Source organism: Nocardia sp. NPDC023852 (assembly GCF_040639505.1).
Classification (GTDB): Bacteria; Actinomycetota; Actinomycetes; order Mycobacteriales; family Mycobacteriaceae; genus Nocardia.
Map to the genome: position 1 here is coordinate 1 of NZ_JBFAAB010000036.1, position 44,043 is coordinate 44,043.

Genomic DNA, 44,043 nt, shown 5'->3' on the forward strand with positions numbered 1-44,043 from the left:
GAAATCCGCCGTCTTCTGGCACACGTGATCACACACTCACCCGACCGCGCAGCGATCTGGCGATGGTCAACCTGGCGCCGACGCCACCAATACAGAGCCAAGAAGGCCCACTACCAGCGCCGACACCGATTACATCACGAAGTGCAGCTGGAGTACTAAGCACAAAGCCCGTCCGAAAGTGTGTCCCCGCAGACCTTTCCGGCCTCGGAGACACCCATTACCCTCATACTTCGTGGCAAGTCGAAGATGGTCGAGGTCACGGCTGCGGCCATTGAACATTTCATATGGCGGCGCGCCTCCGAATCGGGTTATCCGTATATTCCAGGACCAGGATGTCTGAGAGTTCACCGAGCGTTTCGGGGCCCTCCGCGGCTCCACTCGAGGTAGCCGTTTCGGCGGCGCGGACGCCATCCGGGTTTATTTTCCCCGAATTGCTTTCGCGCTCGTGGTCTCCTGAGGAGGAAATATGGGGTTGACCACGGGGGATCTTCCGCCGGTCGACCCGCCGACATTCCAGCAACGGCCTCTTCCGAACCGGATACGTGTGCTGTCGAAACTATCCCGACGATCTGCGTCGCTCCGCGGCGGCTGGCGGGGTGCCATATGTACTCGGAACGTTCGTGGAGATCAGCGTCCCGCTGCTGTTGTTGTGCGCGACGCATCCGGTAATCATCCTGCTCGGTGTGGCGGTCGCGTTCCACTTCTTCATCGTGTCGACGTTCCCGCTCGCGGTGCCGACGGAGTGGCACATTCTGTTCGCACCGACCGGGTCGCCGACGCGGTCGCCGAACGGCCCTGGTCGCCCAACAACCCGATCCCATTCGACATGGAGTGGGTGTTGGACTCGCATACCAACCCGGTCTTCCAGACCGATCTGCAGGAGTCTCTATGCACAACCCCGCATCCTCGACCGGCGACGTTCGGCGGACGTGACCACGGCCGTCGTCGTCGGCGGACCCGATGGCTCGCCGCAGCCGTCCGCATATCCCGGTACGGTGTCGAAGGTCAACTGGCGAAGGGAGTCGACTGTCATCCACCGCAGTCGGCGAAGTTCGGCACTGCGGTATCCGCGGACACCTCCTCGTTCGCCAGTCACGAAGGAGGCGCACCTATGACCGCCTTTCCCGGCTCGCCTCATCAGCGCCAGTTGTCCCAGGTCCCGGTGGATGATGCCGTCGCGGTCATAGCGGACATCGCACGCACGCTGAAATCGCGCGAACGCGAGATCTCCCAGGCGATGAGCGCCATGATTGCGCGAGAAGTCGACCACCTCGACAACGACCCACAATTGATGGAAATGTTCGAGGCCAGTGTGCACGGCAACCTCGCCACCCTCCTCCATGTCTTGGCCAACGATATTCCCGTCGACCATTTGCAACCCACCACCGCGGCCGTCGAAAACGCATTACGACTCGCCCAGCGGGAAGTTCCCTCCCATTCCCTGGTACGTGCGTACCACATGGGCCAGAACTACATGCTGCGGATTTGCCACGACGAGATCGATCGCCGCCGCCTGCCCGCGCCGCTCGCGCTCGCCGTCGTCAAGAGGCTCACCGAGATCATCTACACCTACGTCGAATGGATCACCCTCTACGTCCTAGCTGCCTACGAGGCTGAGCGCAGCCGGTGGGTGAATGCCCGCGGCAGCGTGCACTCCTCCACCGTCCACGCCGTGCTGTCCGAGGACACTGCCGATACAACTGCCTTCGAGACCGAAACCGGCTACCCGCTCGACCAAACCCACCTGGCTCTTATCCTGTGGCGCCCCGGCCATGAGAAACCGAGCACCTGGAAACTCCTGGATACCCAAGCGCGGACGCTCGCCCGTGGCCTGCGCGCCGAGGGCCCGGCACTGGTCACGGCCATCGACCGCCACACAGCATGGGCGTGGCTGCCGTTCGGCCACCGCCACCCGGTGATCGACACCACCGAACTGCACGCCATGGTGGATCCCGCCGACGGGGTGCGACTGACGGTCGGACTGCCCGGACACGCACTCGGCGGATTTCGCCGCTCGCATCGACAGGCCATCGCCGCATACTTCGTCGCCAGCGTTCCCGGGATTTCGTCCTCGCATATGATCGTCGGCTTCGGCGATCCCGGTGTGGCCGTCATCTCCTTGCTGGCCAAGGACCTGGACTCCACCCGCGCGTGGGTCCGTGAAGTCCTGGGCGAACTGGCGTTCGACACCGACCAGGCAGCCACTCTGCGCCGCACCCTCAGCACCTACTACACGACCAGCGAAAGCCATGTGCGTACTGCCCAAATCCTCACTCTGCACCGCAATACGGTCAAATACCGCGTCATCAAGGCGATCGAGGCCACCCGCGTCGGCACCGCCCCACACGACAAACTCGATATCGCGCTGGCTTTGCAGGTCTGCCGCTTCCTCGGTGCCACCGTCCTGCGCCGACCCTCCTGATTATCCGATAATTCTGCAGGCACGGCACGCGGTGCTACACCACCGGCAGAAAAGGGTTACGAATACACCGAAATCAAGGACGTCGGAATAATGATTTTCCGGTGTGGGTGACTGCGGTAGGTTGCAGTGAGTATTTCGGCTCTAGTGGCCCACAATAGAACGACCGTGGTGGGCGATCTCCTTCAATCGAGCTCCGTGGCCCGGCGAGGTCATTCGCCGGGTCGATCGGCATGACTGCCTGCGTTGCGAAATTCTTTTGTGCTCCGAACTGATTCGATTTCGAAAAGGATAGTCTGTTGATTGAGGAACGGGTGACGGTTCGCATTCTGGCCGGTGTAGCCGGGCTCAGCCTCGCTCTTATGGCAGGGATGGTCAATGGCGCCGTGGATAGTTTGAATTCCAGGAGGGCGAAAATTCTGGCTGATCATGGTGTCACACGGCCGACACCTATTCAGCCAGTCGTACTAGGTGTCAGCGGAGGGGCTATCGGGGCTGCCGCCGCAGCATTGGGAATGACTCGCGCGCAGCTACGTCAGATCGCCGCCGATCATCCGGCAAACGAAGTAGTCGGCAACCGAAGCCTTCGCGCGATGTTGACCAAACGCACCCTCTACCCCGATGCTCGGCTACGCGAACTCGCACACGCGGTGGTCGGCGATCGGACATTCGCTGATTTCGCGCTGGAACCGAACCTGGCTCGGCGGCAGCCGTCGGGGATCGTTTCCTCCTTGATCATTTCGGTCTACTCGGGCGAGCACGGCACGTTATTCCTTCCACAGGATTTGCCGAAGCTGGGTTTGACCGATATGCCCGTAGCCGATGCACTGGTCGCGGCGACACGGATACCGGGAGCCTTTCCCGCGGCCACCGCGCTCGATCACATCTTCGACGGCGGAACGCACCATCGTGTCCCGTATGAGGTATTCGGGTCTCATCCCGCGCTGATTCTCGACCTCTACGGCCCGGAGCCGCACTACAGCCGCGGCGGTCTACTCCTCCCGGTGGTCCACTCGTCACTGCCGATGATTCCCCGTCGTCCACGACCTTTCCGTGACGAAAAGGTATGCGCGCGAACCGTTTTCGCCGAGATGCCATATGGGTCGGCGTTGCAATCCCCGACGCGTTCGCCCGAGGAGCTCTTCGACTACGGCTACGACATCGCGGCAACGTGGGTCGACACCCGCACCGCCGACCAACTCTTCGCCGTCGTCGATCCAGATGTACTCGGTGAGCTGATGCCGGTGTCACCGGCCGAAGATTTCGCGGCGCTCGGCCCTCGGCGATAACGGTAGACCGGAACTCGAGGTGCGGATGCTTGTCGCTTCGCGAGGCACGATGGCGTCAGCAGCGCCGGTGAGGCCCCGAGTCCGCGGCGGATTTGCTGTCGAACTCGCCTGCCGGCCCTACGGCACTCGACGGCAACGAGTGAACGCTCCAAGCAGTAGAAAGGACTCCCGTGGCGATCACGGACATAAAGACGTTTTCCCATATGAACCAAGCAGATATCGATGCCCTGTGCAAGAAACTGGACGCGATTCGTCGAGACATCGAATTGTCGCGAGGTGAACGCGATGCCAATTATATTCTGCGTGTGATCAGAGCGCAGCGGATGCTGGAGTTGGGCGGACGATTGACATTGTTCGCGAGTCGACGGCGACCGGCGTGGCTGGTCGGCACAGCGATGTTGGCTCTAGCGAAGATCATCGAAATGATGGAGCTCGGACACAACATCAGCCACGGTCAGTGGGATTGGATGAACGATCCGGAGATTCATTCTACGTCGTGGGAGTGGGATTTCGTCGGTTCGTCGGCGCATTGGAAGCGGTCGCACAACCACTTCCACCACACATACACCAATGTCTTCGGCATGGACGAGGACCTGAGCTTCGTCGTCATGCGAATGACTCGGGACGAACCGTGGCGTCCGGTTCACCTGTTCCAACCGGTGTCGAGCCTTGTGGTCGCGGCGTTTTTCGAGTGGGCGATCTCGGTGCACGACTGGGCGCTGGAACGCCGGTTCACGCACACATCGCGCCAGCGGTTGTTATCGAAGCCGAACAGGGAGTTCGCGCGAAAGATCGCCCGCCAACTAGGCAAAGATTTCGTCTTCTATCCGGCGCTGACAGGTCCAGCGTTCAAACGAACGCTCGGCGCCAATGCCGCCGCGCTGCTGCTGCGGAACCTGTGGTCGTTCATCGTCATCATGTGCGGGCATTTCCCCGACGGTGCAGAGAAGTTCACTATCGAGGAGTTCGACAACGAAACCCGTGGTGAGTGGTATCTCCGGCAACTGCTTGGCACCGCCGACTTCGAGGCGGGGCCGGTGTTGGCGTTCATGTCAGGAAATCTCAGCTATCAGATCGAGCATCATCTGTTTCCCGACCTGCCGAGTAACCGCTATGCCGAGATTGCGGTGCGGGTACGTGCGCTGTGTGACGAATACGACTTGCCCTACACTAGTGGCTCGCTGACCAAGCAATTTTTGCAGGCATTGCGGACGATCCATAAACTTGCGCTGCCCGACGGGTTGTTGCGTCGCACCGTTGACGACGCGCCTGAGACCAGCTCCGAACTCAAATTCATCGGTGTATCGAGCCAGCATGCGACATCAGATCGGCTTCCGGCTGACCCCGTCACCGGCAAGCGCCGTGGCCTCCGTACGGCACTCGTCAAGGCCAAATCAAACCTGAACCCATTGTGAGCGCCCGTTCAGCCGCCGTTGAGTGCTTCGCCCAGGGCGGTGGTCTGGGCCTTGACGAAGGCCCGGGAGATGGCGGCCTTCGCTTCGATGGAGTCGAAGTTGTGGTAGGCGCCGGGCACTACGTGAAGGGTGCAGTCGACGCCGGCCTGCTGCAGTCGCCGGGCGTAGGTGACGTCCTCGTCGTGGAACAGGTCGTTCGTGCCGACGCCGATCCAGGCGGGCGGAAGGTCGGAGAGGTCGCCGTAGCGGGCCGGCGCGGCCAGCGGGGGCACGTTGCCGCCCGCGGTGGCGGGGCCGAGGTAGGCGCCCCAGCCGAACCGGTTGCTAGCCGGGCTCCAGATGCGGAGTCGCCGCGGGTCGATGTCGGTGCGGGTGGTGGTCCGGTCGTCCAGCATCGGGTAGGACAGCAGCTGCAGGACGGGACGGATCTCGCCGCGTTCCTTCGCCAGTAGCGTCAGCGCGGCGGCCAGACCGCCGCCGGCGCTGGCGCCGCCGACGGCGAGGCGTGCGGGATCGATGTCGGGCTGGCGGGCGAGCCATTGCAGCGCGGTGTAGCAGTCCTCCAGCGGCGTCGGGAACGGGTGTTCGGGTGCGAGCCGGTACTCCACCGAGACGACGACGATGTTGAGCTGATCGGCGATCCGGCGGCAGAAGGCGCTGTCCTGCGCCGCGTCGCCGAGCACCATCCCGCCGCCGTGGATCCACAGCAGCGCCGGAGTCCGAGGCCGGGCCGAAGCCGGCCGGAAGACGTGTACTGACACGTCGGTGTCGACGGAGACGACCTGCGCGTCCGGCCGCCGAGTGCTCCCGATGAGCTTGGTGAGGATACGGAGCGTGGGAAGCGTTCGGGCGTTGATGATGGTGCGGGGAAGGAACCGCGCGGCTCGCAGCTGCGGGTTGAAGGTGTGCTCGGTCATCGTTTTTCCTGACAGGAGGGCGACGTCGCCGGGTGTGCCGGCTTGTCAGCGGAAGTGTCGGTCATGGTCGGAGCTCGGCGTCCACCAGGGCCAATGCGTTGCGGAGGCCCTGCTCGAGGAGGTCGTCGGAGAGCTGGCGGTCCGTCAGGGCGCGGGCGAGCTGCAGCGTCCCGGCCATCAGGCTGAGGAGGCTGAGCGCCTTCACGCGGGACGCGAGCGGATCCTCGGGCGTCATGCGGGCGGCGAGGCCGTCGATGACGACCAGCACGCCGTCGGTGTACACCTGCCTGGTCGTGTCGCCGCTGCGCGCGATCTCATCGAGCAGGGCGGCGTGGGGGCAGCCGTCATCGAGGTCGTCCCGGTGGTCGGGCGACAGATACCAGCGCACGATCTGTTCGAGGCCGGCCGGGCCGGGCTCAACCTGCTCGACGATGTTCACGTGCAGTGTGTGCAGCTGGTGGGCGATCGCGGTGTCGACGAGGTTGTCCTTGGATGCGAAGTGGGCGTAGAAGGCGCCGTTGGTCAGGCCCGCGTCCTTCATGAGCGTCGCGACTCCGGAGCCGTCGATGCCATCTCGCTTGAGGCGTCGACCGGCCGTCGCGATGATCCGCTGCCGTGTTTCCTGCTTGTGTTCTTTCGTGTACCGCACCATGCGTTCCTCCATCTCAGCCCGGGCTTACGCTCCGGATACCGCCCTGGCCAGGGCTTTGCTGCTGCATGACTCTCCTCGGTAGATCTGCGAATGACTGGTTGGTGGATCTCGGCAGCGATCAGCTCGGCATCCGGTTGAATCTGCGGATGACGCGGTCGAAGATCCGGGCCGGGGCGACGCGGTACACCGCGTTGATGGTCCGGGCGGCCGTACCGGCGGTGCGCCGTAGTTTCGGGTTCCGGTCGGTTGCCGCCGCGACGATCACCTTGGCGACGACGGCGGGGTCGTCGCCGCTGCTGAGGTTCTTCTCCAGCAGCTCGTCGTAGTTGCGCCGTCCCGCCGCGTAGAGCGGCATGGGGGTGTCGGCCTCCACGCTGTGGCCTGCGAACGGAGTGTTGATCGGGCCGGGCTCGACGAGCAGGACCCGGACGCCGTACTCGCGAACTTCGTGGTCCAGCGACTGGGAGTAGCCCTCGACCGCGTGCTTGGTCGAGACGTAGACGGTCATGAACGGGCTGGGGACGAACCCGCTGAGGGAGGAGACGTTGATGATGCGTCCGCGGCCTTGGGCGCGCATGTGCGGCAGGACCGCCTTGGTCGTCCGCATGACGCCGTAGACGTTGATGTCGAAGATGTCCTGCGTCTGGGTGATCGAGAACTCTTCGGCGGCGCCGGTTGAGCCGACGCCGGCGTTGTTGACCAGGACGTCGATGCGCCCGCACCGGTCGATCACCTGCTTGACCGCCGAGGCGACCGATTCGTCGCTGGTCACGTCCAGGTCGAGGTAGGTCACCCCGGTAGGCGCAGTGAGGCGCGCGGTGTTGCGGCCGGTTCCGATCACCTCGAAGCCCGCGGCGGCCAGCGCGATCGCTGCCGCCTTGCCGATGCCTGAAGTGGCGCCTGTTACGAGCGCGACCTGCTGAATTGTTGTCAGCACTGGCTCCCTACGGTTTAAATTACGTTCATACGACCATAGCGGGTCGGCGGCCGCGAGGGGAAGGCCTTCCAGAAATTAGATTATGATCGTACTCTCAGTGGGCGGAGGCGAGGACCACCAGCGGGCCGGACGGGTGAAGGAACATGCGGTGCGGTACAGCAAGGGGCACAAGCGGGCGACACGGCAGCGGATCATCGAGGCCGCCGGCCGCCGGTTCAAGACCGACGGCATCGACGGCTCAGGGATCGCCATGCAGATGGCGGACCCGGGGCTGACGCGCACCAACAGCCCGCCCTGTTGGCGAGGCCCGCCGCACCTTTGGCTTGGCCGCCGCCGATCAACTTCCAATGCGCCCGGGCAACGTACTAGGCGGTACCAGCGAAGGAGGGGAGTGGGTATCTGGCGACGGCTCAGTCGACGTTATCGGGCAGGGCTCGGCTGGAACGGGAGCGTCTCTAGCAGGCCGACCTGCGAGAGGGAGTGCCGCGTACTTCTCGAGTCGATGTAGTCGACATCGAGGCCTCCGGTAGCTCACCGGGGCTTTTGTCGTCTTCGGAAGTGTTCATGTCGGGGGTCGGGACTGGTCCGCCCCGTCCTACGCCAGCCCCGTGACCTGCCCGCTTAGCGCCGGATCGGGCGGATCTGCTCCCCGACCCCCGAGGACTACTCGCCGAGCCGCTCGTCCGCGTAGACGACCATCGCGTCCCGCTGATATTCGGCCAGGCCCTCGGCGATCTTCTCGTAGTTCGCCTTGAACCGCTCGTCGTCCAGATACATCTGGCCCAGGCATTTGTACGCGTCCCGGTTCGGGGTCCAGAAGCGGCATATGCCCTGGTATTGCGTGTGGATCTCTGCCTGGACCGCCACGTCGCCGACCGGTGTGCCTGCGACCATGAACTCGGCCATACGGATCATCGCCGCGGTCATCTCACGCTGCATGTGCTCGACGTCCTCGGCAGTCATCGTCGCGGTGTTGCGCTGAGACTGCTCGAACTCCTCCGGCCAGCGCTCGCGGGCCTCGTCGTCGTACTGCGTGTGGTCGAAGCCCTCGAACAGGTTCTCCGGGCGGTTGATCTTGACTGTCATTTCCGTCTGCCCTTCGAGTTCAGCGATGGTGCGCGCCACGGTGTCGGCCATCCGCGCCAGGCGGTTGCGCTCTCCGAGCAGGCGGATGTGCTGCCGTTTGAGGGCGGCGAGCGTGTCCGGTTCGGAGTCGACCGCCTGCGCGATCTCGGCAAGGCTCAAGCCGAGTTCGCGCAGGACGAGGATCTGCTGCAAGCGCAGCAGTTGCTCCTCCTCGTAGTAGCGGTAGCCGTTTGTGCCCACGTAGGCAGGCTCGAGCAGTCCGATGTCGTTGTAATGCCGCAAGGTGCGGGCGGTGACGCCCGACATCCTCGCCACATCCGCGATCGACCAGCTCATGACACTTCCCATCGTTGCGTGAGGCCGGTCCGTCCGGCCTCGTCTTCGACCGTAAAAGTTGCCGTAACGTGAAGGTCAAGCGGGAATGCGCCGAATCAGCTGAGAATTCTGTCTGCCCACCGCATCGATGATGACGACGACAGCCTCGTCATCCCCTCGGCTGTGAAGAGGTCTTCATCGACAAGGCATCCGGCGAGCTCGCCTCGCGCCTGGAGCTGAGCAAGGCGCTGCTGTTGCCAAGCTCGACCGGGTCGGCCGCTCCCTCGAGCACCTGATCGAGCTGTCCGAGACCATGCAGGAGCGTGGCGTGGATCTGGTCGGGCGAACCTTGTTCGGGGACAGGCTCGTTCGACCGCGTAGCTCGTCGTCGGTGAACAACTCGAGTAGCTGGAAGAGGTCGTCAGTGCTGGCTAGGCCCCATAAATCGAATCCGAGAGCTCAGCCGTGGGTGACTACTCGTTCCTGGGCTGAGCTCGTCCGAAGAGCGCATCGTATGCGTTGAAGTCCGGCTTCATTCCCGCGGCGACGAGTTCCCATAGCACTTCGTCGGTACCGCTGCCGATCCGGGACAACCGCATGTCCTGCCACCATCTGGCGAGCGGGGTTTCTTCCGTCAGATATCCAAGACCACCGAAGATGTGGAGGCATTCACCGACAACTTCTTGGCCCAGCCGCGCAGCGGTGACTTTCAAGCCCGCAGCCGTTCGTACGTCGATCTGCTCCGCCGCGGCCACCCCCTGCAATGCGAGTCGTAGCATGGCGACCTTGGCGTGCAGATCTGCCACCCGCAGGCGCAATGCCTGGTGGTCGAAAAGAGGTTTGCCGAACTGCTCACGTCGCATCATCCGCGCAACGGTGAGGCCGAGAACCCGGTCGCATGCGCCCGAAACTTGAGCGGCGATCGACAGGCGCTCATGCGTCAATCCCCAGGTTATCGCGGCCAATCCGGTGCCGGGACGACCCAAAAGCGCCTCATCGGGCAGCCACGTGTCGAACTCGATCGGGGCCGTGTCCAATGAGTTCGCCCCCAACTTGTCGTACGGTTTACCCACCGACGCCGACGTCAGGGGCAGTACGAACAAACCGAGGTTCCCCGGCCGATGGTCGCCTCCATTGTCTACACATTGCGCGAGCACCAACGCGAAGTCGGCGACGCTGGACAGCGATACGAACGCTTTCGCCCCGGTAAGCGCATACCCGCTACCGTCGCGGACGGCGGTCGTCCGTACAGCTTGCAGGTCCGAGCCGGCCATCTCTTCCGACGCGCCGATGCAGAACACCGCAGTGCCTGCCGTCGCGTCGGCGCAGAGCGAGCGGAGATGATCCGAACTGGCAAATCGATGAAGTATGGCGAGTGCTGAATCGTGCAGACTCACTCCTACGCCGACGCCGCCCGAGCATGCCGCACCGAGTGCCGTGTGCAACTCGACGAGTTTGGCGAGTTGGAACCGATATCCTCCCGCCCATTTGTCGGTGAAGATCCCGGCAGCACCGAGTCGGGCAAGAATTTCTCGTGGAAAAACGCTCTGCCGCTCTGCCTCCGCCGCCGTCTCACGGAATCTGTCGTCGAGCACGGCCTCGACTTCGGCACGGAAATTCTCGACCGAGTTGCCTCTCGTCACCGCGTTATTCGGCATGACGAGGCCTCCGATGCTTGTCAGTGCAATCCAACGTATTTCGTGGCGACATCACGAGAACCATGTCGCGACCTCCAGCCTCCGCAATTTCTCGGAGGTCGTGCGAGGTAGTTCGCCTGGTTTCACCTCGGCAACCATCAACAGACATTCGGTACGTACTTTCGAGATCGGGATCTCTGGTCAGCGCCGCACCCACGTCACACCTGTCCCACCATCAGTTCGCGCAGATGCTTGGCGAACAGACCGACATCTGGCAACGCGGCGGGGTCCGCCATCATCCCGATCGTGACCTGATCGCGCAGGATCAGGGCGGTTACCGCGAGCTCACGACCCAGCATCGGGTGGAAGCCGACGACATTCGTTATCTCTCGACCCAGCAGGCGGTCGTCTGGACTGAAAGCAGGGTTGACGCCTACCGCCAGGTCCCAGCTGTCGGCTGCGATCAGCTGGGTCATCAACACCTGTGCGCGCCATGGCAGATAGCTCAATCCGTGTGAGGTCTTGGGGGCGTCCATGGCTTGGCGCAACGGATCCGATCTGTGCAGCGCAGCCTGGACATCGTGGACTCGCTTCGACAATGAATCCGCCGCGTCGGGTAGTTCGAGGATCGCCAGCGACGCGGCATTCCCCGTGTGCGCCAGCGTATGGTCCAGCGATACCGGAAACATTATGCGTAGCGGACGATCGGAGTGTTCCGGGAAAGCCCGCGCGAAGGCGAGCCCGGCCACCGCGTACACATACTCTTGCGTCGAGGCGCCCAGCTTCAGTCGGTTCTGCCGCACCGTCTCGGTGGGGACCGCGATCTCGGCTACCCGACGCACGGCCCGGTCCCCCACGGGGCGCACGTGTCCCCGGCGCCGACCTTTACGCCTGACCAGTCGAGAACTCCGCGTCCCGGCCGCCAAGGCCGCGACCGCATCGACCGGACCGACCTCGAATCGCGGCGTGCTGACAAAGCGCTGGTACTCGGCGGTGCTTCCGGAGACAGTATCGATGAGCATGGCGACGAAGCCGGCCGCGGCGAGCCCGTCCGACAGCGCATGATGCACACGCAACAACAAAGTCTGAGCTTTGGTGTCCTGCTGGTGGACCAGAGTGAAGTCCCATGGGGGAGCATCACGCCGCATCGGACTACCCATGAGTTCTTCCACCTGACGGAGCATCCCGAATCGGTCCGCGACATGATGCTCCTTCGCATGCTCGGTCGGGTCTATCGAGGTTGCGATGGTGAAATGGGGTTTGCGTCGAGGACGTGTCGGCAGCACCAACCGATACAGATCACTCTCGTTGACCCGCTGTGCGATTCGCGCCCGCACATCGTCGATCCGGACGGGCTCGCCGTCGGAGGACAATTCGAGCACAAGAACCCAGTTCATCGGATGCGCGGGAACATCCAGGCGCAAGTGGTGACTGTCGAGGCTGCTCAATTCGATCTCGGCGGGCATGACAATCGCACTCCTCTCTCGTCCATTGGAGATTGTTATGCATCCGCCGACGTGCCCGGAGCGCCCGCAAGCGCGACCCGAAACAAAGCGTCGACTTCGCCTATCGTGCGGCACTCCATCAGTCGTTGTCCGGACAGCTGAAGTCCCGTTTGTTCCTCGATGGCGACCAGCGCGATCGCGAATGCCACCGAATCCATTCCGAGATCTTCGATCAAGCGATCGTCGGGATCGACGTTCTCCACATCGAGGGCGAGATCTTTTTGGAAGACACGGCATAGCTTGTCGCTCAACCAGCTCGACATGCTGTTGAACTCCCTTCGACAATGATGGCGGGGTCTGAACTGTGTTCTCGTCGGCCGCGCGCAGTCGGCCGGTCACCGGCCGGCCGACGGCTGGGAATCGGCAGCCGTGCTTCGCAGCATTTCCTTGCTCACTCGGCGTGCGAGGGCGGTGGGATCGGGATTGTCGAAGAGTGCGTCGGTGCGCAGGTGCAGGCCGGTCAGCCGATTCAGCCGGTTGCGGAGCTCCACGGTGGTGAGTGAGTCGAATCCGAGATCACGGAAAGTCTCGTCTGCGGCGATCGAGTGGCCGACGGGGTAGCCAAGGACGTCGGCTGCCTGTGTGAGAACCAGTTCGAGTACGAGACGGTCCCGCTCCGGTTCGGTGGCTCCGACGAGTTTGTCGGTCCACGAGCCCTTTTCGTGTCGGGCCGGTTCGGTGGTGGCGCCGGTCCTGCTCTCGCGCTCGGGAACGAGGTCGCGGAGTATCGGCGGCTGTTCAGCTCGGGAAGAGCGCAGGACCGACAGATCCCACCGTGCCGCGATCGTCATCGCTCTGGTGCTGTGGCGGGCCACGTCGAACATCTCGATGCCATCGGCGGCGGACAGCGGGACCATTCCGCCACGGGTGACGCGTCGGTGGCCGATCGGGTCCAGTCCGCGGCTGATCGGCGACGGTGAAGCCCACAGGCCCCATGCGACCGCGCAGGCGGGCAGTCCAGCGCCCCGGCGGTGGTAGGCCAGGGCGTCCAGAAATGTGTTGGCCGCGGCGTAATTCGCCTGACCGGCATTGCCGAAGACACCTGCGGCCGAGGAGAACAGCACGAACTCGGAAAGATCGAGATCGCGGGTCAGTTCGTGCAGGTGAAAAGCGGCGTCCAGTTTCGGACGCAGGACACGGTCCAGCCGGTCGGTGTCGAGAGATTCGAGGGTGCCGTCGGCCACGATGCCTGCCGCGTGCACGACAGATCCCAGGGAGGGAATCGAGGCCAGCAGTGCGGCTACCTCTTCGCGTACCGAGACGTCGCAGGACACGATGCGAACATCGGCTCCCCGCGCGGCAAGTTCGGTCGTGAGTTCCGAGACCGACTCAGCTGTCGGTGCGTTGCGGCCGGCCAGCACCAGGCGCCGCGCACCGTGCCGGGTTACCAGGTGCCGTGCGATCTGGGCGCCGAGCGTGCCGGTGCCCCCGGTGATGAGCACAGCGCGTTCCGGATCCGGCCGTACCGGCACGGTAAGTACGACTTTGCCGGTGTGTCGCGCATTGCTGACGTAGCGGAGTGCGTCTCCGGCCTGCCGGATGTCCCAGGCGCTGACCGGCAGTGGGCCGATGGCCCCGTTATCGATCAGTGCCTGCAGCGCCCGGAAGAGGTCGGCGACTCGGTCGAGCTCGAGATCGGCGAGGTCGAACGGCCGGTAGGTGACGCCGGGATGCTCGCCGGTGACGGTGTGGGGGTCGCGGAGGTCGGTCTTGCCCATTTCCAGGAATCGCCCGCCCCGTGGCAGCAGGCGCAGTGAGGCGTCGGTGAACTCCCTGGACAAGGCGTTGAGCACTACGTCGACTCCGCGTCCGTCCGTGGCCTGCCGGACGAGTTCTTCGAAGTCGAGCGTTCGCGAGGACGCGATATGCCGATCGTCGAGGCCCTGGCGGCGCAGGGCCTCCCATTTGCCTGGGCTCGCGGTAGCGAACGCTTCGGCTCCGAGATGACGGGCCAACTGCACGGCCGCCGTGCCGACACCTCCCGCGGCCGAATGGATGAGAATCGACTCGCCCGGTGTGAGATGCCCCAGATCGACCAGGGCGTGATATGCGGTGAGGAACGCGATGGGGAATCCGGCCGCCTGGGCGAACGACCAACCGGTCGGGATGTGGACCAGGCAGCGGTGATCGGCGTCGGCCTGGGTCGCGAAGGCGTCGTCGAACACGCCCATCACCCGATCGCCGACGGCGAAGGTCGTGACGTCCGAGCCCACCTCCGTCACCACTCCGGCAGCCTCTCGCCCCATGCTCGACGCGCCCGGATAGATGTCCAAGGCGACCAGCACATCGCGGAAGTTGATACCCGCTGCGCGCACGGCGATCCGCACGTGCCCTGGCGGCAGCGGTGCGAGAGGGTGGGATACGAGAGTCAGCCGGTCGAGGTCGCCAGGCTCCTCGAGGTGCAGGTGCCACGATGAGCTATCGGCGGGGGGCCTGAGTTCCGTGGTCCCGGTGTTCGCGCGTACCAGTCGCGGCACGTATAGGGTGCCGGACCGCGCCGCCGACTGCGTCTGTCCGGACGCGAGCGCCGCGCTCAGCGCCGCAGGCAGGCCGGCGCCCTGGTCCACGTCCAGCAACAGGATCCGGTCGGGGTTCTCGGTCTGTGCCACACGGACCAGCCCCCAGATCGGTGCGTGGGCGAGATCCGCGACGTGATCGCCCGCGGTGATCGCTACCGCTTCGCGTGTTACCACCGCCAGGCGCGAGTCGGCGAAACTCTCATCGGCGAGCCAGGAACGAAGCAGATCCATGACGCGGGCGGTCTCGGCATGTCCCGCCTGGATCACGCTTGTGCCGTGCTCGTCCGGGCCGGCGCAGGAGACCACCACCACCTCTGGTGCCGGTGCGTCTGCGCCCACCGCCAGGGCGAGTGTGTTCCAGTCGGGCACGGTCAGGACCGAGTGCCCGCTCGTTGCGAGAGCGGCGGTCACGCCGATCCGGTCGGTGCCCAGCACAGCGATGCCGCGTTTCGCGGAACGCAGTGCGACGTCCGGTTCCGGGGCAGGGACCCAGTCGAGCCGGAACAGGGCCTCCGCCGTGGACTGCGCCAAGAGCCGGTGCTTCACCTCCGGAGGCGGGCACAACGTCGCCTCGCCCCCCCGCGCGGGCCGCAACATGAGCGAGGCTACGTCGAGGACCGGTCGTCCGGTCTCGTCGGTCACGTGGAGCGACAACTTCATCGAATCGTTCGCATCGGGACCATCGACCCGGATCCGGGCCCGAAGCGTGCTGGGCCGCAAGGCGCTCCGAGTGACGCCACTCCACGAGAACGGCAGCCATAATCCGGTCGGTACCGCGAATTGCGTGGCGTGCATAAGGGTGTCGAGGGTGGCGTGCATAAGGGTATCGAGGAGAGCGGGATGGATGCCGAACCCACCGACGGATACCCCCTCGGGCAGATGTGCTTCCACATATACGTCGGCATCCGAGCACCAAGCGGCTCGCAGGCCACGGAACGCAGGACCGTAGACCATTCCGCGCGCGGCGAGCTGCTGATACAGGTCGTCCACGGGTAGCGGGACCGCGTCGGGCGGGAGCCACTGCACATCGCCGGCCGGCGGTTCGGCGTCGGAACGCAGGACTCCGGTCGCATGCCGAGTCCACGGTTCGGGCTTGCCGGTATCCACTCCTGTTTCCGGCCGGGCGTAGATGGTCACCGGCCGGTCACCGTCGTAACCCGCCGCGCCGACCTCCACCTGGAGCCGAATATCGGTGTCGTCGGGCAGCAGCAGCGGTTCCTGCAGGATCAGCTCGTCGAGCCGATCGCAGCCGAGGTGGCCACCGGCGTGCAACGCCAACTCCAACAGAGCCGTTCCCGGAAGTACCGGATTGCCGCGGATGGTGTGGTCGTCGAGCCACGATGCGCTGCGTCGGGAAAGCCGGCCGTCGAAGACGTGCCCGGCGGTGCCGGCAAGCTCGACAGGCGCGGAAAGCCACGGGTGGTCGTCGGCGCCGGTCCGTGTGATGGTCCCGCCTACAGGCCAGTAGCGTTGCCGTTGGAAGGCGTAATTCGGCAGGTCGACCTTTCTCGGTCGAAGTGCGGCGAAGAGAGTGTCCCAGTGCAGGGGCACGCCGTGGACGTGGGCTCCGGCCAGAGCTGTCGCTACGGTGCGGGCCTCGGGCCGACCGGGACGCAGGACCGGACCGAGTTGCCGATCCTCGGGCAGGCAATCGCGGGCCAACGCGGTGAGCACCCCGTCCGGGCCGATCTCCAGATACCCGGTGACGCCGTCGGCGTCCATCCGGAGCAGCGCGTCGTAGCAGCGTACGGTGTCCCGGGCCTGCCGGACCCAGTACTCCGGGGAGCAGGCCTGCGCGGCGGTGAGGGGAGCGCCGGTGACACCCGAGATGATCGGGAGCTGCGGTGCGGCGAATGTGACACTCTCGGCCACCTGTCGAAACCGTTCGAGCATGCCGTCCATGCGCGGTGAGTGGAAGGCATGGCCGACCCGCAGTAGCCGGGTTCGGCGCCCCGACGACTCCCAATAGGTGGTCTGGTCGGCTATAGCTGTGGCATCGCCCGAGAGTACGACGGACTGCGGCCCGTTGACCGCCGCGATGGCCAGGTCGAGGTGGTGCACGGCCAGTGCCTCGGCGGCTTCGCGCTCACCGGCCGCGACCGCCAGCATCGCTCCGCCGGGGGGCATCTCCTGCATCAGCCGGCCCCGCGCGGCGACCAGGGTGCACGCATCCGTCAACGACAACACGCCCGCGACATGTGCGGCGACGAGTTCGCCGACCGAGTGGCCGAACAGCACGTCCGGTCGTACCCCGGCCACCTCCAGGAGGCGCACGAGTGCCAGTTCACACGCGAACAGGGCAGGTTGGGTGAACTCGGTCCGATCGAGGAGTTCGGCGTCCGCGGACCCCGGTTCGGCGAAGAGGATCTCCAGCAGCGGCCGGTCGAGCAGCGGGTCCAGATGGGCGCAGGTCGTGTCCAGTGCGTCCGCGAATACGGGGGAGCGGTCGTACAATTCGCGCCCCATGCCAACACGCTGGGCCCCTTGGCCGGTGAACATGAACGCGATCTTGGGGTCCGGTGTCGCCGTCCCCTGTATCACACCTGGCTGCTCGTGACCCTCCTCGATCGCTTCGAGACCACGGAGGTAACCATCCCGGTCGTCCGCGAGCACGACGGCGCGGTGCGAGAACGCCGTGCGGGTGGTGGCCAGGGCATACGCGATATCGACCATCGGGAGATCCAGATGGGAGCGCAGATGATCGGCGAGTCGGGCTGCCTGCGCGCGCAGTGCGGGACCGCCGCGGCCGGATACCACCCAAGGCACGGTTCCGGGCTCGGGCGCCGGACTCGGTCCGGAGCGGGCCGGGCCGTCGGGCGTGGCTTCCTCTTCCAGGATCACGTGTGCATTCGTCCCACTGATTCCGAACGAGGACACCCCGGCGCGGCGTGGGCGTTCGACGCGTGGCCACGGCCGTGACTCGGTCAGTAGCGATACCCCACCGGCCGACCAGTCCAACTCCGCCGGCTGGTCGACGTGCAGCGTGCTGGGCAGCACGCCGTGGCGCATGGCCTGCACGGCCTTGATGACACCGGCGATCCCGGCAGCGGCCAGAGTGTGGGTGAGGTTCGATTTCACCGAGCCCAGCCACAGCGGCCGCTCGGGCGGCCGCTCGTGACCGTAGGTCGCCATCAGCGCTCGAGCTTCGATCGGGTCGCCCAGTTGGGTACCGGTGCCGTGGGCCTCGACCATGTCGACATCGTGCGGCCCCAGGCCGGCGTCGGCCAGTGCCTGCCGGATCACCCGGCGCTGCGCGGGGCCGTGCGGTGCGGTCAGGCCATTGCTGCGGCCGTCCTGGTTGATCGCCGATCCGCGGATGACCGCGAGCACCCGATGGCCATTCCTGCGGGCATCGGCCAGTCGTTCCACCAGCAGTACCGCTGCCCCTTCGCCCCAGGCGGTTCCGTCGGCCGCTGCGGCGAACGCCTTGCACCGGGCGTCAGGCGCCAGGCCGCGTTGTTTGCTGAACTGCACGAAGGGCTTCGGAGTGCAGATCACCGACACGCCGCCCGCCACGGCCAAGGAACAGTCACCCGCCCTCAGCGCCTGACCCGCCAAGTGCAGTGCCACCAGGGATGACGAGCAGGCGGTGTCCACCGTCAACGCGGGCCCCTCGAATCCGAGGGCATACGCCACGCGTCCCGAGGTGACCGCGAACGAGTCGGCGGCGCCAAGGTAAGCGCCGTCCTGGCCGGGCTCATGCGACAGGCTCTCGTACCCGTGGGTGGTCATACCGAGGTATACGCCGGTCTGTGTCGCACGCAGGCTGGTCGGATCGATCCGGGCGTGCTCGATCGCTTCCCACGTCGTTTCCAGCACCAGGCGCTGCTGTGGGTCCATCGCCAGTGCCTCGCGGGGCGAGATGCCGAAGAAGGCCGCGTCGAAGCGGTCGGCATCGGCGAGGAACCCGCCGTGGCGCACGTAGCAAGTACCTGGGCGATCCGGGTCCGTGTCGAAGAGGCTGTCCAGGTCCCATCCCCGGTTGCCAGGGAATGGGGACAGGGCCGAGCGTTCTTCGGCGACCAGGCGCCACAGATCATCGGCGGATGCCACCCCGCCGGGCAGGCGGCAACTCATCCCGACGATGGCGAGTGGCTCGTCGGACGTGACGCGATCCGGTGCGGCCGCGGTCGGTCGCGTCGGGCGCGTGGCGGCGGTCAGGACGCTCCGGAGATATTCGGCGAGTGCCCGTGGGGTCGGGTACTCGAAGACGACACTCGCTTCGATGGGCACGTCGAGCGCGTCGGACAGGAGGTTGGCCAACTGTACGCCGGCGATCGAGCCGAGACCCGAGTCCCAGAACGCACGGTCGATCGCGATGGCCTCGGCCGGAAGGTTTCCGTGCGCTCGGGCGGCTGCCTCGCGAACGAGTTCGGCGAGGCGCCGCTCGTCGTCGGCGACACCGAACCCGTTGCCTCCCCGATGCTTACGATCTGGAGCAACGATTGACTCTTCGCCAGAGTTCACAGCACACTTCCTTTGTGGGCCTTTACATCACAGGTGGGTCGGCATTCGCCGGAAAGTGTTCGAATCGCGTGTCGAGGCATCATCGTATCGTGCACAGAGGCGAAAACACTTGGGATCGAAAGGAATCCGTATGCGAGGCTTCCCGGACTCCGTTCTGGAACCGCCCATCGGCGAAACGCCCGACACCGAGGATTTTCTGGCTGCGGCCATGCGCTGGCATTTCTCCCCGGACACCGGTTCGAACTTCTGGCTCGACCGCGCCGCGACGCTCGATTTCGATCCGGTACACGATGTCCGGTCCTTCGCCGATCTCCGGCGGTTTCCCAACGTGGTCGACGAACTACGCACAGTGCCGGTCCAGGACCTGATTCCGCGCGGGTATGGCCGCAACGCCCCGGTGTTCGGTGTCTACGAAAGCGGCGGTACGACAGGCAGTCCCAAACGCCTGGTCTTCCTGGCCGACTGGATGGACCGCGTCGTCGACTGGGCGATGCGGGACATGGATACCCGCGGACACCCGTACGGCGTCAACTGGCTGACTCTGGTCCCGAGCGGGCCGCAACTGTTCGGCGACTGGACCGCCGAGTTGGTCCGGCGCCGGGGTGGCGTCCGTTTCTGTATCAATATGGATCCTCGCTGGGTGAAGAGGATGATCGGTGCGGGTGAATCCGCCGTCACCGACCGCTACGTCGACCATCTCATAGCGCAGAGCGCGCACGTCCTGCGCAGCCAGGACGTCGGAGTACTGGTGTGCACTCCTCCCTTGCTGGAGCGGCTGTGCCGGGACGACGAGCTGGTCGAGCTGATCAACGCCAAGGTCCGGCTGATCGTCTGGGGGGGAGCGCGAATGGATCCGGATACCCGTCGGTTCCTGCGCACCGATGTATTCCCGGGCATCGAGCTGTACGGCTACTACGGCAACGTCACGATGCTGGGCACGACGATCGAGCGCCCGGGTCCGTCCGACGACAGTCGGTGCGTCTACGACACCTTCTCTCCGCACATCACCCTCGCGGTCGTCGATCCGGAGACCGGACTACCTGTTGCATACGGCGAGCGCGGCCAGGTGATCGTGAACCACATCAGCCGGGCGATGTTGCTGCCCAACAACTCCGAGCGTGATCTCGCTGTCCGAGTCGAACCGCCGCCGGGGCGGCTCGGTGACTCCGTCGCGGACATCACATCGATGACTGCCTTCGCTGGGACAACGGTCATCGAGGGCGTGTATTGATGCCGGACCCTGTGCAGCTCGACGTGCTCGGCCCGCGCGGTGCGTTCCGTGCCGTAACCCGCCGACGCATCGACGATGTCACCGGAAGTTCGGTTGCCGAGCTGAGCTTGGCGCCGCAGGTGTTCGTGAGCCGCGCACTGTCCGCTCTGCGACAAGCGTCGGTGGCGCCGGAAGATGAGCGCATCGCCATGCTGGCGCGGGCGGGCCACCTGTTCGCGACGAGCACGCTGTGCGGGCTGTCACCTGCCGACTATCAGTGGCTGACCTGCCGGGTCAGTGGTGTGCCGATCGCCGCGGTGCGCCGCGCGACGCAATGGATACAGACCTGCGCGGAACATGTCGAACGTGCGGTGACCGATGCCTGTCCGCGAGCGGCGGCGGACAACGGCGCTCGCACCGGTTCCGAACTCGGAATCCGCCGCGTTACCTGGGCTCGGCGCGGTGACGTGTTCGCCGTCTGCGCGGCGGGTAATCACCCCGCCGTGCAATCGCAGTGGCTGGAGGCCGCGGCGCTCGGATATCGCGTCGTGGTGCGCCCCTCCTGGCAGGAACCGTTCACCCCGCACCGGCTGGTTGCCGCGCTGCGCACAGCTGGCTTCGGGGCGGATCAGGTCACCTTGCTGCCGACCGACTCGGAGGGCGTCGATGCGCTGATCCGCGGCGCGGACCTGGCGGTGGTGTACGGCGCGGACCTGGCCGGTCGGTACGCGACCGACCGCACCGTGGCAACGCACGGCGCCGGGAGGTCGAAGGTCCTGCTCGCCGGCGACGGTTGGCGTGACCATCTGGACATGGTCGTGCAGTCGGTGGCCCACGACGGTGGCACCGCCTGCGTGAATGCGACGACCGTATTGGTCGATGGGGATCCGGGGCCGCTCGCCGAGGCCCTGGCCGCGCGGTTGGCGGAGTTGCCGAGCCTGCCGCCGCAGGACGACCGGGCAGTGCTTCCCGTGCGCTCACTGGCGAGCGCGCGGGTGATCGAGCAGTACCTGCTGCGTCATGTGCAGGGCGCTCGGATATGGCTGGGTAGCGACGGAGTCGTAGACGAGCTGGGTGACGGCAGCGCTGCGCTGCGGCCGGCGGTGCTGCAAGTGGACCGGGCAGGGGCTGCGGGAATCGGTGTCGAGCTGCCCTTCCCCTGCGTGTGGGTCGCCCCGTGGTCTCGGGCAGACGGGGTGGGGCCGCTACGGGACACACTCGTACTGACGGTGGTGACCGACGACGAGGAACTGATCGACCGGCTGGTCGTCGAGCCGTCGATCGGCAATGTACATATAGGCAGCCACCCGACATGCGCTATGGAGGCGGGTATTCCACCGGACGGATACCTGGCGGACTTCCTGATGCGCGGCAGAGTGGTGTTGCGATGACGACACGGACGGAACAAGGGGGAGGTCTTCGATGCAAATACGCCGAATCGGTGGTCTGACCGTGGGAGCCCAGGGACTCGGGTGTGCCGGGATGAGCGAGTTCTACGGTCCGACAGACGATGTCGAGTCGACCGCCACCATCCATCGGGCCCTGGACCTGGGTGTCACACTCTTCGACACGGCCGACATCTACGGCCGGGGCGGGAATGAGAAGCTGATCGGGCAGGCGCTCGCCAAGCGTCGCGACGAGGCGGTGATCGCTACCAAGTTCGGCCTGGTCCGCGCCGCGGACGGATACGCGAGGACCGTGTGTGGCGATGCCGGTTATGTGCGGCGCGCGTGCGAGGAATCACTGCGACGTCTCGGGGTGGACCATATCGACCTGTACTACCAGCATCGCGTCGATCCGGCGGTCCCGATCGAGGAAACCGTCGCGGCGATGGCCGAGCTGGTTGCCGCGGGCAAGGTCCGGGAGCTGGGGCTGTCCGAAGCCGGTGCCGCGACGATCCGGCGGGCACACGCCGTACATCCCCTTGCCGCTGTCCAATGCGAGTGGTCGCTGTGGACCCGCGATCTGGAACAGGACGGCGTTCTGAGAACATGCCGGGAACTCGGCGTGACCCTGGTAGCGGCCTCTCCTCTCGGCCGGGGCTTCTTGACCGGAAGATTCACTTCGGCGGCGGATTTCGAGCCACTGGACTTCCGCAGGGCAACGCAGCCGCGGTTCGCCGACGGGAACCTGGAACACAACCTGCCGATCGCTGCCCGGTTGCAGGCGCTCGCGCACCGCCACGGTGTGACAGCAGCGCAGTTGGCGCTGGCGTGGGTACACCACCGTGGTGCGGACGTGGTGGCGGTCCCTGGTACCAAGCGCAGAAAGTATTTGGAGGACAATGTGATCGCGGCCGATCTCGTCTTGTCCGAATCCGCACTCGGTGACCTCTCGGCCGCCGTTCCGGCGGCCTCCGTCGCCGGAGAACGCTGCGGCCCCGCGATGGCCCGGCAATTGGGCCTGTGACGGCCGCCGGTCGGTGGTCTGCGACCGGGCCCGCCGCGGATCAAACGAAGGTCACCGGCAGCGACTCGAGCGAGCGAACGGACAGGTTCATCCGCCATCGAATCGGCTCACCGGTGAGCCGCACAGCGGGCGTGACGCGACACAACTCGTCGAGCACGATCTCCGCTTCCGTCTGTGCCAGCGTTGAACCGGGACAGGTGTGTACCGAATAACCGAACGCGAGGTGCCGGTCGCTGCCGCGCCAGATGTCGAACCGATCCGGATCCGGGAAGACCTCAGGATCCCGATTGGCTGCGCCCGCATGGAAGTACACGAGGCTACCCTTTTCGATCCGGATGTCGCGCAGGGTGGTCTCGGCAGTCGTCAGGCGAGAGATTCGCTGCACGGGGCTTTCATAACGGAGTGCTTCCTTCACCGCGCCGCGGATCAGCTCTTGATCCTGGCGCATCGCAGCGAGCTGTTCCGGATGCCGAAGCAGCAGCATGATCCCGTTCCCGATCAGATTGCTCGTGGTCTCGAATCCGGCGAAGACCATCATCAGGCAGATCGCGACGATATCGTCATCGCTCAGCGATGGATCGCCCGCAAGTGTGCTCAGCAGATCTTGCCGCGGCTTCTCGCGTCGGGCGTGCACCATCGGACATAGCAGGTCACTCGTCCGTAGGACGGCTTCCATCGCGGCCTCTGCGCGGGGTAGGTAAGCCTGCGGATCCGCACCGAAGAAGTCGACAATGTCCACGGCGCAGCGCTTCAGCAATCCCACCGCGTCGTCGGGGACACCGAGGATTCGCGATGTCACGTACAACGGCAGCGGCAAAGCCAGCTCCGCTATTATGTCCATGCCGCCGCGTTTGACTCCGTCCCACAGCAACGTCCGGGCCGTATCGCGGATCAGCCGTCGGAAGCCCGCTACGGTCGCCGGTGTCATCGCCCGCGTGATCGGGATCCGCAATCGAGCATGTTCATCGTGATCGAGCATCAACGGCCAGCGGCTCAACACCTCATACAGCGGAATGAACCGGTTCCGTTCGTCTGCGGGAAACTGCGCCAGGCGTGGGCTGATTCGGTCGGCGGAGATCGACGGGGCGGCCAGCCCGTAGCGGACGTCCGCATAGCTGGTGACGATCCAGGCCTGCAGGTGTTCGCTGAAGGTCACCGGTCGATCGTTCCGCAGCCGGCCCAGGACAGGATAGGGATCGTTTCTCGCTCCAACGGTGTGCAAGTCGTAGTCGTATGCGGCGTTGGCCATATTCAGTTCCCATCTCCGAGGCGGGGGGCCCGCGGAGCCACCGGGGCGATACCGATGCCCGCCGACAGGTAATCGAGGTCGATGCGGACCGGTGAGGCGGGTGGACCGAGTACTGACACTGTCCGGGTGTCGTCGTACCTGCGACGATGACTCAGCATCGCTGCGGTGGGCGACCTGTCGAGGAATGTTTCGAGTGCGGTCCGTTCGGCATGCGCCGAGGATTCCATCGTCATCTGCAACGGAGCCAGAGTTTCCATGAGGTCCATCAGCACTCGCACCGAAACGTCGTGCCCGTGCACGACATGGTACGTCGCCATACGACGGGGGTGCTCTGCGTCGGTCAGCCGGGCCAGGGTCTGCGCGGCGCGTTCCACCGGGTGGAAGTTCAAATGCCCTTGCGGGTATCCGATCACACGCACCACAGCCCGCGATGTCCCGCACAGGCGGGCAGCAGCATCTCGGATGATCTGTCCTAGGGACAACAAGGTATGCGGTGGCAGATCCGCATGTGGTGGGCGGTCGGTCACCAGGACACTGGGACGCGCCACGACCACAGCCCGGTCGTGCCGGCGAGACCAGTCCCGAACCAGCGTTTCCGCCTCGAATTTAGTTTTCTCGTAAGCGTTTTCGAACCCCGCCGAACCGTCCAGTTCCGACTCGTACACCACCCCCTCGCGACGGGCTCCTGCCACGAAAGCGGTACTGACGTGACACAGCAGCGGCGGGCGTCGCCCGGCCGATACGAGCTCGAGTATGTGGCGGGTTCCGTCCACGTTGATCGGCCACAGCGATTCCAAGTCGCCGTGTAGTTCGGTGCTGGCAGCGCTGTGCCAGACGACATCCACTTCGTCGGCCAGCCGGTGGAAGGCCGTGCGGGACAACCCGAGCATCGGCAACGACACCTCCGATTCGACGATGCGGATCCGCCGGGGCAGCGCATCCAGCAGCCGCGGCGGTTCGCCCACGAGTTCGAGAAACCTCGCGATACGATCCAGCGCCCCTGGATCACGGACCAGAGCGACGAGATCGTGGTGGCGAACCAATAACTCACGAACGAGGTGAAGACCAAGAAAGCCGGTCGCACCAGTAACCGCAACAGAAGACATGAGGACCTTTGCTGACCGCCGGGCGAATCCCAGACTACCGGTTCTTCACCTCGGACTCGGCCGGATCGGTGCGAAAACCACCGTCCGATGCCGGTCCGAGGAGATTCGGCGCTGAGCCGGGCCGCTGTCTCGGTCGTCCCGGGAGCAAGGATCGAAACCTGTGGACGACCGGGAGGAATACCTTCCCGGATGATCTGAAGGGCAACGGGTTTCGATCGCCGGGCGGAAAGATACGTCCCATGCTCAGTAGCCGACGATCGGTCCGACTCCAATCCGGACGGCGCGCCCCGCGGGGTTGCCGCTGGACATCGCACAGTCAGCTTCGGAGCGGGCTCGCGTTCCAGGTTCGGATTGTGTCCTGCCACATGTGGTGAATTCGGTCGAGGCCAGGAAAGCCCTTGTCCGCTCTGAAACATACTGTGGCGTAGCCCTCGTAGGTGAACGAGAGTACCGCGAGGGGAGTCCCCGCAGGGGCGCACATCACCGGGTATACAGCGGTGACGGGGCTGCCCCGAAACGCCAAGCGATGACGAAGAGTGATATGTGATGCGCCGACAGGGCCACGTCGACGACCTGCGATCGTGTTCACCGTGGCGCGCGCAAGCCACATAGGCACGTGGTCGACGCCGGCACGTAGCGCTGTTCGGACGCACGGAGATTTCAATGGCATGGTCGCATGGATCGTGCCGGCTATCCGTTGCGCCGGATCGAGAGACGTTGCGGGCAGCCTGATGTGGGTAAGAGCGGTTCGGTTGCCTGGCAGGTCCACCTCCGCCGGTCGGCGGATATTGGCTGGCACCGCGAAAGCGAGGTCGCGTCGGGCGGGAATATCGCTCATCGTATCCAGCCAATGCGCAAGGCTGTGGGCGATGGCCGCGATGTACACATCGTTACGGGTTCCGTCGAAAGTCGCAGCGATCGATCCGAGCGCGTCGGTGGGTACACGGCTCCAGTGAAGCGTCCGATCGGGCGTTGTTCGACAGTGCGGCACATTCCACTTTCTCGCCTGCCGAACGTTGCGGACGGACATCCTAAGACAACGCCCGTAGTCCGCCGCCGTGGGGCGGTGCCGGGTGTAACCGTGGTACACCGCTGAGGATGTCTCTGCGGGGATTTCCGGGCCGAACAGCGACTCCAGAGTGTGCAGCATGCCTCCGGCGTCCTGCAGGTAGTGGTGGGCCAGATACAGCAGTGCATACTGCCGTGGGGTACGGCCGTGGAGCAGCCACAGTCGCCAATGCGGGGCCTCATCGGGCAATTCGGTCCTGGTCAGCTCGGCGACGACACTTTCCAAGTTTTCCTGCTCACCGGGCGCCGCGCGCTCTGCCACATGAACCGCGAGATCTGGGTAGCAGGAGACTGTCCACCGGGTGGCTCCCGGGGGCAGATATGAAGTCAGGGCGGGTAGTACTGGTAATCGGGCGGCAATGTGGTCCCGAAGCTCGCTCAGTTCTGGAGGTTCACCGTCCACGTGGAGGACCGCGCCGACAAGCATTTGCGTATCGGGGGAGCGGGGCAAGAGCGCCCGGAATGCCCGGTCCACCGCTGCGGCGGACGCTCCGCGGACACTGCGGATCGCGACCATCGTTATCCTGCCACCCCGTTAATCATCCCGAGCCACCTTCGTAGAAGCATACGACCGGATCGCCTGCTATGTGCCCGTTTCTGCGGATGGTCGACCTGGATCGACTGGGTGTCAATGACTCTCGCCGTTTACTGCCGGTGCAGCGGTGTCTCGCCGAACCGTGCGACCAGTGGGTCCGGCCGTCGCGTCGATACGTGCTTCGAAGCAGGTGCGTAGCCCTTGCGGTGTCATGATTTCGGCTCTGTGCTCGGCCGCCATCTTCTACATCGACGAGCGGAGGTTGCGAAGATGGGGTGGTCGCTGCCGTTGGTCAGGACCGCCTGCTCGGCGGGTTTGCCGCGGCGCAGATAAGGGGCGGGCTTGGCCTTGATCACCTCCAGTGGGACATGAAGAGCGATCTGACCATTGACGCGACGGTAACGGCCGGTCTGCTTCGTGTCGTTGTGTTGGACGGTGATCTCGTAGCCGAGGAACCGTGCCGCGCCTGTGTGGGCATGGGTGACCAGCGGTTTCTCCTGGGACAGTTCCAGTTTGAGGTCATCACGGGCCCGGCGACGTCGATCGGGAAGGTGCTCGCCCCAACGGCACCCATCGACCGATATCACCTTTGTGACGGAGACGTCGAAATTGGCTGACATCAATACATTCCGCGCCAGGGTGGTGTCAAATTCCACTGATCAACGGTGTGTGTAGATGACCGATGTACCCAGTCAGGAGTGCCCGCGTGCCACGTGAAATCGATTCGGCTGTCTTCCCGCATCTGGATGCGGACCTGGACCGCGTCCGTGCCGTTCTCGGACCCGTGCAGTTGCCGGGCAGGCCCGAGCTGACCGCGCTCACAGATGAAGGGCCCGACACCTCTCGCCGCCTGGTGCGCCCCACGTTGACGTTGCTGTCGTACTACCTGCTCACTGATCCCACGGTCCCGGCCGACGATCGGGTGGTGCGCGCCGCCGCTGCCGTGGAGTTGCTGCATCTGGGTTCGCTTTACCACGACGACGTCGTCGATCACGCCTATGAGCGTCGCGGCCGTCCCAGTTCCAACGTGGTGTGGGGATCGCATATGGCCGTATTGGGCGGGGACTCCGTGATACTCACGAGCGTGCGCATGCTGGCCGAACTCGGCCCGCGCGAAGTTCTCGCGGGGGCGATCGCGGGTGAGCGGATGTGCGCGGGCATGGTGATCGAGGCCGCTGATCAGTATGTGGCCTCTCGCAGTGAGCAGTCCTACCTGGATGCGATCGACGGCAAGACGGCGGCGGTGCTTTCGCTGGCGTGCCGGGTGGGTGCGATGCAGGCCGGCTGCTCCGAGGAGCAGGAAGAGGCGTTGGCGCTGTTCGGCCGCCACTTCGGGCTGGCCTACCAGCTGTATGACGACATTCTCGATTTGACCTCGACCGCCGAAGAGATGGGCAAGCCCGTCAACGCGGATCTGCCCGAGGGCATCTACACCCTTCCCGCGATACGCGCCGCTGCCCGTGACCAGGACCTTGCCCGCCTGCTACACAGAGCAACAACGCGTGAGCAAGCCGCACGCGCCCGCGAGCTCGTCATCGCCTCCGGCGCCATGGACGAAGCACAGGCGGTCGCCGAAGAATTCATGGACCAGGCCGCCGGTCACCTCGCCGCTTTGCCCGTCGACCGGCGCATCCGCCATGCAATGAGCACCTACGCCAAATCCATACTCGACAGGCGAACTCCTGATCCCGCGGCCCCCTCGCAGGCGACACAACCACCTCGAGCCCACGGTGATGGGCTCCCGCCGCATCTCACGCAATGGTTTAGGAGCTGGCTGGTAGACACCGGCCTTGCCCTCACCCCTGCCGAGACCGACTACCACCGGTGGATAGGAGCGATCCGGAGCCTGGCACACATCATGACACCAGCAGCGGACGTGGCCCAAGAGCAGGCCGCCCTCGCCATTGCCGTGCTGGACCTTGTGTGGGACGACCTCTTCGATGATCCGCAGCTGAACGACCCGGAAGCCGTCACCGCGTTGAGGCGTGGCATGGTGGCAACACTGCGCCAAGACCCAGAGAAACCGTGGCGGCCCGGCGCGATCCCGACGGCCTGGGCAAGTTTATGGCCGCGCCTGTGCGAGGGCCGCACCGCCCGCTGGCAGGAGCGGTTCCTCGACAACCTCGAGGAGTGGTACGAAGCCTGCGAACGCGAAGCGCACCATCGCATCAACGGCTACATCCCGCCCACAGCCGACTACCTGCCGCTGCGGATGTCGACCAGTGGGTACGAAATCGCCATCGCCGGCCTGGAGGTGTACCACGACCGGGAACTGCCCTCGACGCTGCGCCACCACCCCGTGATCCGCCGTCTCGAGGAACTCGCCTTCTGGGTGGGCTTCGTGGAGAACGACGTGGTGGGATTGGATCAGGACGAGGCCGACCAAGTCCCCTACAACCTGGTGAGGATGGTCCGTCACGAGACCGGGTGCACCCGCGGCGAAGCCGTCGAGCAGGTGCAGCGCCAATTGGCGGAACATCGCGCCCAGCTCGAGGCACTGAACCGCTACATCCCCGCGCTGCTGCGCGTGCTTCCCGGCCTGTCGGGCCAGGGGAAGGACTATGCGGAGTTGTACGGGAACATGGCCAACATAGTGCTCTGGGGCCATGAGAGCGATCGGTATGAGCAAACCCCCACTTCCGCGGCGCCGGACTTGGAACGCTTGCGCCGTGAGATCTACTACTACCCGGCCGACGAACCGGCTCCTACCGCGCCGTAACCACGCAGCCGGCAAAGCAGGGTGTCCCCGCGATCGACCGTGGTAGTCGCGGGGGACGATTTCAGGAAGGTTACGCTTCCAGCCGGGGTATTCGACGCAGCTCATACCGCAACCAGGGGAGTCTCGCGTTCCAGGAATGACTCGATTCTCTTCTGCAGGAGCAGTGTCAATCGAGTACGACCACGTGCTTGCCCGGGACCGCACCGGACTCCAGGCTGGTCTGCGCTTCTCGCACACTTTCGAGGCCACGGTAGGTCTTCGCGATGGTGACCTTCAGCCGGCCCTCGGCGATGGCCTGAAGCTGGCGCTGGAATGCTTCGGCGGGCAGGTCGGTGGCGGCGCCGCCGTAGGCGGTCAGCCGTACCCCGTTCGGGATATACCCGAGGGGGCTGAAGTCCTGGATGGTCCACGTGTCCGACAGCGCGCCGGTGAAGCAGACCGTGCCGTGGGCGCAGACTGACCGCAGTGTGTCCTGCAGATCCCGCGTGCCGGTCAGCTCCAGTGCCGCGTCGACCCCGTCCGGACAGACTTCCCGCACGGTGCCGGCGATCGTTCCGTCGTCGATAATCGGGTGGTCGACGCCGAAGGCGCGTAGCATCCGTGCGCGTTCGGGGCGGCGGGTGGTGGAGAGAACGGTGGCTCCCAGGTCCTTCGCCATCGCCGCCGCGGTAAGCCCGACCGTCGAGGTTCCGCCGCGGATCAGCAGTGTCTGTCCGGCACGGAGATCTAGTCCGGTGCTGAGGGAGCCGTAGGCGGTCTGGAACATCTCCGGGAGTGCTCCGAGGGTCTCCCACGGCAGCTCCGAGTCGAACGGAATGATCTGATCAACGGGAACCAGGGTGTACTGCGCGTACGCTCCGTCGAACGAGCGCCCCATCCCGCCCATCATGGTGGCCACCTGCTGGGCGGCGTGCAGGCCGCTGCAGGACGGTGCTTCGTCGACCACGCCGACGCATTCGATGCCGGGCACGCGGGGCAGCGTCACATCCGGGGCGGAAAGTCCTTTACGGGTGGTGACTTCGGATTCGTTGACTCCGAACGCCTTGACCTCGATACGCACCCATCCGGGCCTGACCCGCGGCAACGGCACGTCCTTGACGACGAGCCTGTTCACGTCGCCGGGCTCGGAAAGTACGACGGCCCGCATCGTCGGAGACTTATCCTCGGTGGTCCCCGCGGGTCTGCCTGCGTGTGCGCCCTCGGCGCCGGGCGTCTGCCGTTTGTGGCCGGGTGTCTCTTCCATGGCGATTCCTCCGATGTCCTTCAGGGTGCGCGGCCGCAGCCGGTCGGCTAGCGGGCGTGCGAATCGTCGTCGAACAGGGACAGCGTTTTTCTTCGTGCTTCATGGACGTGTCAGTGGCTCCAGGCGGGCGGCTGCTCGTCAGTCGGTGATGCCGCTGTAGGCGATGACCTTGGTGGGGTGTGGGCGGACGACGAGTCGCCGGGGACCGGCATTGCGCCTGCCGAAGTCCTGGGCCAGGTCCGCGCCCATGTACCGGGCGCCCGCCTGGGTCGCGACGTCGAGGAGTTCGAGGCATGACGCGGGTCAACCGCGGCGGCCGTAGGTGTGCGGGTCGACAAGCTGCCGGGACTTGGGGAGCCGGCCGACCACCAGACGGTAGGACTCGGTCACCAGCTCCCTGACCAGCCTCTCGCCGATCGCGTCCCCGCCCTCCACCGTGATCCAGTGCTTCTTGTTCATGTGGTAGCCGGGGGTGATGTTCTCATGCTGCTCGCGCAGGGCCTTGGCCTCGGCTGGGTCCGACTTGAGGATCACGACGGGGCGTCCGGGAACCTCGGTCATCAGCATGAAGACCTTGCCGCGCACCTTGAAGACCTCCCAGTCAGGGCCGAAGGGGTGCTCCAGGCCGGCCCCGGGCAGTTCCTCGGCGTAGTCTGCCGCAGTCTTCAGCAACGTCTCTCCGTCCAAGGTGGTCAACTCCTCGATCGATGTCAGTGTCTGTTCCTCGCGATGTAGGGTCCGGCCCGTCGAAAACGGCGGTGGCCCGTTGCGGTGCCGGTGGCCGCCGCCGCAAGGAATGTCCGAGCCTGCCGGGACGCTCGTTGCCGGTGGGAATCACTTCTGCGGAGACTTTTCTTTATCCCAGGCACGCAGTCGCGGGCCTCCTCACCATCTTTTCCTCGAGATCGACAATTCGGCTGGTACATTGCGGACATGTGATGGTCAGCAGCAGACATTCTTCGAGTTCGGGGCGGCGTTCCTCCTCCATCTCATCCTCGCAGCCCCTTTTCATCGCATCTGCCGAGCCGGTTTCCGTCCCGCTGTATGGCTTCCAGCCGCCGGTCGCCACCCCGTACGGCTTGGAGGTGACCACGGTCGAGGACTTCCACGCCCACCATGACGACTGGCCGTGGAATCCCCCTCGTCCGGGCAGGGCTACCTTCCACTACCTGATCCTGGTTACCGAGGGTGCCCTGCGGCACGACGTCGATCACGTCACGCGCACTGTGGCTCCCGGCCAGTGGCTGTGGGTGCGTGCCGGGCACGTGCAGTGCTGGCACGATCCCAGCACCGCCCGCGGCCCCTTTGTTCTGTTCGAGCCGGAGGTGCTCCGGCCCGAGACCGCCCGCCTGCTGGCTCCCCTCACCTCGCACGACGCCCCCGCCGTCCTGACCCCGCATCCCGACGATGTCCCCTGGCTGGAACAGACGGCGTTCCAACTCCTCGACGAACACCGCGCGCTCGGACGCCGCTCGCTCGCGGCCCACCACGCCCTGCGATGCAGCCTCCTCGAAACCCTGTTGGTGCGCCTCGCCCACTCGCCAGGTACCTCGGGCCCTCCGACTGACGCTGCAATCGGCTCCTCGGGCAGCAGTCCCCACACCGGCACCACCACCGGGCGCCGCCACACCTACGAACGATTTGTCGACGCCCTGGAACTGCACTTCCGTGAGCTGCACCGGGTCGACGACTACGCCCAGATGCTCGGCTGCTCGGTGCGTACTCTCAGTCGCGCCGCCCAGGCCGCCACCGGCAAGAGAGCACGGGAAATCGTCAACGAACGGCAGCTGCTCGAAGCGCGCCGCCTCCTCGGCCACTCCCGGTGGACCGCCCACGCGGTCGCCGCCCACCTCGGCTTCGCCGACGCGGCCAACTTCGGCCGCTTCTTCCGCCACCACACCGGCCTCACCCCCGCCGCCTACCGGGCTCGTCAGACCGCTCCCGATTCCTGACTCACCAGGCGCACACGCTAGGCCCAGGTGCCGCCTCGAGCCCTAAGCCGTCGAGCTCACCGCGGACGGTCGGCTACAACTGCCGGGCAGGCGCGACACACCGTGTCGACGCCTGCCGAAGCACGATCGCATCCTGAACCGACCTCGCCGGCACCGTGATCGCGCGGGCCAACTGCCTGTCCACAGGCAGCGTGCGGTGCGCCTGCGCGTTGGTGCGCAGGATGTCGGCCAAAGGCATCGCGTCGACGTGATCAGATGTCGCCAGCGTCTGCCAATAGCTCCAGTAGCGATGCGGCGCATCGACAGACCGGACAGGTAGGCCACGTCGTTGCCGCAGACTCGGCGACGGTGACCGGCAGGGCGCCGATGGTGCTGGGTTGGTGGACCACGATCAGCCGCGGCCAATGGGTGGCGAGCTTGTCGAAAACCGTTCGTAGCCATGCTTCACGTTGGGTAATGCCTTGTCGTACAACCCGTTGCCGCCGGTGTCGAGAACGACCGCGTGATGTCCACCTTTACCTACGTCAACGCCGCAGAACACGGCATACGCCTGTACCACTTCGCAGTTCCGTAGCTGGTGGGACCCGCACAGTGGGGCCGACGGCACAGGAAGTACACACGCGCCGGGCGGATACGGCCGGCCACAGCGTCCATGAAGGGATATGGGATGAGCGTCAACAAGGAAGAGGTCGGCAAGACCCTCCTCGAGCTGGAGCTCCGTGCGTGGAACGCCACCGAGGCCTACCGGCTGATCGGCGGTGAGTGGCGCATCGTGCACTCCAACTGGGCGTTCCCCCAGACCGCGGAAGGCGCGATCGCATCCTGACCCTCTCCGGTAGCAGTACCTGTCGACGAATATGGCTGGGAAGGGCCACTTCAACAACATCGATTCCGTCGGCACGTAATGTCGCGGCTTGATGTTGAGCGCCTCACCGGCGACCGGTAGGCACCGACCGGTCGGCTGCCTGGCAGGTGTCGAAGAGTTCAGCTTTCGGCTTGCAGCACAGTCTATTTCGGTGACGAGACCGTGTCCGAGTTGGTAGAGTAGTTCCCGTCACCGTGGCAACACAATCGCAGAGTTCCTGCTGGCATTTGCCGATGTTGGCAGACGGTCACCGTCGAAGATGCGCGCGGTGTCGATGGGGTAGAGCCGTCGATGTCGTTCGGCCGGTAGTGCATCCGCTGTAGTCGATCTGTCTTCTGGGCTGCTCGCGCGAGTGGAGCGAGTGGAGATCGGTGGCAGCACGGTCGGTTTCGACGAGACCGTATGCGTCCGATTGTCCGCGGCAGGCCAGTCGGTGGCTGTGCGGTCCTGGGATCCTCGCCGAATGGCAGCCGTTCGCCGCTGGTAAGGAGGTGCCGAGCTCTCTTTGGAGTCAATGAGCTGTTGATACGTGGCCGTCTTCTGATCGTATTCAGAAGACGTGATGAATTACGTGGATTCAAGTTCGGCGAAGGTCGACGCAATAAAACTTATCCGACGTGGTGACATGGGCGATTATGACATGCGAATCGAATATCTGTGCCGCACGGCTGTGGTCGTGGGTCGATTCGCTTCGGCGAGTACGCGATCGACTGGCTATGGAAAGGTGTGATGTAGGGTGAATACAGGGCAAACGGATCGCGTCCAGGAAGCTCCCGAGCAAGGAGACGGCGAGGGCGCTCTGGCGTGGCCGGCGGCGAATGTGCCCAGTTCGGATGCCAGGAGTACGCGATATGTGACGCGTCGGGCGACGAGTTTCGAACCGTCACGTACATATCAGCAGTCGCTTCAGTTCGAGCTCATCGAGGAAGTGGCGACACCGAACACGCCTGAACGAGGGCGTGCTGTTCGTATCAGCACTCGTGGCACGGTGCTCGATACCGCCCGCCTACGCCGACCATTCGTGGACGGCCGGTGGGCGATGCACTCCATTCTCGCAGGACGGTTCACGCCGGACGGCCTGAAAAACAGCCATGTACTCGGGAACGACTATTTGAAAGATAACGGTTACATTCTCGACAATTTTGCGATGACCATTCAACCGGCGACTCCGTCCGCAGATTCGGGAGTGCAGTTCAGTAAGGATTGGATCCTCGGTGACTACTCACCGATCACCCACAACCAGGCCGAGACTGTCAGTACTTCGACAACGATCGGCGCAAGTGTGGGTTTCTTCGGCGACGTCCCCACGGCAGGGTTGAGTTACGCCTACACAAGCGGTGCATCGTGGACACTCAAGGACTACCAGTTGGTGGCTGCCGGTGGCACAACAGGGGACGGCCCGTGGGTTTCCTGGTCGATCAAGCGCAGTAAAGACGATACCGATCCGGACATAGCTCATTCTGCGCTGTCTCCGCATTTCGAGGCTGTGTTCCATCTGGGGTCGAGCGCGGCAACCGAGCGTTTTTCGGCGTTCAATGTTTTGACGACAGTCACCGTCGATAAAGCGACGGAGGAGGTCATCAATTTTCCGCTGGACTATCTGTCGTTCGGCTGGTTGATTCCGAACCGATACAAGCAGATTAAAGTCACTCACCATTACCCCTGTCCGATGCAGTTCGTGCAATCGTATGTGATCGACTGGGATCGGGGGACCGTCAACACAATAGGCGCAGACATCAAGAAAAACGCCGAAGATCTTGCAGAGATTTTGGCTGAGGAGTTTTCCAGTTATGAACCATATCTGGCAGTAGTTGCCACAACGCCGATGCCGGAGGAACTTCACGATCCACCCGCGATGGTAAAAGTTGTCGACTATTTCCGGCAAAAGGAAAATGACGGAGATGGTCACGACATCGGAAGGATGTTCGAGCTGCCGGTGGACGAGTTGGCCGGGGCCACACCTTTGCCGAACCGCCGCGGGCGGTTCCGGTATCGCGGGGAGTCCCCGGTGGGCACGCTGGTGATTCCTGCGACGGGCGAAGAAGGAGACAAGAGTGCGGAGATCGCGATCCCGACCGAACGGCTCGGCCAATACTACGACGGCTTCAGCATCGACGGTATCAATATTACCCAATACGAGTGGATTCGTCCTCGCCGTTCGGTGATCGTCGATCACGACGTCGCCAAATGGTGCGCGGTGTGGATCGCCCCGCGTGGCTTCCGTGGCGGTGTGTGCAGCATACCGTCATCAGGCCCCGGCGGACTCGCCCAAATGTACGTATCCGACCTGCGGCTACCCGAAGTACCCGACGCGATCATTGGCTACTACAAAGGACCGGCAAACCCCCCCGCCCGGTCCTTCGCGTTGTGGCGAGACTGCATATACACCCTAACTCCACGCATGCGGTCCGGTGACACTGTCCCACAGCTGAGTCTGGAAAACCCGAACCGGCTGCCCACTTTCCCCGACCTGCCGATAAACCGAGACGTGGACTGCGCCTTCAGTTTCTACGAAACCGACACCAAGACAACGATAGTCGTTACCACAAAAGACACCACCGTTCTCACCTGGACCTTAAGGGAGGACGGGAATCTCATTTTCATCGACGGTGACAACAACATCAAGATAAACCTCCCCGGGGTGATCACCGCTCTCGACGGCAGGCTCGACGCGGTCATTCCGGTTGCCGGCCGCGAAAGGCACTGGTATGCCTTCGGCGGTCGCATGGTGGCTGAGATCGATCAGCACGGCAACCGGATCGGGCAGCTCAAACCCTTCGAGCGGGTCGTCGCTGACCCGCTTTTTTTCCAGGGACAACTGAGCCCGGACTATCTGATCGACGCCTACGGCCAGGTCAGCGTCGAGAAGGAAGGGCAGCCCAGCGTGTACGACCTAGTCCTCCATACCCCGTCCAGCTATATACCAGCCTGAGGGGTGGACGCATGTCAGACACATCACCCACAGACACCACGCTGTGGTTCGGCCGCCGCCCCGAATCGCGAACCGATATCACCGTGACCGTTCGCGATCTCGGCAACGGTATCGCCCTCCTCGACCGTGACGTCGCCGATCTACTGCACTTGCTCCGTATGGACGTCGGCAGTGACATTTATCGGAGGCTTCTCAATCGCAGATACCATCACCGACGCAGGAAACGAGCTCCATCGTGGCCGGGGAAGGTTGGATTCGAAAACTACGGCCAAACGTTACTGGCGATGTTGGCCGACGACCTTCACAGCGGCGGGACTTCGTCCGCGAAGAAGCTGGTCGAATCGTTCTCGAAGTTCACGCCGATCCCCGAGGGGTTCAACCTGTCGACATTGGACACCTACGATCCGACCGGGTTTCGCGACCAGTGGAAGCGCGACCCGGTCACCGGATGCAACCTCCAGATCCTCGAGCTTCCGCCCGGCGACGGTAAATCCTACGGCGAAGACAGCGGTATTCGCATCATCATCGCCAACGGCGGCGACGACATCGCCAATACCGGCGTTATCCCCGCGGATCGCGTCTGTGCCCGTGATTGCCGCGGGACCTGGTCCATTGTCTCACTTCCGCACGGTTTGCTCCTGGAAACCGAGGGTCGCATCATCCGCCCGGACATCATGCTCGGCACCCTGCTCCGAACCGCCGCCGGTCTGCAATCGGGAAGTTACGACGACATCATCGTGGAACTTCCCATCAGAACAGGGACCCGAAAACGGTATACCCGTGATACCGCACTGTCGTATCTCACCTCATTCGAGATCCTGGGAAACCAGAGCGCGTTGAACTATTACAATCAAGGAAACAGGCACACCGCATGTGATCAGTCACCCACACCGCTACCCGTCACGCGGATTGCGCACGAAGTAGCCGAGAAATTCAATGACATCCTGCGAAACGTCACGCCCGAGCAAAAACGGACAGATCCCGGTCTCGCCGGTCTAATTCACCGAGCCACCCAGCTACCCGCCGTGCGATCCGAAACGGCTGACATCAACGAAACCCTCCTGAGTACTGAGCGCGGACTCACTCCTCGTATCTCACCAGCGTTCTCATCTGGACTGAGCTGGATCTATCAACTCCGACTTCTCGACGATCCTCGCCGGCTGACCAAAACAATCCTCGAAGCGCCGCAACGCTCCGGGCTGCGCGGCAGCCTACTGACAGGTCGGGAGCTGGTGTGGAAGAAGGCCGTCGAACCTATCGTCGGAAACATACCCGATGCACAGGAGTACATGAACGACAACATAATCGGTCTCACGGCAACCGGAGCCACACTCTGAAAGTGCACACCATGCCATCAAACTTGCATCAAGTACGAGCCCGAAAAGCCGAACTCCGCCGGCACAGCATGCCCCCCATCCTAGAAGACCCCGAACCCGAGCAGGCCGAACAAGGTCTGCCACCTAGAGATTTCGAACTCGTCAGGAATCTCGGACATAGAATCGAGCCCCTCCTCACCTATTTCGAGCAACACGCCGATGAAATCAGAGAAAATCGAAGACTCCTCGCCGAGCTACCCTTCGACATCGCCGCGCCGATAGATTTCGACGAGCGCACCATGCCGAAAACTTCCGACATCGCGGTAATCGGAAGGCTGTCAGGCACCGAGAAGTTGAGAGGAGAGCCGGGATACAACATCCTCTGGGTGAATGATTGGTCACTGTTCCTCAACCACCGATGGGTCCACGAAGCAATCGATACCGGCCAAATCGTGTTGGTCACCTCCGATCCGGCAACGCAATTCTATGACACTCCATCCGACGATAGCCAACCGCCGGACACACCATGGGGTCGAACAACGGTTTTCGCCAGAGAGTTTCGCAAATTCGAAGCTTCAGGCTACCGATATGTCGAACACGAAAATCGCAGATTCCTCATCCCGCCCAGGCCAGAGTCATACGCAACCGACGAACCGGATCCGAGCTCACCAACCACGTCCGCCGACTTGGACGCGGCTATGCGCGCCGGAACTGAGCACCCCGCCAACGACTATCTCTGGGCTCACCTCCCCGGCTTCGGCACAGGCCCGGCATGGGACCTGTTGAGCTGACGGCGATTCGACGCAGCGTCCGGCAATGACCCGTAAGCTGCGGCGAGGCAGCCACAAACGGATCACCAACACATGCCACCACGCTGATCCGCCTACGGCCTTCACACTCCAGTGGCTCCTCTGGAGTGGCTGTTGACCAGGCGGCGGCGGCCCGGTGGTCGAGGACTGGGTCACCGCCAGCGTCCTGCAAATCCTCACCGGCCACACCGGCCAGGCCGCCGACGCAATCGAAACCGAAGCCACCTACCTCGCTCCGGAACAGCGCGAAAGGCGCCGCCGCCATCGGCTACTTGCGTGGGCACATCGAAAACCTCCACTACGGCATCGCTCTGGCCAACGGCTGGCCGATCGCCACCGGCCTGATCGAAGGCGCAGCCCGGCACCTGATCGTCGACCGGCTCGAATCGGCGGTGCCAGAAGGGGTTATGGCCGTCGTACCATCACCGCAAAGGCCAGGCGAGCCCGCGGCCGAACCCAGCAAAATGGCACGGTAATCTGAAAAAGAAGACCGCCCTTCTTGTACTCGTCTCGGTCTGCGGTAGCCGCCCGACGAGGATGCGGTTCGAATCGACGCGCAGCGGGGCTCGGGCGGCTTGCCTGCCCGCGGTCGGTAGTTCGGTGAGGGCGAGCCCACGTAGCCGCACGTTGGGTTCTGTGAGCAGGACCGCAGCAGCGCGAACGCTTGTTGCTCGCCGATCCCGTACACCAAGCATCAGCATGCCTTTGGGCTGCTCGATCACCTCGCGACCGGCCTCGAACGCGAACCGATCGGCATCGTCGGCGGTCGGGGCTGGTCAATGTCCACCCCACCCCTACTCGAGGTGGGGCGTGCAGAAAACGTCTACCGGGAAGTAGGAAACTCTGTATCGCAGGATGTAGACATTGTGTAATATCCGATATATAGTCGCTGTCGTTGGAGATGAGATGTCTGGTTGGCCGGGCAGGTGAACTGCACCGGAAGCAAGATCCACCATCCCCTCCGGCGGAGAAGAGAACCCGGTGCAGTCGGCCGGACCGCCGGAGGGGATGACGAAATGACGCAGGCCTGACCGGCAGCCCAGGAGGTGGTCGCTGAACAGCTCTTCCCAGATTCCGCGTCCCGGGCTGTGGCCGGGTGCGGTGCCCGAGGTTGGCTCTACCGGCCGATCGACGGTATTGACGTGAAAACCCCCTCGATCCCAGGCCTCGGTGCACAACGCGCCGGGGCCTGTCGGCGTAGAACCCACTTGCTCAGCGAAAGTTGTTTCGCTGCATTCGGAGTTGTCGCAGAACAACCCGCGGACCTGCAACCTGATCACGACCTCCCGGCTGGTGATCGAGGTATCCGACAACCGCTGCTGATACCGGCTGTCGACACGGCCTGACATCGTCCCGCACTCGGGGCAGCCGACGGGATCGCCGCCGGTGGCGGCCTCGATCCGCACTGTTGAGCCCGCCGCGCGGATCAGCTCGATTCGAAGACCGTCCAGATGCGGAACATGTTCAGCACCTGGAAACCGGAAACCAACCCAGCACTGACCATCGGCGACACCGCCCACGGCGTCATCATCCGCTCACGCGTCGTCGAGAAATTGCAGGACTGCCCGGTGCCGGTGCTCGCTATCGGAGGCGACGACGACCACGCAGGCCACTCCGCAGCCCTCGAACAGCCCGAGGCAGTCGCGCGGTATCTCGACGAGCACTTCGCCCTCACCGAGGGAGTCTGAGCGGACAGGGACAGATGGACACCCTCGCTCCACGGCGGACACGCCCGCTGCTGCTGATGATGTCGTTCTCGGTTGCGATCTCTTCGGGGATTAGCAGGGAAGCGGATTGCAGCAGCTTGGGGGACGTCATGCGCTGATTCTGAACCAGGAGATCGCTAATCGATGCGAATGCGAATCTGCTCTGAGTCTGTGGTGTTGGGGGTACACCGAATTTGCCACCGCATAAGGTCTGACTCGGTCCGCCCATCGGGGGCAGCTGAGTGGAGGGATTCGAAGCATGAAGTTCGACAAGATCACTGCTGCCGTTTTCATGGCCGTCTCGGCCATTGGAATCACTGCGGCAACCGCCCATGCAGAGCTGGCCGTAACGGAGCAGCCGACTGCGGTGACTACAGCGGACACGACTTCCGGTGTAGATCACGGAATCAATTACCAGATCACCGTTTCGCCAGTCGACAAGGCCATTATTACCACCGTCGAGAACGGCAAGTTCGAGATCGCGCAGAACGGTGCGGTGGTGCTCGAGTCCGGCGACGGAGCGGCGGTGACCGAAGTGCCGCACCAGTACGCCGTCGACGGGCTTTCAATCGCGATTGCGCAGCAGATCGGTGCGGACGGCCGCACCCTGACGCTGACACCAACCCTGACGGCAGAAGATCTTACGCAACTAAAGGACATCAGCTCCTACGACCGGCTCGAGGAGCAGGTCAACAAGAACCTGCCTGGCGTCGTCGGCGGTGCCATCGTGGGCGGCCTTCTCGGGGCGTGTCTTTTTTTGATATGGGGGATCAGCATCCCCGCCGGTGCGCTGATCGGTGGAATTGTCGGCGGATACGCGCAGGGCGGCCCGGAGTTCCTCGACGCCGTACTGGCGTTCGCCACCGGCCAGCCGTGATCACGGGCAAGTGGAATAGCATGTGTACGGACAGCGGCGGCGACGGTCACGAAAGCTCCACCGTTCGCCGGGATCTGACCGGGAAACGTCCGCAGATCCGGGTTCACCACACCTCGGGCGGATTTGGTGAATCACGGGACTCCCAGAAACCGGCCAGCCGACCTGATCGACGAAGGACGGATGCCAGGCTGAGGTGCGGGTCGGTGGGTCGCCCGGCATTGTGCGCGAGAAACTCCGGCCTACAGCTCCGCCATCAGTGGAACCGCATCCTCGATCGCGGCGGCCTCGTGTGCGAGTAGAACGTCGCCGCCTTGCGTCGTGACGATCGGCGTGTAGGGGTCCTCGAAAAATTCTTCGCCGAGCAATTCGCGCAGCACCGCGACCCCGCAGAAGGGGACATAGTGTGGGCTGTATCCGCCCTCTTGAACGAACCCGATCCGGCCCCCGCACACGTCGGCGGCCGTTTCCAGCATGCGACGAGTGAGCTTCTGGAAGCCTCCGCTGGTGACCATCTGCCGTGCCAACGGGTCGAGGATGCTTGCGTCGAAGCCGGACGCGACGATGACGAGCTGGGGCTGGAAGGCGCGTAGCGCCGGCTCGACCACACGATCGATGGCGTGGAGATAGGCGGCGTCACCGCTGCCCGGTGGCAGCGGGACGGTCGATGCCGAGAACGGATTTCTCGTAGGCGGCAGCGACCGACACATTGTTGAAGACGCAGAATCCCATGCCGGTCGCACGGGTCGCGTGGTGTCCAGGCGGATTGACCAGCGCATAACCGTTGTCGACGGTGCCTGCCACAATATGTTTGACGAGTTCGATCGCACCACCGGCCGACAGCATCGCGATGTCGTACCCGCCCTTGCCGAATGGCGAGGTACCGTCACTGGCATCCCCACCTTTCGGTTGAATGCTTTCGGACTTGATCCGCGCCAGATGCTGTGACGTGTGCACACGCAGGATATCCGCCTCGAGCTCATCAGCCACCATTCGGCCTGCCACCGGTTGTGAAACGCTCGCGGTCGTTGATTTCATCGATCCCACGATTACGTTGAAAGGGCTCCTGAGAAGAACGCTGCCTGCGATGCGGAGTCACCGTGGTATCGGGGCGACAGTGTCGATCGACCGATCTTCAGCTCCTGGTGATGCGGCCGCGGCGGCCGTGTCTCCAAACCATCTTCGAACTGGATACGGAGAGAGTGAGGAAGATAGCGTGCAACTGAATTTCCGCAAGGAGCGTCGTCGTTTCCGCCGTGTAGTCGTGGCACGGGTTATGGGCAGGGCGCTGGCCACGGCGGTAACAGCCCCGTTGATGCTCGCGGCTGCGGCGGCCGTTCCTGGCGCCGGTCCCGCCGCTGCGGACACCTCGGCGGACACCCTGTACATCGCCGAAAACGGCAACGGTCGAGTGGTTTCGGTGCCAGCGGCGGGCGGCACACCCACCGCGGTGGCTTCCGGCCTGAACGAGCATCGTCCGTACGGGGTTGCGCATTCCGGTGCCACCCTCTATGTCGCCGAAAAAGGTAGTCACGCGATCATTTCGGTGCCGACGTCCGGTGGCACACCGACCCCGCTGAACATTCCCGGCCTGGTGGACCCGGTGGGTATTGCCGCTTCGGACACCACTCTGTTCATCATCGAGAGCGCTGGTGACGTTGTTTCGGTGCCGACGTCCGGCGGCATACCCACCATCCTGGCCTCAGGGTTACCCAACCCGCAGGGCATCGCTGTTTCCGGCAGCACCCTCTACATCACCGGAAACGCCGCCGGTGGCATCGTGACTTCGCTGCCGACCTCCGGCGGCACACCCACCACCGTCGCCACCGGCCTGCCCAACCCGACAGGTATCGCTATTTCGGGGACCACTCTGTACGTCACCGGAAGTATCGACAACGTCACCGGAAGCACCGGCACGGTCGTCTCCCTGCCGGCCATCGGGGGCCCACCCATCACCTTGGCCACAGTGAATGTTCCTGTGGGTATCGCCGTTTCCGGAACTACCCTGTACATCACCGAGAGGAGCGGCAACGTGGTTTCCCTGCCGACCATGGGCGGCGCACCCACCACCATCGCCACCGGGTTGAGCGGTCCTGCAGGTATAGCTGTGTAACTTGTCGGCTCGGGTGTCTGTCCACCGATTCTCGCTGCGAAAGTAGATCCCACGCGTATGGCAACCCACCGGAGACGATCGTGCAGCACGCCTGGCATCCGCGGGCAGCAGCGAATCCGCTTCCAACCGCACTTCCGTTGCCGGGGGTGCACCGGTTGTTCATCTGCTGTGCGCTGGCCCGGACGTGCGGAGAGGAGGTTCGAACAACACGGTTGGGCGCTGCTGGTCGGCAACGGCCACATCAACCAGCAGATCGTCACCGAACTGTTCCTCAGCGCGGCGACGGTCGAATACCACCTTCGCGAAATCTTCCGGCAGCTCGATGTCATCTCCCGTCATAAGCTGCGCAACCGGGCCATGGACCGGCCCGACTGGGAGGGACACCGAAGGGCCGCCCCGCCCGGCTCGGATCAGCAAGTTTTCTCTGACAAAGACGCTGAGCGTCGTGGTCATGTCGGAATCTCCGATTGTCCCGGATCGCAACGGATCTGCTCGGCAGGATGGTTTTGCTCAGTCGGTCGCCGACGCGACAGCGTGATGGTCGGGTCGTGGTCGGCGTCGAGGGCATCGAGGTGGGCGAGCACATAAGGGACGGTGACTTTGTCGAATCCGCCCGGGACATCGAGCACCGGGTGCACATTCACTTCGAAGACCACCCCGCCGTGGTGCGGGACCAGGTCGACTCCGCCGAAAGGTAGTCCGACCGCGGCGGTCGCGGTGATCGCCAGATCGAGCAGCTCACGCGGGAGCGCGTCGGCGGGTAGTACGGTCGAGACCGC

34 protein-coding genes and 4 pseudogenes are annotated in these 44,043 nt (G+C 64.4%); 17 read left to right on the top strand and 21 right to left on the bottom strand.

Annotation, left to right across the window (positions count from 1 at the left end; genetic code table 11):
- Positions 1 to 551: 551 nt before the first annotated feature.
- The 4 genes and pseudogenes from AB0H00_RS29250 to AB0H00_RS29265 form a co-directional block, all read left to right on the top strand.
- Positions 552 to 761: pseudogene (locus AB0H00_RS29250) on the top strand (DUF3556 domain-containing protein); the annotation flags it as partial.
- A 713-nt stretch (positions 762 to 1,474) separates the two neighbouring features.
- On the top strand, positions 1,475 to 2,422 hold the full coding sequence (locus AB0H00_RS29255) for a helix-turn-helix domain-containing protein (protein ID WP_357272643.1): 948 nt from the start codon (positions 1,475 to 1,477) through the stop codon (positions 2,420 to 2,422).
- Between the two features lie 368 nt (positions 2,423 to 2,790).
- Complete coding sequence (locus tag AB0H00_RS29260; RefSeq protein ID WP_357272645.1) at positions 2,791 to 3,708, top strand: patatin-like phospholipase family protein; 918 nt, start codon at positions 2,791 to 2,793, stop codon at positions 3,706 to 3,708.
- Positions 3,709 to 3,878: 170 nt separating this feature from the next.
- Complete coding sequence (locus tag AB0H00_RS29265; RefSeq protein ID WP_357272585.1) at positions 3,879 to 5,123, top strand: acyl-CoA desaturase; 1,245 nt, start codon at positions 3,879 to 3,881, stop codon at positions 5,121 to 5,123.
- Between the two features lie 8 nt (positions 5,124 to 5,131).
- Here the strand turns inward: AB0H00_RS29265 and AB0H00_RS29270 are convergent, their stop codons facing one another.
- From AB0H00_RS29270 to AB0H00_RS29305, 8 genes are all read right to left on the bottom strand, one after another.
- Positions 5,132 to 6,040: an alpha/beta hydrolase gene (locus AB0H00_RS29270; RefSeq protein ID WP_357272586.1), complete on the bottom strand. Its 909-nt coding sequence runs from the start codon at positions 6,038 to 6,040 to the stop codon at positions 5,132 to 5,134.
- A 61-nt stretch (positions 6,041 to 6,101) separates the two neighbouring features.
- Entirely contained in the window at positions 6,102 to 6,704 is a 603-nt protein-coding gene (locus AB0H00_RS29275) for a TetR/AcrR family transcriptional regulator (RefSeq protein WP_357272588.1), read from the bottom strand.
- A 106-nt stretch (positions 6,705 to 6,810) separates the two neighbouring features.
- On the bottom strand, positions 6,811 to 7,626 hold the full coding sequence (locus AB0H00_RS29280; RefSeq protein ID WP_357272648.1) for an oxidoreductase: 816 nt from the start codon (positions 7,624 to 7,626) through the stop codon (positions 6,811 to 6,813).
- 666 nt (positions 7,627 to 8,292) lie between these two features.
- Complete coding sequence (locus AB0H00_RS29285) at positions 8,293 to 9,051, bottom strand: MerR family transcriptional regulator (RefSeq protein WP_357272590.1); 759 nt, start codon at positions 9,049 to 9,051, stop codon at positions 8,293 to 8,295.
- 452 nt (positions 9,052 to 9,503) lie between these two features.
- Positions 9,504 to 10,688 carry an acyl-CoA dehydrogenase family protein gene (locus AB0H00_RS29290; protein ID WP_357272593.1) on the bottom strand — a complete coding sequence of 395 codons (1,185 nt, stop codon included), beginning with the start codon at positions 10,686 to 10,688 and terminating at the stop codon, positions 9,504 to 9,506.
- Positions 10,689 to 10,885: 197 nt separating this feature from the next.
- Positions 10,886 to 12,133: a wax ester/triacylglycerol synthase domain-containing protein gene (locus tag AB0H00_RS29295; RefSeq protein WP_357272595.1), complete on the bottom strand. Its 1,248-nt coding sequence runs from the start codon at positions 12,131 to 12,133 to the stop codon at positions 10,886 to 10,888.
- 35 nt (positions 12,134 to 12,168) lie between these two features.
- Positions 12,169 to 12,435 (bottom strand): acyl carrier protein, encoded by a 267-nt coding sequence (locus tag AB0H00_RS29300; protein ID WP_357272597.1) that lies wholly within the window; start codon positions 12,433 to 12,435, stop codon positions 12,169 to 12,171.
- A gap of 72 nt (positions 12,436 to 12,507) precedes the next feature.
- A complete protein-coding gene (locus AB0H00_RS29305; RefSeq protein WP_357272600.1) occupies positions 12,508 to 19,158 on the bottom strand; it encodes an SDR family NAD(P)-dependent oxidoreductase in 6,651 nt (2,216 codons plus the stop codon).
- Between the two features lie 130 nt (positions 19,159 to 19,288).
- Between AB0H00_RS29305 and AB0H00_RS29310 the strand changes: the two genes are divergently transcribed.
- Genes AB0H00_RS29310 through AB0H00_RS29320 form a run of 3 tightly spaced genes read left to right on the top strand, consistent with a single transcriptional unit; the run spans position 19,289 to position 22,777 of the window.
- Positions 19,289 to 20,389, top strand: coding sequence for an AMP-binding protein (locus AB0H00_RS29310; protein ID WP_357272602.1), 1,101 nt, complete (start codon positions 19,289 to 19,291; stop codon positions 20,387 to 20,389).
- Positions 20,389 to 21,759, top strand: coding sequence for an aldehyde dehydrogenase family protein (locus AB0H00_RS29315; RefSeq protein WP_357272604.1), 1,371 nt, complete (start codon positions 20,389 to 20,391; stop codon positions 21,757 to 21,759). Before AB0H00_RS29310 ends, AB0H00_RS29315 begins: the two co-directional genes overlap by 1 nt.
- A 31-nt stretch (positions 21,760 to 21,790) precedes the next feature.
- Positions 21,791 to 22,777 (top strand): aldo/keto reductase, encoded by a 987-nt coding sequence (locus tag AB0H00_RS29320; protein ID WP_357272606.1) that lies wholly within the window; start codon positions 21,791 to 21,793, stop codon positions 22,775 to 22,777.
- Positions 22,778 to 22,817: 40 nt separating this feature from the next.
- Here the strand turns inward: AB0H00_RS29320 and AB0H00_RS29325 are convergent, their stop codons facing one another.
- The 4 genes from AB0H00_RS29325 to AB0H00_RS29340 form a co-directional block, all read right to left on the bottom strand.
- A complete protein-coding gene (locus AB0H00_RS29325) occupies positions 22,818 to 23,933 on the bottom strand; it encodes a cytochrome P450 (protein WP_357272608.1) in 1,116 nt (371 codons plus the stop codon).
- Positions 23,934 to 24,028: 95 nt separating this feature from the next.
- Positions 24,029 to 25,132 carry an SDR family oxidoreductase gene (locus AB0H00_RS29330; protein ID WP_357272611.1) on the bottom strand — a complete coding sequence of 368 codons (1,104 nt, stop codon included), beginning with the start codon at positions 25,130 to 25,132 and terminating at the stop codon, positions 24,029 to 24,031.
- A 316-nt stretch (positions 25,133 to 25,448) separates the two neighbouring features.
- Entirely contained in the window at positions 25,449 to 26,717 is a 1,269-nt protein-coding gene (locus AB0H00_RS29335) for a wax ester/triacylglycerol synthase domain-containing protein (RefSeq protein ID WP_357272613.1), read from the bottom strand.
- 227 nt (positions 26,718 to 26,944) lie between these two features.
- Positions 26,945 to 27,355 (bottom strand): hypothetical protein, encoded by a 411-nt coding sequence (locus AB0H00_RS29340; protein ID WP_357272615.1) that lies wholly within the window; start codon positions 27,353 to 27,355, stop codon positions 26,945 to 26,947.
- Positions 27,356 to 27,441: 86 nt separating this feature from the next.
- Here AB0H00_RS29340 and AB0H00_RS29345 point away from each other — a divergent pair, with 86 nt between their 5' ends.
- Entirely contained in the window at positions 27,442 to 29,454 is a 2,013-nt protein-coding gene (locus tag AB0H00_RS29345) for a polyprenyl synthetase family protein (protein WP_357272617.1), read from the top strand.
- Between the two features lie 166 nt (positions 29,455 to 29,620).
- On the opposite strand, the gene AB0H00_RS29350 is transcribed toward AB0H00_RS29345, so the two are convergent.
- From AB0H00_RS29350 to AB0H00_RS29360, 3 genes and pseudogenes are all read right to left on the bottom strand, one after another.
- The gene (locus tag AB0H00_RS29350) at positions 29,621 to 30,697 is read right to left on the bottom strand and encodes a zinc-binding dehydrogenase (protein WP_357272619.1); all 1,077 of its coding nucleotides are present in this window, start codon (positions 30,695 to 30,697) and stop codon (positions 29,621 to 29,623) included.
- Between the two features lie 138 nt (positions 30,698 to 30,835).
- Positions 30,836 to 30,985, bottom strand: a pseudogene (locus AB0H00_RS29355) (PPOX class F420-dependent oxidoreductase); the annotation flags it as partial.
- Positions 30,986 to 31,000: 15 nt separating this feature from the next.
- Entirely contained in the window at positions 31,001 to 31,384 is a 384-nt protein-coding gene (locus AB0H00_RS29360) for an MmcQ/YjbR family DNA-binding protein (RefSeq protein ID WP_357272621.1), read from the bottom strand.
- 398 nt (positions 31,385 to 31,782) lie between these two features.
- Between AB0H00_RS29360 and AB0H00_RS29365 the strand changes: the two genes are divergently transcribed.
- Entirely contained in the window at positions 31,783 to 32,649 is an 867-nt protein-coding gene (locus AB0H00_RS29365; protein ID WP_357272622.1) for an AraC family transcriptional regulator, read from the top strand.
- A 73-nt stretch (positions 32,650 to 32,722) separates the two neighbouring features.
- Here the strand turns inward: AB0H00_RS29365 and AB0H00_RS29370 are convergent, their stop codons facing one another.
- Positions 32,723 to 32,887, bottom strand: a complete 165-nt coding sequence (locus AB0H00_RS29370) for a hypothetical protein (protein WP_357272650.1) — start codon at positions 32,885 to 32,887, stop codon at positions 32,723 to 32,725.
- A pseudogene (locus AB0H00_RS29375) lies at positions 32,861 to 33,208 on the bottom strand (transposase); the annotation flags it as partial. The gene AB0H00_RS29370 and the pseudogene AB0H00_RS29375, both read right to left, overlap by 27 nt.
- Before the next feature lie 108 nt (positions 33,209 to 33,316).
- Here AB0H00_RS29375 and AB0H00_RS29380 point away from each other — a divergent pair.
- The 4 genes from AB0H00_RS29380 (at position 33,317) to AB0H00_RS29395 (ending at position 38,553) form a co-directional block, all read left to right on the top strand.
- Entirely contained in the window at positions 33,317 to 33,475 is a 159-nt protein-coding gene (locus AB0H00_RS29380; protein ID WP_357272625.1) for a hypothetical protein, read from the top strand.
- A gap of 775 nt (positions 33,476 to 34,250) precedes the next feature.
- On the top strand, positions 34,251 to 36,446 hold the full coding sequence (locus AB0H00_RS29385; RefSeq protein WP_357272627.1) for a hypothetical protein: 2,196 nt from the start codon (positions 34,251 to 34,253) through the stop codon (positions 36,444 to 36,446).
- A gap of 11 nt (positions 36,447 to 36,457) precedes the next feature.
- Complete coding sequence (locus tag AB0H00_RS29390) at positions 36,458 to 37,783, top strand: hypothetical protein (protein WP_357272629.1); 1,326 nt, start codon at positions 36,458 to 36,460, stop codon at positions 37,781 to 37,783.
- Between the two features lie 2 nt (positions 37,784 to 37,785).
- Positions 37,786 to 38,553, top strand: coding sequence for a hypothetical protein (locus AB0H00_RS29395; RefSeq protein WP_357272631.1), 768 nt, complete (start codon positions 37,786 to 37,788; stop codon positions 38,551 to 38,553).
- 812 nt (positions 38,554 to 39,365) lie between these two features.
- Here AB0H00_RS29395 and AB0H00_RS29400 read toward each other — a convergent pair.
- Positions 39,366 to 40,091, bottom strand: coding sequence for a transposase family protein (locus AB0H00_RS29400; protein ID WP_357272632.1), 726 nt, complete (start codon positions 40,089 to 40,091; stop codon positions 39,366 to 39,368).
- On the opposite strand from AB0H00_RS29400, the gene AB0H00_RS29405 reads away from it, so the two are divergent.
- Positions 40,032 to 40,259 carry a hypothetical protein gene (locus tag AB0H00_RS29405; RefSeq protein ID WP_357272652.1) on the top strand — a complete coding sequence of 76 codons (228 nt, stop codon included), beginning with the start codon at positions 40,032 to 40,034 and terminating at the stop codon, positions 40,257 to 40,259. The two genes, AB0H00_RS29400 and AB0H00_RS29405, sit on opposite strands and share 60 nt — an antisense overlap.
- Before the next feature lie 277 nt (positions 40,260 to 40,536).
- Complete coding sequence (locus AB0H00_RS29410; RefSeq protein WP_357272635.1) at positions 40,537 to 41,154, top strand: hypothetical protein; 618 nt, start codon at positions 40,537 to 40,539, stop codon at positions 41,152 to 41,154.
- 239 nt (positions 41,155 to 41,393) lie between these two features.
- On the opposite strand, the gene AB0H00_RS29415 is transcribed toward AB0H00_RS29410, so the two are convergent.
- The gene (locus tag AB0H00_RS29415; protein ID WP_357272637.1) at positions 41,394 to 41,759 is read right to left on the bottom strand and encodes a hypothetical protein; all 366 of its coding nucleotides are present in this window, start codon (positions 41,757 to 41,759) and stop codon (positions 41,394 to 41,396) included.
- 28 nt (positions 41,760 to 41,787) lie between these two features.
- Entirely contained in the window at positions 41,788 to 42,189 is a 402-nt protein-coding gene (locus AB0H00_RS29420; protein WP_357272639.1) for a hypothetical protein, read from the bottom strand.
- A gap of 178 nt (positions 42,190 to 42,367) precedes the next feature.
- On the opposite strand from AB0H00_RS29420, the gene AB0H00_RS29425 reads away from it, so the two are divergent.
- Positions 42,368 to 43,264 (top strand): hypothetical protein, encoded by an 897-nt coding sequence (locus tag AB0H00_RS29425; RefSeq protein WP_357272641.1) that lies wholly within the window; start codon positions 42,368 to 42,370, stop codon positions 43,262 to 43,264.
- A 57-nt stretch (positions 43,265 to 43,321) separates the two neighbouring features.
- A pseudogene (locus tag AB0H00_RS29430) lies at positions 43,322 to 43,555 on the top strand (hypothetical protein); the annotation flags it as partial.
- Positions 43,556 to 43,713: 158 nt separating this feature from the next.
- Here AB0H00_RS29430 and AB0H00_RS29435 read toward each other — a convergent pair.
- On the bottom strand, positions 43,714 to 44,043 hold a 330-nt coding region (locus AB0H00_RS29435), incomplete at its 5' end, for a hypothetical protein (RefSeq protein WP_357272654.1).

What these genes read in the sequence shown, in the direction of transcription:
- AB0H00_RS29255 (WP_357272643.1), top strand. Translation starts at nt 1,475, where the DNA reads ATGCTGCGGATTTGCCACGACGAGATCGATCGCCGCCGCCTGCCCGCG.
- AB0H00_RS29260 (WP_357272645.1), top strand. Translation starts at nt 2,791, where the DNA reads ATGGTCAATGGCGCCGTGGATAGTTTGAATTCCAGGAGGGCGAAAATT.
- AB0H00_RS29270 (WP_357272586.1), bottom strand. Translation starts at nt 6,040, where the DNA reads ATGACCGAGCACACCTTCAACCCGCAGCTGCGAGCCGCGCGGTTCCTT.
- AB0H00_RS29275 (WP_357272588.1), bottom strand. Translation starts at nt 6,704, where the DNA reads ATGGAGGAACGCATGGTGCGGTACACGAAAGAACACAAGCAGGAAACA.
- AB0H00_RS29285 (WP_357272590.1), bottom strand. Translation starts at nt 9,051, where the DNA reads ATGAGCTGGTCGATCGCGGATGTGGCGAGGATGTCGGGCGTCACCGCC.
- AB0H00_RS29290 (WP_357272593.1), bottom strand. Translation starts at nt 10,688, where the DNA reads ATGCCGAATAACGCGGTGACGAGAGGCAACTCGGTCGAGAATTTCCGT.
- AB0H00_RS29295 (WP_357272595.1), bottom strand. Translation starts at nt 12,133, where the DNA reads ATGCCCGCCGAGATCGAATTGAGCAGCCTCGACAGTCACCACTTGCGC.
- AB0H00_RS29300 (WP_357272597.1), bottom strand. Translation starts at nt 12,435, where the DNA reads ATGTCGAGCTGGTTGAGCGACAAGCTATGCCGTGTCTTCCAAAAAGAT.
- AB0H00_RS29310 (WP_357272602.1), top strand. Translation starts at nt 19,289, where the DNA reads ATGCGAGGCTTCCCGGACTCCGTTCTGGAACCGCCCATCGGCGAAACG.
- AB0H00_RS29315 (WP_357272604.1), top strand. Translation starts at nt 20,389, where the DNA reads ATGCCGGACCCTGTGCAGCTCGACGTGCTCGGCCCGCGCGGTGCGTTC.
- AB0H00_RS29320 (WP_357272606.1), top strand. Translation starts at nt 21,791, where the DNA reads ATGCAAATACGCCGAATCGGTGGTCTGACCGTGGGAGCCCAGGGACTC.
- AB0H00_RS29330 (WP_357272611.1), bottom strand. Translation starts at nt 25,132, where the DNA reads ATGTCTTCTGTTGCGGTTACTGGTGCGACCGGCTTTCTTGGTCTTCAC.
- AB0H00_RS29335 (WP_357272613.1), bottom strand. Translation starts at nt 26,717, where the DNA reads ATGGTCGCGATCCGCAGTGTCCGCGGAGCGTCCGCCGCAGCGGTGGAC.
- AB0H00_RS29340 (WP_357272615.1), bottom strand. Translation starts at nt 27,355, where the DNA reads ATGTCAGCCAATTTCGACGTCTCCGTCACAAAGGTGATATCGGTCGAT.
- AB0H00_RS29350 (WP_357272619.1), bottom strand. Translation starts at nt 30,697, where the DNA reads ATGGAAGAGACACCCGGCCACAAACGGCAGACGCCCGGCGCCGAGGGC.
- AB0H00_RS29370 (WP_357272650.1), bottom strand. Translation starts at nt 32,887, where the DNA reads ATGCCTTTGGCCGACATCCTGCGCACCAACGCGCAGGCGCACCGCACG.
- AB0H00_RS29380 (WP_357272625.1), top strand. Translation starts at nt 33,317, where the DNA reads ATGAGCGTCAACAAGGAAGAGGTCGGCAAGACCCTCCTCGAGCTGGAG.
- AB0H00_RS29390 (WP_357272629.1), top strand. Translation starts at nt 36,458, where the DNA reads ATGTCAGACACATCACCCACAGACACCACGCTGTGGTTCGGCCGCCGC.
- AB0H00_RS29405 (WP_357272652.1), top strand. Translation starts at nt 40,032, where the DNA reads ATGTTCAGCACCTGGAAACCGGAAACCAACCCAGCACTGACCATCGGC.
- AB0H00_RS29410 (WP_357272635.1), top strand. Translation starts at nt 40,537, where the DNA reads ATGAAGTTCGACAAGATCACTGCTGCCGTTTTCATGGCCGTCTCGGCC.
- AB0H00_RS29420 (WP_357272639.1), bottom strand. Translation starts at nt 42,189, where the DNA reads ATGAAATCAACGACCGCGAGCGTTTCACAACCGGTGGCAGGCCGAATG.